Origin of the sequence: Krasilnikovia sp. MM14-A1259 (assembly GCF_047159535.1) — a bacterium.
In the GTDB taxonomy this organism is placed as follows: Bacteria; Actinomycetota; Actinomycetes; order Mycobacteriales; family Micromonosporaceae; genus Actinoplanes.
This window is the reverse complement of the sequence record NZ_BAAGAJ010000002.1, coordinates 1205118-1262158: the sequence shown is the minus strand read 5'-3', so window position 1 is coordinate 1262158 and position 57041 is coordinate 1205118. Positions and strand designations below refer to the sequence as shown.

The 57041-nt window shown below is 72.2% G+C and carries 48 protein-coding genes (2 of these 48 cut by a window edge); 28 read left to right on the top strand and 20 right to left on the bottom strand.

Annotation, left to right across the window (positions count from 1 at the left end; translation table 11 throughout):
• A protein-coding gene (locus ACMCNK_RS05340) for a diguanylate cyclase (protein WP_412735279.1) crosses the window boundary here: on the top strand, positions 1-671 show its end. The gene continues 973 nt to the left of window position 1, outside the view; 671 of the gene's 1644 nt are visible here — the last part of the coding sequence; the start codon falls outside the window, past its left edge; the stop codon is at positions 669-671.
• Between the two features lie 73 nt (positions 672-744).
• On the opposite strand, the gene ACMCNK_RS05335 is transcribed toward ACMCNK_RS05340, so the two are convergent.
• The 4 genes from ACMCNK_RS05335 to ACMCNK_RS05320 all read right to left on the bottom strand — a co-directional run bounded on the left by ACMCNK_RS05335 (position 745) and on the right by ACMCNK_RS05320 (position 6385).
• Positions 745-2082: a hypothetical protein gene (locus ACMCNK_RS05335; protein ID WP_412735278.1), complete on the bottom strand. Its 1338-nt coding sequence runs from the start codon at positions 2080-2082 to the stop codon at positions 745-747.
• 564 nt (positions 2083-2646) lie between these two features.
• Positions 2647-4164, bottom strand: a complete 1518-nt coding sequence (locus tag ACMCNK_RS05330; protein WP_412735277.1) for a PAS domain S-box protein — start codon at positions 4162-4164, stop codon at positions 2647-2649.
• A 133-nt stretch (positions 4165-4297) separates the two neighbouring features.
• Positions 4298-5887: a two-component system sensor histidine kinase NtrB gene (locus ACMCNK_RS05325; RefSeq protein ID WP_412735276.1), complete on the bottom strand. Its 1590-nt coding sequence runs from the start codon at positions 5885-5887 to the stop codon at positions 4298-4300.
• Positions 5888-5956: 69 nt separating this feature from the next.
• A complete protein-coding gene (locus ACMCNK_RS05320; RefSeq protein WP_412735275.1) occupies positions 5957-6385 on the bottom strand; it encodes a MarR family winged helix-turn-helix transcriptional regulator in 429 nt (142 codons plus the stop codon).
• A 112-nt stretch (positions 6386-6497) separates the two neighbouring features.
• On the opposite strand from ACMCNK_RS05320, the gene ACMCNK_RS05315 reads away from it, so the two are divergent.
• From ACMCNK_RS05315 to ACMCNK_RS05305, 3 genes are all read left to right on the top strand, one after another.
• On the top strand, positions 6498-7073 hold the full coding sequence (locus ACMCNK_RS05315; RefSeq protein ID WP_412735274.1) for an isochorismatase family protein: 576 nt from the start codon (positions 6498-6500) through the stop codon (positions 7071-7073).
• A gap of 294 nt (positions 7074-7367) precedes the next feature.
• Complete coding sequence (locus tag ACMCNK_RS05310) at positions 7368-7898, top strand: DUF1269 domain-containing protein (RefSeq protein ID WP_412735273.1); 531 nt, start codon at positions 7368-7370, stop codon at positions 7896-7898.
• A gap of 33 nt (positions 7899-7931) precedes the next feature.
• The gene (locus ACMCNK_RS05305; RefSeq protein ID WP_412735272.1) at positions 7932-8984 is read left to right on the top strand and encodes a hypothetical protein; all 1053 of its coding nucleotides are present in this window, start codon (positions 7932-7934) and stop codon (positions 8982-8984) included.
• A gap of 47 nt (positions 8985-9031) precedes the next feature.
• Here the strand turns inward: ACMCNK_RS05305 and ACMCNK_RS05300 are convergent, their stop codons facing one another.
• Positions 9032-10009 carry a PIG-L family deacetylase gene (locus tag ACMCNK_RS05300; RefSeq protein WP_412735271.1) on the bottom strand — a complete coding sequence of 326 codons (978 nt, stop codon included), beginning with the start codon at positions 10007-10009 and terminating at the stop codon, positions 9032-9034.
• A gap of 264 nt (positions 10010-10273) precedes the next feature.
• Here ACMCNK_RS05300 and ACMCNK_RS05295 point away from each other — a divergent pair, with 264 nt between their 5' ends.
• Complete coding sequence (locus ACMCNK_RS05295) at positions 10274-10801, top strand: hypothetical protein (protein WP_412735270.1); 528 nt, start codon at positions 10274-10276, stop codon at positions 10799-10801.
• A gap of 64 nt (positions 10802-10865) precedes the next feature.
• Entirely contained in the window at positions 10866-11363 is a 498-nt protein-coding gene (locus ACMCNK_RS05290) for a hypothetical protein (protein WP_412735269.1), read from the top strand.
• A gap of 1 nt (position 11364) precedes the next feature.
• On the opposite strand, the gene ACMCNK_RS05285 is transcribed toward ACMCNK_RS05290, so the two are convergent.
• On the bottom strand, positions 11365-12243 hold the full coding sequence (locus ACMCNK_RS05285) for a metallophosphoesterase family protein (RefSeq protein ID WP_412735268.1): 879 nt from the start codon (positions 12241-12243) through the stop codon (positions 11365-11367).
• Between the two features lie 167 nt (positions 12244-12410).
• Here ACMCNK_RS05285 and ACMCNK_RS05280 point away from each other — a divergent pair, with 167 nt between their 5' ends.
• The gene (locus ACMCNK_RS05280) at positions 12411-13052 is read left to right on the top strand and encodes a 4'-phosphopantetheinyl transferase family protein (protein ID WP_412735267.1); all 642 of its coding nucleotides are present in this window, start codon (positions 12411-12413) and stop codon (positions 13050-13052) included.
• A gap of 63 nt (positions 13053-13115) precedes the next feature.
• Positions 13116-13676 carry a DinB family protein gene (locus ACMCNK_RS05275; RefSeq protein ID WP_412735266.1) on the top strand — a complete coding sequence of 187 codons (561 nt, stop codon included), beginning with the start codon at positions 13116-13118 and terminating at the stop codon, positions 13674-13676.
• Positions 13677-13685: 9 nt separating this feature from the next.
• On the opposite strand, the gene ACMCNK_RS05270 is transcribed toward ACMCNK_RS05275, so the two are convergent.
• Positions 13686-16400 carry a cation-translocating P-type ATPase gene (locus ACMCNK_RS05270; protein WP_412735265.1) on the bottom strand — a complete coding sequence of 905 codons (2715 nt, stop codon included), beginning with the start codon at positions 16398-16400 and terminating at the stop codon, positions 13686-13688.
• Between the two features lie 7 nt (positions 16401-16407).
• Complete coding sequence (gene aqpZ / locus ACMCNK_RS05265) at positions 16408-17181, bottom strand: aquaporin Z (protein ID WP_412735264.1); 774 nt, start codon at positions 17179-17181, stop codon at positions 16408-16410.
• A 178-nt stretch (positions 17182-17359) separates the two neighbouring features.
• Between aqpZ and ACMCNK_RS05260 the strand changes: the two genes are divergently transcribed.
• Positions 17360-17608, top strand: coding sequence for a three-helix bundle dimerization domain-containing protein (locus ACMCNK_RS05260; RefSeq protein ID WP_412735263.1), 249 nt, complete (start codon positions 17360-17362; stop codon positions 17606-17608).
• Between the two features lie 61 nt (positions 17609-17669).
• On the opposite strand, the gene ACMCNK_RS05255 is transcribed toward ACMCNK_RS05260, so the two are convergent.
• The 5 genes from ACMCNK_RS05255 to ACMCNK_RS05235 all read right to left on the bottom strand — a co-directional run bounded on the left by ACMCNK_RS05255 (position 17670) and on the right by ACMCNK_RS05235 (position 21803).
• On the bottom strand, positions 17670-18188 hold the full coding sequence (locus tag ACMCNK_RS05255) for a hypothetical protein (protein WP_412735262.1): 519 nt from the start codon (positions 18186-18188) through the stop codon (positions 17670-17672).
• A gap of 126 nt (positions 18189-18314) precedes the next feature.
• Positions 18315-19523, bottom strand: a complete 1209-nt coding sequence (locus ACMCNK_RS05250; protein ID WP_412735261.1) for a globin domain-containing protein — start codon at positions 19521-19523, stop codon at positions 18315-18317.
• A gap of 133 nt (positions 19524-19656) precedes the next feature.
• A complete protein-coding gene (locus ACMCNK_RS05245; RefSeq protein WP_412735260.1) occupies positions 19657-20121 on the bottom strand; it encodes an NUDIX domain-containing protein in 465 nt (154 codons plus the stop codon).
• A complete protein-coding gene (locus ACMCNK_RS05240; protein WP_412735259.1) occupies positions 20114-21250 on the bottom strand; it encodes an MAB_1171c family putative transporter in 1137 nt (378 codons plus the stop codon). Before ACMCNK_RS05240 ends, ACMCNK_RS05245 begins: the two co-directional genes overlap by 8 nt.
• On the bottom strand, positions 21243-21803 hold the full coding sequence (locus ACMCNK_RS05235) for a hypothetical protein (protein ID WP_412735258.1): 561 nt from the start codon (positions 21801-21803) through the stop codon (positions 21243-21245). Before ACMCNK_RS05235 ends, ACMCNK_RS05240 begins: the two co-directional genes overlap by 8 nt.
• 312 nt (positions 21804-22115) lie before the next feature.
• Here ACMCNK_RS05235 and ACMCNK_RS05230 point away from each other — a divergent pair, with 312 nt between their 5' ends.
• From ACMCNK_RS05230 to ACMCNK_RS05220, 3 genes are all read left to right on the top strand, one after another.
• Positions 22116-22568, top strand: coding sequence for an XRE family transcriptional regulator (locus ACMCNK_RS05230; protein WP_412735257.1), 453 nt, complete (start codon positions 22116-22118; stop codon positions 22566-22568).
• Between the two features lie 264 nt (positions 22569-22832).
• Positions 22833-24176, top strand: coding sequence for an extracellular solute-binding protein (locus ACMCNK_RS05225; RefSeq protein WP_412735256.1), 1344 nt, complete (start codon positions 22833-22835; stop codon positions 24174-24176).
• On the top strand, positions 24173-26113 hold the full coding sequence (locus tag ACMCNK_RS05220) for a putative bifunctional diguanylate cyclase/phosphodiesterase (protein WP_412735255.1): 1941 nt from the start codon (positions 24173-24175) through the stop codon (positions 26111-26113). The genes ACMCNK_RS05225 and ACMCNK_RS05220 overlap by 4 nt, the downstream gene beginning before the upstream one ends.
• 11 nt (positions 26114-26124) lie before the next feature.
• Here ACMCNK_RS05220 and ACMCNK_RS05215 read toward each other — a convergent pair whose 3' ends face one another.
• Positions 26125-26472: a hypothetical protein gene (locus tag ACMCNK_RS05215; RefSeq protein ID WP_412735254.1), complete on the bottom strand. Its 348-nt coding sequence runs from the start codon at positions 26470-26472 to the stop codon at positions 26125-26127.
• Positions 26473-26634: 162 nt separating this feature from the next.
• Between ACMCNK_RS05215 and ACMCNK_RS05210 the strand changes: the two genes are divergently transcribed.
• The 5 genes from ACMCNK_RS05210 to ACMCNK_RS05190 all read left to right on the top strand — a co-directional run bounded on the left by ACMCNK_RS05210 (position 26635) and on the right by ACMCNK_RS05190 (position 33842).
• A complete protein-coding gene (locus ACMCNK_RS05210; protein WP_412735253.1) occupies positions 26635-28968 on the top strand; it encodes a sensor histidine kinase in 2334 nt (777 codons plus the stop codon).
• Positions 28965-30203, top strand: coding sequence for a sensor histidine kinase (locus ACMCNK_RS05205; protein ID WP_412735252.1), 1239 nt, complete (start codon positions 28965-28967; stop codon positions 30201-30203). Before ACMCNK_RS05210 ends, ACMCNK_RS05205 begins: the two co-directional genes overlap by 4 nt.
• Positions 30200-30865: a response regulator gene (locus ACMCNK_RS05200; RefSeq protein WP_412735251.1), complete on the top strand. Its 666-nt coding sequence runs from the start codon at positions 30200-30202 to the stop codon at positions 30863-30865. Before ACMCNK_RS05205 ends, ACMCNK_RS05200 begins: the two co-directional genes overlap by 4 nt.
• A 163-nt stretch (positions 30866-31028) precedes the next feature.
• Positions 31029-31613: a hypothetical protein gene (locus ACMCNK_RS05195; protein ID WP_412735250.1), complete on the top strand. Its 585-nt coding sequence runs from the start codon at positions 31029-31031 to the stop codon at positions 31611-31613.
• A 198-nt stretch (positions 31614-31811) separates the two neighbouring features.
• Positions 31812-33842: a SpoIIE family protein phosphatase gene (locus ACMCNK_RS05190; RefSeq protein ID WP_412735249.1), complete on the top strand. Its 2031-nt coding sequence runs from the start codon at positions 31812-31814 to the stop codon at positions 33840-33842.
• A gap of 83 nt (positions 33843-33925) precedes the next feature.
• On the opposite strand, the gene ACMCNK_RS05185 is transcribed toward ACMCNK_RS05190, so the two are convergent.
• Complete coding sequence (locus ACMCNK_RS05185) at positions 33926-37216, bottom strand: hypothetical protein (protein ID WP_412735248.1); 3291 nt, start codon at positions 37214-37216, stop codon at positions 33926-33928.
• 183 nt (positions 37217-37399) lie between these two features.
• On the opposite strand from ACMCNK_RS05185, the gene ACMCNK_RS05180 reads away from it, so the two are divergent.
• The gene (locus tag ACMCNK_RS05180) at positions 37400-39202 is read left to right on the top strand and encodes an alpha/beta hydrolase (RefSeq protein WP_412735247.1); all 1803 of its coding nucleotides are present in this window, start codon (positions 37400-37402) and stop codon (positions 39200-39202) included.
• A 56-nt stretch (positions 39203-39258) separates the two neighbouring features.
• On the opposite strand, the gene ACMCNK_RS05175 is transcribed toward ACMCNK_RS05180, so the two are convergent.
• From ACMCNK_RS05175 to ACMCNK_RS05165, 3 genes are all read right to left on the bottom strand, one after another.
• A complete protein-coding gene (locus tag ACMCNK_RS05175; protein WP_412735246.1) occupies positions 39259-39549 on the bottom strand; it encodes a hypothetical protein in 291 nt (96 codons plus the stop codon).
• 88 nt (positions 39550-39637) lie between these two features.
• Positions 39638-41248 (bottom strand): methyl-accepting chemotaxis protein, encoded by a 1611-nt coding sequence (locus ACMCNK_RS05170; RefSeq protein ID WP_412735245.1) that lies wholly within the window; start codon positions 41246-41248, stop codon positions 39638-39640.
• Between the two features lie 116 nt (positions 41249-41364).
• Complete coding sequence (locus tag ACMCNK_RS05165) at positions 41365-42069, bottom strand: PilZ domain-containing protein (protein ID WP_412735244.1); 705 nt, start codon at positions 42067-42069, stop codon at positions 41365-41367.
• 399 nt (positions 42070-42468) lie between these two features.
• On the opposite strand from ACMCNK_RS05165, the gene ACMCNK_RS05160 reads away from it, so the two are divergent.
• The 5 genes from ACMCNK_RS05160 (at position 42469) to narI (ending at position 50549) form a co-directional block, all read left to right on the top strand.
• Positions 42469-43716 (top strand): nitrate/nitrite transporter, encoded by a 1248-nt coding sequence (locus ACMCNK_RS05160; RefSeq protein WP_412735243.1) that lies wholly within the window; start codon positions 42469-42471, stop codon positions 43714-43716.
• A gap of 113 nt (positions 43717-43829) precedes the next feature.
• A complete protein-coding gene (locus ACMCNK_RS05155; RefSeq protein WP_412740753.1) occupies positions 43830-47492 on the top strand; it encodes a nitrate reductase subunit alpha in 3663 nt (1220 codons plus the stop codon).
• Positions 47492-49168, top strand: a complete 1677-nt coding sequence (narH, locus tag ACMCNK_RS05150) for a nitrate reductase subunit beta (RefSeq protein ID WP_412735242.1) — start codon at positions 47492-47494, stop codon at positions 49166-49168. The genes ACMCNK_RS05155 and narH overlap by 1 nt, the downstream gene beginning before the upstream one ends.
• On the top strand, positions 49165-49797 hold the full coding sequence (narJ, locus tag ACMCNK_RS05145; RefSeq protein ID WP_412735241.1) for a nitrate reductase molybdenum cofactor assembly chaperone: 633 nt from the start codon (positions 49165-49167) through the stop codon (positions 49795-49797). The genes narH and narJ overlap by 4 nt, the downstream gene beginning before the upstream one ends.
• Positions 49794-50549, top strand: a complete 756-nt coding sequence (narI, locus tag ACMCNK_RS05140) for a respiratory nitrate reductase subunit gamma (protein WP_412735240.1) — start codon at positions 49794-49796, stop codon at positions 50547-50549. Before narJ ends, narI begins: the two co-directional genes overlap by 4 nt.
• Here narI and ACMCNK_RS05135 read toward each other — a convergent pair.
• Positions 50546-50755 carry a hypothetical protein gene (locus tag ACMCNK_RS05135; RefSeq protein ID WP_412735239.1) on the bottom strand — a complete coding sequence of 70 codons (210 nt, stop codon included), beginning with the start codon at positions 50753-50755 and terminating at the stop codon, positions 50546-50548. The two genes, narI and ACMCNK_RS05135, sit on opposite strands and share 4 nt — an antisense overlap.
• Positions 50756-50920: 165 nt before the next feature.
• Between ACMCNK_RS05135 and ACMCNK_RS05130 the strand changes: the two genes are divergently transcribed.
• From ACMCNK_RS05130 to ACMCNK_RS05115, 4 genes are all read left to right on the top strand, one after another.
• Complete coding sequence (locus ACMCNK_RS05130) at positions 50921-52024, top strand: methyl-accepting chemotaxis protein (protein ID WP_412735238.1); 1104 nt, start codon at positions 50921-50923, stop codon at positions 52022-52024.
• A 70-nt stretch (positions 52025-52094) separates the two neighbouring features.
• Complete coding sequence (locus tag ACMCNK_RS05125; RefSeq protein ID WP_412735237.1) at positions 52095-52619, top strand: SigE family RNA polymerase sigma factor; 525 nt, start codon at positions 52095-52097, stop codon at positions 52617-52619.
• Positions 52616-53422, top strand: a complete 807-nt coding sequence (locus tag ACMCNK_RS05120) for a hypothetical protein (protein ID WP_412735236.1) — start codon at positions 52616-52618, stop codon at positions 53420-53422. The genes ACMCNK_RS05125 and ACMCNK_RS05120 overlap by 4 nt, the downstream gene beginning before the upstream one ends.
• Positions 53419-54486, top strand: a complete 1068-nt coding sequence (locus ACMCNK_RS05115; protein WP_412735235.1) for an amidoligase family protein — start codon at positions 53419-53421, stop codon at positions 54484-54486. The genes ACMCNK_RS05120 and ACMCNK_RS05115 overlap by 4 nt, the downstream gene beginning before the upstream one ends.
• 89 nt (positions 54487-54575) lie before the next feature.
• Here the strand turns inward: ACMCNK_RS05115 and ACMCNK_RS05110 are convergent, their stop codons facing one another.
• A complete protein-coding gene (locus ACMCNK_RS05110) occupies positions 54576-55460 on the bottom strand; it encodes a class I SAM-dependent methyltransferase (RefSeq protein ID WP_412735234.1) in 885 nt (294 codons plus the stop codon).
• A 205-nt stretch (positions 55461-55665) separates the two neighbouring features.
• Here ACMCNK_RS05110 and ACMCNK_RS05105 point away from each other — a divergent pair, with 205 nt between their 5' ends.
• Positions 55666-57041 carry the 5' portion of a cache domain-containing protein gene (locus ACMCNK_RS05105; RefSeq protein WP_412735233.1) on the top strand. 232 nt of this gene lie beyond the right edge of the window, so only the first 1376 of its 1608 coding nucleotides appear in the window; the start codon lies at positions 55666-55668; its stop codon lies off the right edge, out of view.

Sequence of the window (57041 nt, the reverse complement as noted above, 5' to 3'; positions counted from 1 at the left end):
AGCTGTACGCGGCCACCGGCCGCTTCCGCGAGGCGTACGAGGAATTCGAGCGCTTCTATGCCGCGACGCAGTCGCTGCAGTCGGCCCAGCGTGAGGCCCGCGCCCGCGCCATGCAGGCGATGTTCGAGAACGAGGAAGCGCGCCGCGACAGCGTCCGATTCCGGGAGATGGCGGAGCGCGACCCGCTCACCGGCCTGTACAACCGGCGCTACATCGACGAGCGGCTGGCCATCCTCATCGAGGACGCCGCCCGCGCCGGCACCCGGATATCGGCCGCGCTGGTCGATCTCGACCATTTCAAGCGGGTCAACGACACGCTGTCGCACGCCACCGGCGACGCGGTGCTCATCCAGATCGCCGGCCTGCTCGCCGACGCGGCGAGCGGGTCCGCGGTGGCCGGGCGCCTCGGCGGTGAGGAGTTCGTGCTGGTCTTCCCGGACACCGACACCGACGAGGCGAACCGGCGTTGCGAACAGCTGCGCCGCGCCATCGCCACCCACGACTGGGAGCCGACGACGGGGACGCTGGCGGTGACCGCCAGCATCGGCGTCACCACGGTCGCCAACGGCCAGAGCAGCCCTTCGGCGCTGCTGGCGGCAGCCGACCGGAATCTGTACGTCGCCAAGCGCACCGGCCGCAACCGGGTCATGACCGACCCGGTGACGCCGTAGCCGACTCACGGACACGACGATGCGGTACCGGCCGTGCAGCCGGTACCGCATCGTTTGTCTGCGCAGAATCGGGTCAGTTCACGAACGCGCACATGGCGTACGCGGTGACGCTGCCGGAGCCGGACCGCTTGACGATCCACGCCGTGTTGTCCGCCGACGGGTTGCTCGCGATGATCGTCGAGCTGGCGGAGACGACCCCGCCGCCACCGAGGACCTTCCGGCCGCCGGTGCAGGTTGCGGTGACCGTACTGTTGTTGTCCGTCGCGCTGACCTGAACGAGGCCGCTCAGCCCTGCCGCGCCGGTGTCACCCTTCGGGCCGGTGGCGCCGGTGTCGCCCTTCGGGCCGGCCGGGCCGGTGGCGCCGGTGTCACCCTTCGGGCCCGCCGGGCCGGTCGCCCCGGTGTCACCCTTCGGGCCCGCCGGACCGGCCGGGCCCGCAACGCCCTGAGCGCCGGACTCACCCTGCGGGCCGGCAGCGCCTGCGGCACCCTGCGGGCCTACGGCGCCGGTTTCACCTTGCGGGCCGGGAGCACCCTGCGGGCCCATGGCGCCGGTCTCACCCTGCGGTCCGGCAGCGCCGGTCTCACCCTGCGGTCCGGCAGCGCCGGCCTCACCCTGCGGTCCGGCCGGGCCCTGCGGGCCGACCGCGCCCTGCGCACCCACGAGCGTGGCGAGGAAGTCGGTCACCGAGCCTTCTCCGTTGCCGGGCAGGGAATGCCAGGCGTCGTACGCCGATTCCCCGGCGGCGCCGGTCTGGCCCTGCTCGCCCGCGGCGCCGGTCTCGCCACGCTCGCCCACCAGTGACAGCAGGAAGTCGTCGAGGTCGCCGTCGTGCGTCTGCGCCCACAGGTCGTACGCGGACGCGCCGTCGAATCCCTGCTCGCCCTGCGGCCCGACCAGTGAGGCGAGGAAGTCGTCGACCTCGCCGGTGTGGCCGTTGGCCAGCCAGAGCTGGTACGCGGAGAGCCCGTCGGCACCGCGCTCGCCGACCAGCGAGGCGAGGAACTGCTCGACCGTGCCGCTGTGACCGTTCTGCAGCCACAGCGCGAACGCGGACAGCCCGGCGGGCCCTTCGGAGCCGGCCGCCCCGGCCGCACCGGTCGCCCCCGTGGCACCGGTGAGGCCCTGGATGCCGGGGACGCCCTGGAGGCCCTGCAGGCCCCGCGGCCCGGCCACGCCCTGGGGGCCGATCTTGTTCCAGGAGATCAGGGTCTCCGTCGAGCTGCAGCGCTTCCCGCCGGCGTAGTTGATGAGCCGCATCGCGCCGGTCTTCTTGTTGCTGCAGGCGTAGATCACGTTCGACGCGGTGGCCTGCGCGTTCGCGGCGGCTGCGGCGGCGGTGCCGCCCGCGGCCAGCATGAGAACGGACGCCGAGACGGCGATGGCGACGCGCTTCTTGGGCAGATTCATCAGCGGGGGGCCTTCCTTGCGAGCGGGACGGTGCGCCCAGTGCCCGGGGTGGTGGGTGCCGCGGTGCGGGTGGCGCTGTGGTGGGGTCCGGGTGTGTCGATCACCGGAGGACCGGTGGTCGACTTGGGTGAAATCACGCTACGTGATGATAAGTCCGAGTTGGAAGCCTTGCGTAGTTGAATTGGCCGTTCGGACGGGGCGTCTGTCACCAAGAGGATCGCTCGGACCAGGACGTTGAAGGACAAATGCTCTCGTTGGTGGCTGATTTGCTTCAGCTTGGTTGCTGACAGTGATGTCGACCGCAGATTCACTGAGTGATGACGCCGTGCGGTCTCCGGCCGGTCGTGGCGGCCTGAGCCCCCCAAAGCGGCGATCTGCCGGAGTGCCGCGCCGGCCGGACGAGGACGTCTTCGACCACGACGCATGGAAAGGACCCGGCCCGGGTCCCGTCATCGGATTCATCACCCGGTACACCCCGGATCGGTGCTTGCCGGTCCGGGGTGCCGGGCGTGCGCCCGTGCACGGCGTGGAGCAGTTCGTCCGCGGTGAATGACGGGAGGGTCGTCAGCGGAGCGGGAGATCGGCCGGCGCGGTGACGGTGGTGGGGGCGTCCTCGGTGGTCAGTGGTAGGAGGATGCGGAAGGTGGTGCCGACGCCGGGTTGGGTGGTGAGGGTGATGGTGCCGTGGGCTTCGGTGATGATGCCGTAGACGGTGGCGAGGCCGAGGCCGGTGCCGTGGTGTTTGGTTTTGGTGGTGAAGAAGGGTTCGAAGACGTGGGTGGCGACGTCTTCGGGCATGCCGGTGCCGGTGTCGGTGATGTTGAGCTGGGCGTAGTCGCCTGCGGGTAGCGGTGGTTGGGGGGTGCCGGTTTCGGGCCGGTCTTCGATGATGATCATGCCGCCGTCGGGCATGGCGTCGCGGGCGTTGATGACGAGGTTGAGCAGTACTTGTTCGATGCGGCTGCGGTCGGCGCGGATGGGGAGTGGGTGGGGGTGGAGGTGGGTGATGAGTTCGATGTGGGTGCCGATGGTGCGGTCGAGGAGGGTGCGGGTGTCGGTGATGATGGTGTTGAGGTCGATGGTTTGGGCGGTGGTGGGTTGTTTGCGGGCGAAGACGAGGAGTTGGCGGGTGAGGTCGCGGGCGCGTTCGGCGCTGGCTTTGGCGCGGGTGAGGTCGTTGTGGGTGTCGGGGTCGGTGGTTCGTTCGAGGGCGAATTCGAGGTAGTTGAGGTTGATGGCGAGCAGGTTGTTGAAGTCGTGGGCGATGCCGCCGGCGAGTTGGCCGAGGCTTTCGAGGCGTTCGGCGCGGGCGGAGCGTTCGAGGATTTGTTGGCGTTGTTCCTCGGCCTGTTTCTGAGCACTGATGTCGCGGTCGATCGCACCCACCCCGACCACGGTGCCGTGCTGGTCGCGGATCGGCGAGACGCTGGTCGACACGTCGAGATAGGTGCCGTCCTTGCACCGCCGCCGGGTCTGGAAGTGCGAGATCCGGCCGCCCTGACGGAGTTCTTCCAGGATCTCGGGTAGGACCGCATTGCGTTCGGGCGCCAGTACGTCCCGGACGTCGCTACCGATCATCTCCTCCGCCGTGTAGCCGAACATCCGCTCGGCGCTGGGGTTCCAGGACACGATCGTCAGGTCCATGTCCAGCGCGACGATCGCGTCCTGCGACGAATACACGAGTGCGGCCAGGGCCGACTCGTACTGCGCCCCCCGGTTGGCGCGGCGTTCCAGCGCGTTCTGGCTGTAGGCGACTCCGGCGCTGAGCGCGGTCATCCCGCCGATCACCCACAGGCGCACCTCCTGGTACGCGGTGCCGCCCAGTCCCTGCCAGGTCGAGGTGGCCCACGCCATGGCCATCGCGAACGCGCCGACGGCGAGAACCGCCCATGGTCGTGCCGATGCCACCGCCACGACCGGCCCGACCGCGATGACCAGCCCGAACGCGGTCAGCTCCCGCGGCGTCGCCAGGTCCACCACGCTGGTCAAAATGATGATCAGTACGGAGAACGACAGCACCCCGGCCCGCCACCAGCCATGGGTGAGCGAGCCATGATCGCGCCGCCAGTCCTCGTACCGCATGCGTTTCTCCTGAGATACCCGTGCTCAGGATGGCACGCGGGGGGCTGCGGTCCCTCGCACTCGCCGATTCCCCCGGAGCCGGGCGAGCGCGCGATGCCGGCCGCCCGGCTGTACGTGTCCCGCGTCGCGGTTGTCACGCCTCGGCCCGGTCCGGCCGGACCGCCGGATCGCACGGCGGTGTCTTCTGTGGATCCGCCGTGGGAGCCGATGAGGTGTCCGTGGTGCTGAGGGGCACCAGGATGCGGAAGGTGGTGCCGACGCCGGGTTGGGTGGTGAGGGTGATGGTGCCGTTGGTCTCGGTGATGATGCCGTAGACGGTGGCGAGGCCGAGGCCGGTGCCGTGGTGTTTGGTTTTGGTGGTGAAGAAGGGTTCGAAGACGTGGGTGGCGACGTCTTCGGGCATGCCGGTGCCGGTGTCGGTGATGCTGAGCTGGGCGTAGTCGCCTGCGGGCAGCAACGGTTGCGGGGTGCCGGTGGTGGGAGGTGACGAGGGTTCGGTGGAGACGAGGTCGCGGGGGCAGGTGTCGATGACGATGAGGCCGCCGTCGGGCATGGCGTCGCGGGCGTTGATGACGAGGTTGAGCAGTACTTGTTCGATGCGGCTGCGGTCGGCGCGGATGGGGAGGGGGTGGGGGTGGAGGTGGGTGATGAGTTCGATGTGTGTGCCGATGGTGCGGTCGAGGAGGGTGCGGGTGTCGGTGATGATGGTGTTGAGGTCGATGGTTTGGGCGGTGGTGGGTTGTTTGCGGGCGAAGACGAGGAGTTGGCGGGTGAGGTCGCGGGCGCGTTCGGCGCTGGCTTTGGCGCGGGTGAGGTCGTTGTGGGTGTCGGGGTCGGTGGTTTGTTCGAGGGCGAATTCGAGGTAGTTGAGGTTGATGGCGAGCAGGTTGTTGAAGTCGTGGGCGATGCCGCCGGCGAGTTGGCCGAGGCTTTCGAGGCGTTCGGCGCGGGCGGAGCGTTCGAGGATTTGTTGGCGTTGTTCCTCGGCCTGTTTCTGAGCACTGATGTCGCGGGCGATCGCGGCCAGGCCGACCACGGTGCCGCGCCGGTCGCGGATCGGCGAGACGCTGGTCGACACGTCGAAGAGGTGGCCGTCACGGTGCACGCGCTGGGTCCGGAAATTCGAGAGCCCGCCGCCCTGGCGGATCTCCGCGATGACATGCGGCAGCCGGGCCGCTGATCCCGGAGGCAGGACCGTCACGACGTTCCTGCCGATCATCTCCGCGGCGCTGTAGCCGTATGTCCGTTCGGCGCCCTGATTCCAGGACACGATCAGGCCGTCCAGGTCCGCGGCGATGACCGCGTCACCGCAGGATTCGACCACCGCGGCGAGCATCGACTCGTCCTCGGCTGAGCGGTTGGCGCGGCGTTCCAGCGCCCGCTGGCTGTAGGCGACCCCGGCGCTGAGCGCGGTCATCCCGCCGATCACCCACAGGCGCACCTCCTGGTACGCGGTGCCGCCCAGTCCCTGCCAGGTCGAGGTGGCCCACGCCATGGCCATGCCGAACGCCCCGACCGCAACGACCGCCCACGGCCGGGCCGCGGCCGCCGCCAGCACCGGCCCGACCACGATGACCAGCCCGAACGCGGTCAGCTCCCGCGGCGTCGCCAGGTCCACCACGCTGGTCAAAATGATGATCAGTACGGACAGCGACACGACCCACGCCCGCCACCAGCCACGGGTCAACGAGCCGTGCTCCTGCCGCCAGGTCTCGTAGCGCATGCAGCCCTCTGGAGCAGATCCCGGGCTCTCGTCGAACCCGCTTCTCCTGGCATGTCCGTGCACAGGATGTTACGCGCCCGGGCTCCAGTCGAGCAGGCGCCGGCACAGGTCGACCGCGTCGGTCAGGGTCTGCACGTCGCGGTCGGACAGGGTCTCGTCGATCGCGCGGGCGAGCCAGTCGGCGCGGCGCCCCCGCTCCTCGCCGAGGATCTCGTGCCCCCTCGCCGTCAGGGCGATCGGGGCTTTGCGCCGGTCGACCGGGTGGCTGACGCGCTCGGCGAGGCCCTGTTCGACGAGGCGGCCCACGCTGCGCGCCATGGACTGGGGGCGCACGCGCCGGGCCGCGGCGAGTTCGCTGGTGGTCATCGGGCCCTGGCGCCCGAGCAGACCGAGGACGGCGGTGACGTCCGGCGGTGTCGGGTCGTCCGCGCGGACCCGGCGCACCAGCTGACCGAGGACGAGCCGCAGGTCCGCGGCAAGCTGTGTCGATGCGGGCATGGCGGCAGCCTAACCTGATACACAGCAAGGCTGAACAGCTGGGCTGGTAAAAATAGACAGCAAGACTGTACAGTCATGCTGTTGTTTCCGTCCGGATGAAAGGGCCCGCCACATGTCCGTAGATCACCTTGCCGACCGCACCGTCGTCGTCCTGATCGACCTGCAGAAGGGCATCACCGCGCTGCCGACCGTCCATCCGGCCGCGGATGTCGTCGGCCGCGCCGCCGACCTGGCGCGCGCCGCCCGTACCCGTGGCCTTCCGGTCGTCCGGGTCAGGGTGGCGTTCTCCGCGGACCGTGGCGACGTGGTGCAGGGCCGGGTGGATGCCCCGCCACCGGCCGTCGCCATGGCGGCCGACTTCGCCGCGTACGACGAGCGCGTGCCGCTGCACGACGGCGACATCCGCATCACCAAACGCGGATGGGACGCCTTCCACGGCACCGAACTGGACCTGCAACTGCGCCGTCGCCGGATCACCGGCATCGTGCTGGCCGGCATCTCCACCAGCATCGGTGTGGAGTCGACCGCGCGCACCGGGCGGGAGCTCGGCTACGAGATCGCGGTCGCCGGAGACGCCGTGACCGATCTCGTCGCCGCGGCGCACGACACCAGCCTCCAGATCATCCTGCCGAGACTCGCTCGCATCGACACCACCGCGGCCATCGTGGACGCCCTCGCGCGTCAGTGACCACACCGGCCGGCCGACGACCCGGGGCCGCGATGGAGGGCAGGGCCACGATTGAGGCGAGATTGCATCGCGACCCGGGGCCGCGATTGAGGGCAGGGCCGCGATTGAGGCAGGGCCGCAGCTCGCGGTCGCCCAGACGCGAAGCGCTGCCACGTCAGTCATCTGCCGGGGATGAGTGCCGTGCTCGATCCAGGCGCGACAGTGGTCGCAGGCCCTGGGCCCGCCATCGGCGGGCGCCGTAGCCGTGTACGTGCCGGCCGTAGCGCACGCCGGACCGACGATCGGAGGTAGGAAATGGCTGTCGACACGTTCCTTGCGTATGTCGGGGTGTATTCCAGCGTCGACCTCGCCGAGGCGGACTACGACCTCGTGAAGGACCTGCACCGTAAGGCCGGGCTGATCGACGCCTACGACGCCGCCGTGGTCGAGCGGCGCGCCGACGGCAAAACCAAGATCGTCAAGAAGCACGAGACCCCCACCCGGGTCGGCGGCGTACTCGGCGGCGGTGTCGGGCTGGCCACCGGCCTGGTGGTGGCGCTCTTCCCGTTCGCCGCGATCGGTGGCGGGCTGCTGGCCGCGACCGCCGGCGGCGGTGCCGTACTCGGTGCGGTGGCCGGGCACGCCGCGGCCGGGATGAGCCGCCACGACCTCAAGGAACTCGGCGAGCACCTCGACGCGGGGCAGGCCGGGCTGGTGGTCGTCGCGGTGGCCGACATGGGCGCCAAGGTGGAGGAGGCGATGCGCCGGGCAGCCAAGGTCGAGGCCAAGCAGCTCAAGACGGACACCGCGGAGATCGAGCAGGACGCGAAGGCCGCCGATGCCTGACCGCACCCGGCCCCGGACGAGCAGGAGCCAGGCATGCCAACCCCCCGCACACATCGCCGGACGGCCACGGCCTGCGCGCTGATCGGGCTCACGATCAGCGCGATGGCGGGCCTGAGCGCCTGCGGCGACGGAGGACCGGAGATCCTGCCGTCGGCCCGGCCCTCGCCACGGTCCACCACACCGGCCGAGGGTGAGGCGGAGGCGATACCCACCGCAACCCGGCCGACCCGAAGCGAGGAGCCCTCGCGAACACGGGAGCCCGAGGCGACCACCGCTGCGACCACGACGCCACCTGCCACGCGGACGCCCGGTACGCCGACCACGACCACGAGGACCGCCAGACCTCCGACGAGCGTCCCGGCCACGCCGACCGTCACCACGACGGCCGCAGCGACCACCCCGCCGCCGGAGACCACCGCGGCACCGACGACGACACCCGCGCAGACCCCCACCGCCACGCCGTCGCCCGCGGCAGCCACCGAGTCCGGGGCCGGCCCGCTGTTCTGGCTGGTGCTGATCGCCCTGATCACCGCGGGGATCGTCGGCGGAGTGCTGGTGTACCGGGCACGCCGTACCTCGGCCTGGGACGCGGAGGCCAAGGCGCTGGAGGCCGAGACCGGCGGTCTCGTCGCGATGCGGCTGCCGGCGGTGCTGGCCACGACCGACGTCGGGGCACGGGGTCTGGCGTGGCCGCCCGTCCGCGCGGACCTGGCCGCCCTCATCGCCCGGTGGAACCTGCTGACCGGACAGGCGGTCGGTCAGCCGCGACAAGGCTGGTCGGCCCAGATCGCGGGCCTGCTGAACGAGTTGGTCACCGCGCTGGACGCGGAGAACGAAGCGATGGCGGGCGGCAGCGACTGGACCGTGCTGCGAACGCGCGTGGACCGTGCCGAGCAGGCGTTGCGGGCGGTCCTCCAGCAGCCACCCGACCAGCCCGGCGCCGGTGGGTCAGGCCCGCCGCCGCCTCAGCCTGGCGGCGGTGCGTCAGGGCCACCACCCGGTCCGTCCGGCCCTGGCGGGTCAGGCCCGTCGGCACCCGGTCCTCCGTCCGGCCCCGGTGGGTCAGGCCCGCCGCCACCGGCCTGAGGACCACCACGGTCGCGGACGCCGCCGGACGGCACCCGGCTCGGGAATCATCCGCCCGGCATGATTTCGGTACGCGGATCGTGCCGGGCGTTGTCCCCGCCCGCCTCGCTGCCCACGCTGTAGCGGCGTGCGAACCGCGGACCGTAGATGCTCGACATGCACACCGGCTCGGCCTGGCAGACGCGCGGGTCGTGCGGGGCGTACGCCAGGAAGTAGCGCAGCTTGGTGTCGCGGTCCTCGGGGGACAGGTTCACCGGCCGGTCGGCGATCCGGTACCCCTGATACCCGGAGATCCGGTGCGTCGTCCGGTACGCCAGGTGCGCGGCGTACGTGAGATATGCCGCGCTGTGATGGTCGCCGTGGTCGCCGTCGCCGTACTCGCCGATGTAGTCGAGGGTGCGGATCATCGCGGGCTGGTAGATGTTCATGATCGCGGTGAGGGTGTCGGTCAGTGACCGTGCGGTGTACGTGGCGCTGCCGTCGATGGCGTGGATCTGGCCGATGTTGCCGCGCAGCAGCTTGCGGACCGTCTCGTAATGGTGCTTGGCGTACCCCCGGCCGTCGGGCAGGCGCAGGAACAGCAGCGTGATCCCGGTGCCGCGCAGGGTGGCCCGGCTGAGCGTGTGGTCGCCGACGGCGAGCCGGTCGGTGGCCCACCGGGCGGGCCTGCCGGCCATCGCGGCGTAGGCGGCCTCGGCCCCGGTTTCCCGGCCGCGCCAGTAGGTGCGGTTGCGGCCCGCATCGCCGGCGGTGACGAAGACCGTGGTGAGGCAGCGTCCGGCGGCGATGTCGCGGCTGACGTCCGGGTTGATGAACAGCAGGTCGTCGTCCTGGTGTGCGACCACGACCAGGCTGGTGGGGCAGGCCGCCGTGGCGGTGGTGGGCGTCGGCACGGCCTCGGCCGAGCCGGCCGCCAGCAGCGCCGCCACCACCGAGCCCAAAGCCAGGCGGCGCACCCTGGGATGGCGTAGTGCCCGACGCGCGGCCGCGGCCACGGCCGCGCAACGCGGCGACAGTCGAGCCATGGGGCATCCGTTCGTTTCGTCCGCACGCGGGCGGCTTTGTGCCGCGGCGTAGGCAACGACGCCCGGTCATCCGTCTGAATCGGCAGCGGGATGGTCCCGGCCAAGCAGCCGGGCGGGACACCACCGGGTGCAATGCGGGTGCCACCGCGGTGCGACGGCCCCGCCGCCCTGCGTGACGGCGGCGTGAGACCGTCAGGCCCTGGCTTCCTGAGCGCGGTGACCAGCCCGTATCCTGCGGCTCGCGCAACGATGGGGAGGAAAGAAATGTACGAGCAGCAGCCAGGCGCCGGGCAGCCGGGAGCGTACCCGCCGCAGGGTGGCGGCGCCGGCGGTGCGATCGCCGTGACGCTGAAGTTCAACCCGATCGGGTTCCTGTTCGGACTCTTCAAGCCGCCGGTGGAGCTCAACGGCCAGGAGGTCGCGAAGGGCTGGGGCCGGCACGTCATCCCGGTCCAGCCCGGCCAGCACCACCTGCACATCCACGTGCCGTACCTGCTGCCGCCGCGGATCGGCAACGCCGACCTCGCCGTGCCGGTGGCGCCGGGCCAGACGGTCGAGCTGGAGTACCGGGCGCCCATGATCGCCTTCATGAACGGCGCGCTGGGTGCCCCGCCGCAGAAGTACCCGGGCATGGCGGTGTCGATCGTCCTGCTCGCGATCTCGCTGGTCATCCTGCTCTGCGTCTGCGGCGGATTCCTCGTCGCGGCGATCAGCGGCGGGTCCGGTACCTCGTCGACCGGGTTGCCGGCCCTGCACGCGGTCGCGACGGTGGCGAGCGGGTTGCTGCGCTGACCCGGGGTCGCGGGTGACTCAGGTTCGCCGCGCGAAGGCCGTTGGTGAGGTCAGGTGGGGTCGCGTGCCCCGCCTGCCTGCCGTCACGTCCAGCACCGGCGGCCGCCCCGAGGCGGCGGCCCGCCCGCGACCCACCGAGGAGATGCCGATGTCGGCTCGCCACACCCCGCGAACCCCGCGGCAGGGCGGCACCGGCGCGGCGGTGCATTCCCTGCACGAGGCCGCGCAGCGGCTGCTCGCCGGCCACGACGGCGTCCGCACCGAGATCTTCGACCCCGAGGCGGGCGTGGCGATCATCCTGCCGTCGGGATACCGCTGGCAGGTGCACGTCCCGCACTCCGGTGCCATCGACGTCGGCGTACATCACGCGGTGCTGTGCAGCCCGGACCGCAACCCGCTGCCCGCCGCGCCGCTGATCACCCTGGCCGACGTCGCGGACGTGGTCAGCCTGGTGAGTTCCGCCCAGGCGGGGCCGGTCGCGAAGCTGATCGACGTCGACCTGCTGGCGCGGATGGAGATCGACCTGTTCGACCCGGACTCCCTGCTCGACGAGGGCGTCTGACTCAGGGGGTGGCGCCCTGCGCGGACTCGCGCAGGCGGCGCAGGTCGTCCGCCGGGGAGATGGTCTTGACCGGGTCGGGCGCGGCGCCGCGGCGGCGCCACTCGCGCGGATAGCCCAGCGACACCTCCTCGTACCGCACTCCGTCGTAGAACGTGGTGCGCGGGATGTGCAGATGCCCGTACACCATGGTGACCGCACCGAAGCGGCGGTGCCAGTCGCGGGTCCGCACCGTGCCGCACCACTGGGCGAACTCCGGATACCACAGGACCTCGGTCGGCTCGCGGACCAGCGGGTAGTGGTTGACCAGCACCTTCGGCAGGTCCGCCGGTGCCTCGGCGAGACGGCGCTCGGTGAACGCGATCCGGGCCGCGCACCACGCCTCCCGGCTCGGATACGGGTCCGGGTGCAGCAGGAACTCATCGGTGCACACCACGCCGGCATCGTGCGCCAGCCGCAGGGAATGCTCCTGCGACGTCGCCCCGGGGGCGCGGAACGTGTAGTCGTACAGCGTGAACAGCGGCGCGACGAGCGCGGGGCCGCCGTCGCCGTCCCAGATCGGGTACGGGTCCTCCGGGGTGAGCACGCCCAGCGAACGGCACAGCTCGACGAGCAGGCTGTAACGGGCCTCGCCGCGGGCCTGCACCGGATCCTCCCGAGGCGTCCACAGCTCGTGGTTGCCCGGCGTCCACACCACGGTGGCGAACCGGTCGGCGAGTTGCCGCAGCGCCCACTCGACATCCGCGAACGTCTCCGCGACGTCACCGGCGACGATCAGCCAGTCACCCGGGTGCTCGGGGCGCAGCTGTTGCACGAAGGCGCGGTTCTCCGCGTACGCGATGTGCAGGTCGCTGACCGCACGCAGCCGTGGGGACGCGGTCACGACGGCGGGGCGAGGGGCTGCGGGGATCTCACCGCCCGACACTATTGCGCGGACCGCGGTGCGTACACCCCTATCGTGCCGGTCAGGGGTTCCGGAGGGTTCGTGTGCGGGCTAGCCTGCGCCACGAGGTCCGGTGTGGACCAGCCGATCCCGGGGGTGCCAACGCGATGACCGACCTGCTCGGCGCGGTCGTGCCGGACCACGTGAGCTGGGTGCAGACCCGCCAGGACCGCGGCGGCGACGACCTGTTCCCGCAGGAGGAGGCGGCCGTCGCGAACGCGGTCGCGAAGCGGCGTACCGAGTTCGCCGCCGTCCGGTGGTGCGCCCGCACCGCACTGGCCCGCCTCGGCGTCCCGCCCGCGCCGATCCTGCCCGGGGAGCGGGGCGCGCCGGGCTGGCCCGACGGCATCGTGGGCAGCATGACGCACTGCGCCGGGTATCGTGCCGCCGCGGTCGCGCGCCGCGGGCCCGTCCGTACGATCGGGGTGGACGCCGAACCGGCCGCCGCCCTGCCCGACGGCGTGCTCGACGCGATCGCGCTGCCCGAGGAGGCCGCGATGGTGGCCCGCCTGGCCGCCGCCCGGCCCGACGTGCCGTGGGACCGGCTGCTGTTCTCCGCCAAGGAATCGGTCTACAAGGCCTGGTTCCCGGTCACCGGCACGTTCCTTCAGTTCCACGAGGCGCGCCTGCACATCGACGGGCGGACCGGGGAGTTCACCGCGCAGCTGCTGGTCGACGGTGCGATCGACCGGTTCACCGGGCGCTGGCACTGCGGCGGCGGGCTGGTGCTGACCGCCATCGTCGCGTAGGGACGCGGACACGCGCGTACCGATGGGGTTGGCAAGATCCGCGGCGTCGGCCAGGGTGGGTCCATGACGAGTCAGCATGTGGTCGGGTTCGACGGGATGTTCCTGAGCCCCGGCGAGGATCCCCGGACGTCCGCCAACCCGGTCGGCGAGATGGCGACCATCCGTGAGTACCTGTCCAACTACCGGCTCACGCTGGGCCTCAAGTGTGACGGCCTGTCGCCCGGGCAGCTCGCCACCCGGTCGGTGCCGCCGTCCACGATGAGCCTGCTCGGCCTGATCCGGCACATGGCCAAGGTCGAGCATCAATGGTTCCAGCGGGTGCTGCAGGGCCACGCGGACCAGGCCCGGCTGTACTGGACCGAGGAGAACAAGGACCTCGACTTCGACGGGGCCGTCGCCGACCCGGCGGTGGTGCAGGACGCGTTCACCGAGTGGAAGGCGCAGATCGCGGCCGCGGACCGGTGGCTGGACGGGCCGGTCGACCTCGCGGCGATCGCGAAGACCCCGCACGGCGAGGACGCCGCCGTCCGTGACGTCCTGGTGCACATGATCGAGGAGTACGCGCGGCACTGCGGGCACGCCGACCTGCTGCGCGAGTGCATCGACGGGCGCACCGGGCAGTAGCGGGACTCATCAGCGGCGGGCGCGGCGGCGCAGCACCAGCTTGCGCAGCTCCTCCAGCCACAGCACCAGCGAGCCGGCCGCCACGCACACGACGAACTGCGTGCCGTTCAGGTGGGAGGCTTCGAAGAAGTGCTGCATCCATTCCACCTTGACGATGGCGAGCTGGGCCGCCGCGATCACCGCGATCGACACCCACAGGTAGCCGTTGGTGAAGAACCCCGCACCGAACGCGGACCCGTGCTCGGCGCGCGCGTTGAACACGTTGAACAGCTGGGCGAGCACGAACGTCGTCCAGCCCATCGTCGCCGCGGTCTCGGTGTCGTACGCCTGCCCGGCCCACCCGATCACCGCGAGCGTGCAGGCGCCCATGACCGCGGCGAGCCACAGCAACACCCGTAGCCGCGCGCCCGGCAGGATCTGCGTCCGCTTCGGCCGTGGTGGTTCCGCCATCGCCTGCGGGCGGGGCCGGTCGACACCCAGCGCGAGCGCGGGCGGGCCGTCGCAGATGAGGTTCACCCACAGGATCTGGATCGTCGTGAACGGCGCCGCCATGCCGAGCAGCGCCGTGATGAGCACGGTCAGGATCGCGCTCAGGTTCGTGGAGAGCTGGAAGCGCACGAACTTGACGATGTTCTCGTAGATCGTGCGTCCTTCACGGACCGCGGAGACGATCGTGGCGAAGTTGTCGTCGAGCAGGATCATGTCGGCGGCTTCCTTGGTGACCTCCGTGCCGGTGATCCCCATCGCCACGCCGATGTCCGCCTGCTCCAGTGCGGGCGCGTCGTTGACCCCGTCCCCGGTCATCGAGACGACCAGGTCGTGGGACTGCAACGCCCGGACGATGCGCAGCTTGTGCTCGGGCGCGACCCGCGCGAACACCCCGATCTCGCGGACCCGGGCCGCCAGCTCGCGATCGTCCATGGCCTCCAGGTCGGTGCCCCGTACGACGTGGCCGGTGATGCCGAGCGCCCCCGCGATGGCGTGCGCGGTCGTCGGGTGGTCCCCGGTGATCATCTTGATGCCGATGCCGGACCCGTGCGCCGCGGCGATCGCGTCGCGCGCCTCCGCCCGTGGCGGGTCGACGATGCCGACCAGTCCGAGGAAGACCAGCCCGCTGGCGGCCCGTTCCGCGCCGGCGTCCAGGTCGCCCCCGGCACTCGGGATCCAGTCACCCGCCGCGGCCAGGACGCGCTGGCCCTGCTCCGCGAGCCGGTCCGCGTCGGCGCGAACCGCGTCGCGTCCGGCCGCGTCCAGCGCCGCGATGTCGCCGTCGCGCAGCGCGATGCGGTCCACCCGTTCCAGGACGCTCTCCACCGCGCCCTTGACGCACACCAGGATCCGGCCCGGATGATCCCCGGCACGGTCCTCGTGGAACGTCGCCATGTACTTGGTCGCCGAGTCGAACGGCACCTCCCCGACCCGGGGGAACCGTTGCCGGGCCCGCTCCACGTCCACGCCCGCCTTGCTTCCCAGCACCACCAGCGCCCCTTCGGTCGGGTCGCCGATGCAGGCGCCGTCGCGGATCACCGCGTCGTTGCACAGCACCATGGCCGCGGCGACCTGGCGCAGGTCGGGCAGCGGGTGGTCGAAGTCGTCGGCGGTGATGCGGCCCTCGTGCGCGTACCCCTGGCCTTCGACGGTCAGCTCCTGGCCGCCGTGCACGAGCGTGCGGGCGGTCATCTGGTTGAGCGTGAGCGTGCCGGTCTTGTCGCTGCAGATGACCGACGTGGAGCCCAGCGTCTCGACCGCGTGCAGCCGCTTGACCACGGCACGGCGTTTGGCGAGGCGGCCCATGCCCACCGCCAGCGTCACGGTCACGGTGGCCGGCAGCGCCTCGGGGATCGCGGCGACCGCCAGCGCGATCGAACCCACCACCAGCTCGTGCCACGGCACGCCCTGGGCGAGCCCGATGAGCAGCAGCACCAGCACGGCCACGCCGGCGATCAGGGCGAGCCGGTGCCCGAGCTGCGCGGTCTGACGCTGCAGCGGCGTCGGCTCGGGCTCCACCTCGTTCATCAGCGCGGCCAGCCGGCCGATCTCGGTGTCCATGCCGGTCGCGGTGACGATCTCCTCCGCCCGGCCCGCGGTGACCGCGGTGTGGGTGAACGCCATGTCCGTACGGTCGCCCAGCGCGGTCTCCTGCGCGACCGGCGCGGTGCCCTTGTCCACCGGTACGGCCTCGCCGGTCAGCGCGGCCTCGGCGACGGCGAGGCGGAACGCGCCCGCGAGCCGCCCGTCGGCGGGCACCGTGTCACCCGCCTCCAGCAGCACCACGTCGCCGGGCACGAGCTGGTCGGCGGGGATCTGCTGCACCGCGCCGTCGCGGCGGACCCGGGCCTGCGGCACGACCAGCGCCTGGATCGCCGCCAGCGACTGCTGTGCCTGCCGTTCCTGCCAGAAGCCGAGCAGGCCGTTGAAGACCAGCAGCACGGCGATGAACGCCGCCTCCTCGACCTCGCCGATGGCCAGCGACAGCACCGCGGCGCCCAGCAGGACGAGGATGAGTCCGTCGGTGAACTGGGCCAGCAGCAGCCGCCACCACGGCGGCGGCGGGGCGGAGTGCAGCGCATTGGGACCGTAGCGGGCCTGGCGGTCGCTCACCTGCGCGGCGGGCAGACCCTGGGCCACGTCGACGCCGAGGGCCTGGGCCACGTCGTCGACCGTCATCGCGTGCCAGCCGTTGCCGCCGGCGGCCGGGGCGGGGGATTCGAGTTGGACGGCCATGGTCCTCCTATCGGGGTGGGACCGGATCGCCCGCCGACCGGTGGGCGGCGGCGGTGTCCTGGGCCTCCTCGGCGACGGGTTCGCGTCCGGTGTCCCCGACGACGAACCGGTATCCCAGCCCGGCCAGTGCGGCGCCCATGAGCGGCGCGACCCAGAACAGCCAGAGCTGGCTCAGCGCCCACCCGCCCACGAACAGGGCCGGCCCGGTGGAACGGGCCGGGTTCACGGAGGTGTTCGTCACCGGGATGCTGATCAGGTGGATCAGGGTGAGGCACAGGCCGATCGCCAGCGGCCCCATGCCCTTCGGGGCCCGCCGGTCGGTCGCGCCGAGAATCACCAGCAGGAACGCGGCGGTCATCACCACCTCGGTGAGCAGTGCCGCGCCCAGACCGTAGAGGCCGGGGGAGTGGTTGCCGTAGCCGTTCGCGGCGAACCCGGTGTCGGCGTCGAAGCCGGGGGCACCCGAGGCGATGCCGTACAGCACGCCGGCCCCGGCGATCGCGGCGACGACCTGGACCACCGCGTACGGCAGCACGTCCTGCCCCGGGGTGCGGCGGCCCAGCCACAGGCCGAGCGTGACCGCCGGGTTGAAGTGGCCGCCGGAGATGTGCCCGAACGCGTACGCCATGGTCAGCACCGTGAGGCCGAACGCGAGCGCGACGCTGAGGGTGCCGATGGCCGGCCCCTGGAACGTGGCCGTGATGACGGCGGTGCCGCAGCCGCCGAGTACCAGCCAGAAGGTGCCGATGAATTCCGCCGCCAGCCGTCGGGAAAGGGCCATGATGGTGATCCTTGCTCCGGATTCCGCGTCCCGTGCCGCATTCCACCAAAGGACCTGTGCGGTGGCATCATCCGCGGCGGACGGGCCGCCGGACCGGCGACCCCGAACGTGTGACCCGGTTGTCCGATCGCCGAGCATGTATTGCCCGCCGTGCGCGGCATGGGATTGAATTTCTGGCGTGAGCGACGAGGCAGCGCAGGACGCGGAGCGTCAGGCGGTGCGGCAGATCGTCAATGTTCTGCAGCACCGGTTCCCGAGTCTCACCGACAGGGCGGTGGCGGAGCACGTCAACGGGGTCCACCAGCGGTATGCGTCCGCGCCGATCCGCGATTTCGTTCCGCTGCTGGTCGAGCGGGAAGCCGGCCGCGAGCTCACCGCGCTGGCGGATCAGCAGGCCGCAGCTCCGCGGCCCCGGGAGAGCTCCTGACGAGCGGTGCACCACGCCGCCGGGCCCGGCCCGCGAGCAGCACGATCGGGCGCCGCCTGCGTCAGGCGGGGCGGTGCCCGTAGTCGGACAGCAGGCCGCGCATCGTGCCGGGGCCCGGAAGCAGCTCGCCCACGTCGACGCGGAAGCCCGCGCCGTGCGGAAGTTCGCGCACGGCCGGGACGGAACCGTGCGGCGCGACCGCGGCCACCCGGTCCAGGGTGACCGGGACGACGTCGAGCACCGCGAACAGACCTCGGTGACGTACGACCGCGCTCGCCACGTTCTCCCAGGCGATGAAGATGGGCACGCCGCCCTGGGCGAGTTCGATGCCGGCGTCGCAGATCCGTACCCACACCGGCCGCTGCCGCCAGCGCTGAACCGTGCCGATCAGACCGCAGCAGGCGGGGAACCCGACGACGATCAGCAGCGCCCAGTCGGGGGCCGGCCACGCGCCGACGATCGCGCCGCCCGCGGTGCCGGCCACGGCGACCGCGGTCGCCGTGATCGTGACGGCGGTGAGTGTGGCCATCCAGCGCCGGGTGCGGAACAGCACGATGCGCTCGATGATCACTTCCGCCATGCGCAGAAGTACAGCAGCAGCCCGGCCCGCAGCGTAGATCCGAACGGCTCAGCTTGATCGACTTCCTGGCGCGGCCCGCGGTGCTGCCGCACCGGTACCGCGCAATGCCGCCGTCTTAGCGGCGGATCAGTCGCGGTCGGCCAGCCACAGGTCGGGGCCGAAGATCTCGTACCGGATGTCGCGCGCGGCGATGCCGCGGTCGATGAGCGCACTGCGGACCGCCTGCATGAACGGCAGCGGTCCGCACAGATAGCAGACAGCGCCGTCGGGCAGCGGCACCTGCGACACGTCCATCATTCCGGCGAACACGTCGGTGAGCGGCAGTTCGGTCTCGGCGCCGCGTTCGTACCAGACGTGCACGGACGCCCCCGGCAGCGCCGCGATGTCGCCCACCACCTGGCGGCGCAGCGCGAACGAGCGTTCGTCGACGTCGGCGTGCAGCACCATGACCCGGGCCGCGGAACCCGCGGCGGCCAGGTGGGAGAGCATCCCGGCCACGGGGGTGATGCCGATGCCCGCGCTGAGGCACACGACCGGGCGGGCGCGGTCGGCGAGCACGACGTCACCGTACGGCGGGGAGATGGTCAGCTCGTCACCCACGTCGATCGTGTGGTGCAGCAAGGTGGAGACCTCCCCGTCCGGCATCCCGCCGCCGTGCACCCATTTGACCGTGAACTGTTGATTCCGGCCGTCGTCCGCGCGGGTGAGGCTGTACTGGCGGGGCTGGCGTACGCCGTCGGGCATCGGCAGCAGCACGGTGACGTACTGGCCGGGCAGTGCCGCCGGCGCCGCCAGCCCGTCGGCCGGCGTCACGACGAACGTGTCCACGTCGTCGGTCTCGGCGAACTTGTGCTCGACCCGCCAGGTACGCCAGGTGGTGTCCGGCTGCACGCCGCGGGCGCGGTACAGGTCCCGCTCCGCGTTGATCAGCGCGTTGGCCATCAGCCAGTACACCTCGTCCCACGCGGACGCCACGTCCGGGGTGACCGCTTCGCCGAGCACGTCGCCGATCGCCCACATCAGGTGGTCATGCACCACTTTGTACTGCTCGGGCTGCACCGCGAGGGAGGCATGCTTGTGCGCGATCCGCGCCAGCAGGCGTTCGGGGAGCCGGTCGGGGCGGTTCACCAGCGCCCCGGCGAACGCCGCGACCGAGCCCGCGAGCGCCTGCTGCTGCGCGCCGGCCGCCTGGTTGCCGCGGTTGAACGTGCCGTCGATCAGGTCCGGGTGCTCGGCGAAGAGGTGCCCGTAGAACCGCTGGGTGATGGTGTCGATGTGCGCTCCCACGACGGGCAGCGTGGCCTCGACGACGGGCCGAGCGGTGTTCGACAGCATGCGCAGGACTCCCCCCAGGTGGACGCCGCCATGGTCGCACCGGGGATCGCGTCCCGACGCGGCGACACGAAGGCGTTCATCCGTTCGCGGTCGCCCGATTTGCCCCGACTCGCGCGGCGCCGCCGGGGTGCTTTCACCGTTCGTGCAGGGCCTCGGTGAGCTCGACGTAGCGGGGACGGCCCTCGGCGCGGGCGGCGAGGACCTCGGCCATCAGCGCGCGTTGCGCCACGGACAGCATCGACACGGCCTGGTCGGGGTGCACGAAGGCGTGCCGGGCGAGCTCACCGGGGCTCACCACGATCGCCGCGCGCTGCGCTGCGGTGAGCACGCCCCCGTCGAAGACGAGGTAGAGCTTGCCGTCCGGGCCGGCCGGGGTCCACGCCATCACGAGCGGCGCACCGACCGGCACGCTGAGGCCCAGCTCCTCGCGCACCTCGCGCCGGCACGCCTCGCGCGGCGTCTCGCCGGCGTCGACGCCGCCGCCGGGCAGGTTCCAGAACGGCTTGTACGTCGGGTCGACGAGCAGGACCCGGCCGTGGTCGTCGAAGAACACCGCGCCGGCGGAGACCCGCGGGCGGGCGGGCGGGGACTCAGGCATGATCCAACTCTCGGGTATCGGTGGCCTGGGCGAACGACCGGCTCACCGCGATCAGCCAGGCCAGCTCGTGCCCCCGCGCCTCGTGCCGGTCCTCGGTCGCCGGGGCGGCGCCCACGCGGCCCGCGGCGTGGTTGCGCAGTCCGCGCCGGATCGCCCGGGCCTCGGCCTCGGCCCGCTGGGACAGGTCCGGCTCCGCCTCCGGTTCCTGGTCCACCAGGTACGGCCGGAGCGCGAGCCGGCCGTCCCAGATCTCCACCATCCGGCGGTACAGCCGGTAGTCGAGGTCGCCGACCGCAGCGACGTCGCCGCGGGGGGAGGCGTGCAGCGCGATCTCCGGAAACGCCTCGTGCAGCGCCGACCAGAGCGGTTCCAGCGCCCGGTACGCCCCGCGCTGGTCGAGCCGCGTGTACGGCCCCCAGCTCGGCATGGTGAGGCCGGCGAAGAACACCATCAGGCCCGCGGTGGCGAACGGCTCGGCGACGTCGACCAGCGCGTCGGCGTGGACCCCGGCCCCGAGCAGCACCAGGTAGCCGCCGCGGCAGGCGCAGTAGCCGAAGCTGAGCAGGGCGCCCACGGAGGTGAGCCGCAGTCCGCGCCGCAACCAGGGCAGCTCGTGGGCCAGCGTGGCGAACTGCCACGCCCGCCAGGCGATCGCGATCAGCCCGGCGCTCAGCGCCAGCAGGAAGATCGTGAGGTACGCCAGCATCAGGGTCTGCCCGGCGTGGGTCTTCCAGAAGTCCACGGTGTAGCGGTCGTGGATCGGCGCGAACAGGATCAGCGTCGCCATGGTCGCGAGGATGACCAGGCCGGCCACGAGGTAGGCGCGGGCGCGTCGGCGGGCCCGCCGCGCCGGGTACCGCCAGTAGCTCAGCAGCCGCAGGACGAACACGCTGAACAGCACCATGCACGAGTGGATGGACAGCTTCGTGAGGTTCGGCACCCCCAGCGCCGCGTCGATCGGCCGGTACACCGGCCCGACCGTGAGCGTGAACGCCATCGCGGCGCAGCCGAACGCCGCCGTGATCGCCCGCAGGGCCGGGTTGGTCCAGTCGCGGCGCAGGTGGTTCACCTTGTAGCCGAAGGCGATCCAGGCGGCGATCGCGCCGACGCCGTAGATCAGGTCATGCATCCGGCGGCCGTCCCCTTCGATGTGGTGGCAGCAGCGCCTGCTCCAACCGCAGGGTCAGCTCATTGCCGCCGCTGGGCTCCGGCGACGGCCGGCTCAGGCGGCTGAGCAGCAACGACGCCATGACCTCGGCCTCCTGCTCCTGCGCGTCCGGGTAGTGGGCGCGGTGCAGCAGGGCTCGGACCAGGGCGGGGTCGAGATCCGGGAACAGGGCCCGGGTGTCCAGCCCGGGCCGGTTGTCCACGGTCGAGTGTCCGCAGATCAGGTGGGCGAGCTCGTGCGCGATGATGTGGTCCTGATGCATGCGGTGCGTGCCGGCCTCGTACGCGATGAGGTCGACCTCCGGCAGTGACAGCCAGATGCCGCACGGGCCCGCCTCGGGCATGGGCAGCGACACCAGGCGGATCGGCCGGTCGCGGCGCCGGCCGAGCTGCTCGCACAGGGCGGCCATGCTGGTCGTGGGGGTCAGCGAAAGCTGCGCGAGCCGGCCCGCGCAGCGCCGGCGGAGGATCCGGAAGCGCCAGGCGGCCGTCCATCGTCGAGCGGCCAGGACCATGTGATGAGCCTCATCCCAGTCACGCGAGGGCGATGGAATGCTGATGTGGCCGGCTCCCACGGGGGAAGGAGTCGGCCACATCGATTCGTCACTATACAAGACGGCATGCGGAAGAGGGAACGGGGGATCGGCCCGTCGCGCGGACAGGGGGGCCGGCATCGGGCACCCCCGTGCTGCCGATGCCGGCCGGCGCACGCGGTCGCGCGGACCGCGCCGACGACAACCCTCTTCGTCCGTCCACACTGGCTAACGGTCGGCATCCACCATAGCGAACGGTGCGGCCTTGTCAACGCGGATGGTACGGTGCACTCCATGCCGGACGTTCACGACAGCGAACGAGAGGGTCGGCCGGTTGCGGGATCGCTGGCGCACCGGATCGACCACCTGTTCAAAGCCATCCAGCCGAAGGGGCGCGAGTACAGCTACGACGAGGTCGCCCGAGGCTGTGAGGCACTGACCTCCGGCACGTTCTCCAAGACGTACGTCTGGCAGTTGCGGACCGGTCAGCGCGACAACCCCACCAAGCGCCACCTCGAGGCACTGTCCGCGTTCTTCGGCGTGCCGGTCGCGTACTTCTTCGACGACGCGGTGGTCGAGGACGTCAATGCGCAACTTGCGCTCGTTCTCGCGCTGCGCGACGCCGACGTGCGTGACATCGCGCTGCGCGCGGTGCATCTGGACGGCGCCGGCCGGCGTTCGCTGGCCCGCATCGTCACCGAGATCAGCCGGCTGCAACGGCCGCAGTCGGACGGGGTCGAGCGCTGATCGCGCTCGTGCCGCTGCTGATGTCGTTGCACGCCGAGGCCGGCAGCCGGATGTACCGCTGGTTCCGGGACTGACCCGGCGATACGTCAGACCGTACGGTGCTCCTGGGTGGAGCCGCGCCACAGTGCGACGCCGCCCTGAGCTGAGGCTCGCCTCATCGCCCTCGTTCGTGATCTTCCGCCTGCGCCGCGGCTAAAGCCCGCGGCGCCCCGGCCGATCTGGTGGTAGCCGATCGGCGGGGACAGCGGGACGAGTGAGGGTGACATGACCAAGTTGACTCGACGCCTCCGGGTCCGGTCCGTGGCGCTGCTTGCCGTGCCGTTGATGCTGCTGGGCGCGGCCGCCTGCGGGGCGCCGGCGCCGACCGCGTCGGCGAAGAAGGCGGTGACGCTGACGTTCTGGTTCATGCCCAACGGCTTCGAGGCACAGAAGTCGATGCAGGCCGAGGCGGACGAGTTCCACCGTCTGCACCCCGAGATCACCGTGCAGGTGACCATGCTCGACTGGGCCGCAGCGCTGGCGCGGATCAGCGCCGCGGCGGCCGGGGGAGACGCCCCCGACGTGACGCAGCTCGGCACCACGTGGGTCGGCGGGCTGTCCAAGACCGGTGCGCTGGCCCCGTACACCGAGGCGGAACTGGGCTCGTTCGGCGGGCGGGACGCGTTCGTGCCGGCGAGCTGGACCGCGACGAAGCTGGTCGGCAGCGACGCGGTGACCGCGGTGCCGTGGTTCGTCGACGTCCGGGCACTGTTCTACCGCACCGACGTGCTGCGCCGTCTGGGACTGGACCCGGCCAAGGCGTTCGCCACCTGGGACTCGCTGGAGCACACGCTCGCCACCATCAAGAAGGACGGCCGGATCGCGCCGCTCGGCCAGCCCGGCAAGAACGACTGGAACGTGGTGCACAACGTGGCCCCGTTCATCTGGGGCGCGGGCGGCGACCTGCTCGGCGCGGACGCTGCGACCCCGACGCTGTCCACTCCGGAGTCCTTCGCCGGCATCGACTACTACCAGCACCTGATGGGCCGCTACAACAAGCCGGAGCTGCTGGCGCAGAACTCCGACGCCGCACTCACCGCGTTCGCCGCCGGGCAGACCGCCATCATGACCCACGGCCCGGACGCGGTCACCACGTTCCGCGCCGACCAGGACAAGGCGGGCCTGCGGGCCGGCTGGTCGACCGCCCCGATGCCGGCCGGGCCCAAGGGCCGGTACACGTTCCTCGGCGGCAGCGATCTGGCGATCTTCAAGAGCTCCGCGCACCGTGACGCGGCCGTGCAGTGGGTGCGGTTCCTCACCGGCGCCGAGAGCCAGCAGCGGTACGTCCTGCACGAAGAGGGCAGCTGGCCCGCCCGTACCGAGGTGATCAGCAGCAACAAGCTGGACACCGACCCCGTCTACGGGGCGTTCGCCCAGGCACAGCGCGACGGGCGCCAGTACCCCGCGGTGGCTGCGTGGGTGGACATCGAGGCGGCCCTGACCAAGGACTTCAGCACGTTGTGGGAGTCCATCACGCAAACCGGGGCGCCGCTGCCCGACGAACAGCTGCGCCGGCTGCTGCGTACCGCGGACAACGACGTCCGCAACGCCATCGCGCAGGCGTCATGATCGGCGGGTTGCTGCGCCGATGGCGGCGTCACCACTGGGCGAACGTGCTCGCTCTGGTGGTGGTCGTGCTGACCGTGGTCACGTACGTCAACATCGCGCTGCATCGGCGCGGCGTCGCGGAGAACCAGACCGCGGCCCGCCTGCAGAGCCTCGTCCTGGTGCTCAACGAGGAGAGCTCGCTGCAGTGGAAGACGCTGGCCGACCCCAGCATCCGGGCCCGGGTCGCCCGGGAGACCGGGGGGATCCGGGGGAAGGCCAGCCTGATCCTGAGTCAGCTCGGGACCACCATGCCCGCCTCGACCAGCCGGGAACTCACCCAGCTGGTCGAGGGCTATCACGTCATGCTCGACAAGCAGCAGGACTTGCTGATCGTCGACAACACCGAACAGGCCGTGGAGATCGAACGCAGCCAGACCGGCCCGCAACTCAAGCGGCTCAGTGATCGGATCGCCGGACTGTCCGCGAGCGCCGCCGCCGAGGCCCGCCAGGCCTCGGCCACAGCCAACTACGTGCTGGTCGTGGCGATGATCCTCACCGCCGTGATGATCGGGGCGCTGCTTCGTCGCTTCGACCGGGCCCACCGCGCCGCCGCCACGGCCGCCGCGGAGCTGCTTCGACAGGAACGCGCCGCGTTGCAGCTCGCGAACGAGAACGCCGAAACCATCCGGCACCAGGCCGAACACGACGCGCTCACCGGCCTGCCCAACCGGGTCCTGTTCATCGACCGCGTGCAGCAGGCGCTGGTCGCCGGGGAACCGGCCGTCATGTTCGTCGACCTCGACGACTTCAAACGGATCAACGACAGCCTCGGCCACGCCGCGGGCGACGCACTGCTGGTCGAGGTGGCCCAGCGGCTGTGCGGTTCGGTCCGCGACAACGACACCGCGGCGCGCCTCGGCGGGGACGAGTTCGCGATCCTGATCGAGAACGGCGGTGCCGAAGCGGCGATCTCGGTCGCCCAGCGGATCATCGACGCGCTCGCCGAACCGGTCGACACCGGGGGTACTCAGGTGCTCACCCGCGGCAGCGTCGGCATCGCGGTCGCCGGACCGGACCGCGACCCCACGGACCTGCTGCGCCAGGCCGACGTCGCGATGTACGCGGCCAAGAACCGCGGCAAGGGCCAGTTCGCCGTGTTCGACGACTCCATGCAGGACCGGGTACGCAGCCGCGTCGGCCTGGAGGTCGACCTGCGCCGTGCCCTGGAGACCGACGAGATCCACCTCGCCTACCAGCCAATCGTGCGCCTGGACACCGGTGCGATCGTCGGGGCGGAGGCGCTGGTGCGGTGGGTGCACCCCGTACAAGGCATGCTGTCACCCGCGGCGTTCCTGCCGGTCGCCGAGGCCAGCGGGCTCATCCTGCCGCTGGGCCGGCGGGTCCTTGAACTGGCCTGCGCGCAGGCTGCCCGGTGGATCGCCGCCCGGCCCGCCGCCGAGTTCACGATCAGCGTCAACCTGTCGGCGCACCAACTCCACCACCGGGGCATCGTCGAGGAGGTCGCGGCGGCGCTCGACGGCTCCGGGCTGGCGCCGTCCGCGCTCATGCTGGAGATCACCGAGTCGGCGATCGTGCACGACGGCGACCTGGTGGCGGCGCAGGTCGCCCGGCTGCGCGACCTCGGCGTCCGGGTCGCCCTCGACGACTTCGGTACGGGCTACTCCTCCATCACCCACCTGCAGCGGTTCCGGGTCGACCAGCTCAAGGTCGACCGGTCGTTCGTGACCGCCGACGACGGTGTCTGCGAGGCCGTGCTGCGCCTGGGTGAGCTGCTCGGCCTGGAGACCGTCGCGGAAGGCGTCGAGACGGCCGAGCAGGCCCGGCGCGTGCGCGACTTCGGCTGCCGGTACGGCCAGGGGTACTGGTTCGCCAAGCCGGCCCCGCCGGACGCGTTCGCCGCACTGCTCGACCGTCCCGCCCAGGTGCTGGCTGCCTGAGCGGGCCGCGCTCAGGCGGCCAGGCGGTGCGGAGCCTCCCGGACCGGGAACGGCACGATCTGGGCGTACGCCTCGGTGTCCGGCCCGGCGGCGGCCGAGTCGACCACGACGGCGCCGTTGGCCCGGGCCCACGCGGACACGAAGTCGTCGGCCGGCGCGGACGCCGTACCGTCCAGCAGCGCGGTGAGCGCGTCGCGCAGCGACCGCACACCGGCCGCCGTCATGGGCAGCCGCACGGACTCGTGGTCGCCGACCTGCAGGGCGTACGGATAGATCGTGTCGGTGGTGGCTTCGGCGCGGATGACAGGGCTGCCGGCCTGCTGCCCCGGGCCGGCGCTCGTGCGGCGCTGCACACTCATCTGCCACATTTCCTCTCGACGGTGGTCGAAGACTTTTCGTGGTCGTCTTTCACCGTGGTGGTTGCGCGTCGCAGGACTGACGCATACACGTTGCCGATCGGTTGCGGCGGGTCGTGGCGCATCCGGGCTGCCGTACCGGGCTGGGCAGGTCAGACTGGCGGTATGACCCGGTATGCGAGGTCTACCCGGTCCGGGACGCGGCTGTTCCTCGCCGCGTTCGCGGTCTACCTCGCCGGCGCCCTCGCCTGGCTGGCGCTCGGCCTGATCCCGGTGCTCAGCGCCGGGGTGCCGCTGGTGCGGCACGGCCTGCAGGCAGCGGCGCAGCAGGACACCGGCGCGCTCGCCGAGGCGGCCCGGCGGTCCCTGCACGCGGCGATGCCGCACGGCGCCTCCGCCGCCCTCGACTACGTGTTCAGCCTGCTCAACGTGGCCCTCGGGGTGTTCCTGGCGGTCCGGCGCCCGAACGAGGTGACCGCCCGGCTGCTGGCGGTGGCGTTCATTGGCACCGCGGCCACGTTCAACGCCCCGAGCCACGAGGTGTTCCACGTCATCGGGCCCGACCCGGCGGTGACGGACTTCCACTTCGCGTTCCACGTCGTCTCCGGCGTCGCGTACGTGTGGGCGGTGCTGTTGTTCCCCGACGGGCGGCTGCCCTTGGGCGCCGGACGGCGGGCGACCGCGTACGCCGCCGCGGCCAGCACGGCCGTGATCACGTTCGTGTGCTGGCGCAGCAGCTTCGTTGCGCACCCGCCGTTCTTCGTCGCGTTCTTCGGCATCCTCGTACCGCTGGCCGGAATGACCGCCCAGGGCGTCCGGCTGCGCTACGGCTCCCCGTCACCGCAGGCCCGCCAGCAGTCCCGCCTGCTGTGCGTCGCGCTCGCCCCGGCCCTGGCGGTCGCGCTCGTGTGGTCGTGCGCCCGCCTCGCCGGTGCCGCCTCGCTCGCGGACACCGCCGAGCGGGCCTTCCCGGCCGTGTTCGCGGTCGTGCCCGTGATGCTGTTCGTGGGCATCCTGCGATACCGGTTGTGGGACATCGACCACGTGATCACCCGGGCACTGATCTACACCATGCTGGCCGTGTTCATCGGGCTGGTGTACGTCGCCGCCCTGGCCGTGACCGCGTGGCTGGCCGCCCCGCGCGGCTGGTCCGCGATCGTCGCCCTGGCCGTGGTCGCGGCGGCCGCCGAACCGGTCCGCGAGCGGCTGCGCGCCCTGGCCAACCGGCTCGTCTTCGGCCAGCGGCTCACCCCCCGCGAGGCCATGCGGACCCTCGCGGACCGGCTGGAGCACGCCGCCTACGCCGACGAACTCGCGGAGCTGACCGACGTGGTCGTCGCCGGTACCCGCTGCGCGGGCGCCCAGCTGTGGCTGATCACCGACGCCCGGCTGCTGCTGGTGGCCTCCGCCCCGGCCACGGCATCCGGGCCGGGCCGTCCGGGCGCTGACACGAGGGCCGACCCGGACCCGGGCGCCAGCACGGTGGGTGATCCGCGCCCAGCCGCCGGCACGGTGGGCGATCCGTGCCGGGACAGCGGCACCCTGGGCGACTCCCGCCGGGACGGCGCCACCCTGAGCGAACCGGGGCCCGGCCTCGCGGCGGACCCCGGCGAGGCGATGGCCGAGTACCGCGCGCTGACCGGGGCCGACCTGTGCTTCCCGGTCACCCACGAGGGTGACCTGCTGGCCGTGTTGGCCCTGCGCCTGCCCGCCGGGGTCACCCTGCCCCGGGCCGAGCTGCGCCTGATCGGCGACCTGGCCGGCCACGCCGGTCTGCTGGTCGCCAACGCGCGGCTCACCGCGGACCTGGCGCGCCAGGTGGACCTGGTCACCCGGCAGGCGGAGGACCTGCGCCGATCCCGGCTGCAGGTGGTCGCCGCGCACGACGACGAACGCCGCCACCTCGAACGCGACCTGCACGACGGCGCCCAGCAGGAACTCGTCGCGCTGCTGATCCAACTCCAGACGCTGCAGCGCGCCACCGCGGACGGTGCACTGCCCGCCGGGCGGGTCGCGCCGCTGCGCCGCACGCTCGCCGCCACCCGCGCCACGCTCGCCCAGATCTGCACCGGCAACCCGCCCGACGTGCTCACCGCGGCGGGCCTGGCCGCGGCGCTCGACGCGGCCACCGCCCCGGCCGCCACCTCGGGCCTGCACCTGTCCGTGGACGTCCGGCTGCCCGCCCGGCCGGCCCCCGACGTGGAGACCGCGCTGTACTTCTGCGCCCTGGAGGCGATCCAGAACGCCACCAAGCATGCGCACGCGCGCCGGATCACCGTACGGGTGGACCGCGACGGCGCCGACGTCGTGCTGGCGGTGACCGACGACGGTACGGGGTTCGACCCGGCGCGCGCCGCCCCCGGCTCCGGTCTGTCCAACCTGGTCGACCGGCTGGCCGTACTCGGTGGGACCGCCCAGATCGCCTCGGCCCCCGGCGCCGGCACCACGCTGACCTGCCGGGTACCCGCGGCCGAGGAGCGTACGGGGGTGCCGGCATGACGCGTCTGCGGAGCCCGGACCGGCTGCGCCAAGTGTGTGTGGTGGCCGCGATGGCGCTGTTCGTGGTCGCCGTGTACGGCGGGGTCCGGGCAGTCTCTGCGCTCGCGGGAGACACCGATCCGGGCCCGTGGGTGTGGCTCGCGGTCACCGCGCTCGTCGCGGCCCTGGCGCCCGCCGCGCGCCGCCACGCCGAGCGCGCTGCCGACCGGATCGCGTACGGGCCGGACGGCGACCCGCACGCCGCCATGACCCGGTTCGTGCAACGCATCTCCGACACCCTCGCGGTCGACGAGGTCCTGCCCGACCTCGCCCGTACGGCGTCGCGGGTGGCGCACAGTCCCGGCACCGAGGTCCGGCTCTGGCTGGCCGACGGCGCGGAGTGGCGCCAGACGTGGCCGCCCGGCCGCGACGACGTGCACGCCCGGTTCCGGCTCGACCTGCAGCGCGGCAGCAACCCGGTCGGGCAGCTCGGCGTGGAGGTGGCCGAGGACCAGCTCAGCCCCGCGGACCGGGAACTGCTGGACGGGCTGGCAGGTCCGGCCGGGCTGGCGCTGGCCAACGTGCGGCTGACGTACGAGCTGCGCGGGCGGTTGCGCCAGGCCACCGAGCTGGCCGAGCAGGTACGCCGTTCCCGCGAGCGGCTGATCGGGGCGCGTGGGGCGCAGCGCCGCCGGTTCGCCGCCGAGGTCCGCGATCGCGTCGACGCGCACCTGGCGGTGTCGGCCGGGACGCTGGCCGACGGGGCGCAGACCGCGGACATGCTGGAACGGGCGCGGGTGCAGGCACTGGCGGCACTGGAAGCGCTGCGCGAGCTCGCCACCGGGCTCTACCCGCCCGCGCTCGCGGACGGCGGCCTCATGGACGCGCTGGAACACCATGTCGACCGGATGGCCCGGCCGGTCACGCTGGAGGCGGCCGGTGTCGAGGAGGCCCGGCTCGCCCCGGCGGTCCGGGCGGCCGCGTACTTCTGCGCGGCGGGTCTGGCCGACGACCTCGCCCGCCACGGGCCGGTCGCGGTACGCCTCGACCTCGACGGCGACCGGCTGCGGTTGCGGGTGGGCGCACCCGGGCGCCCGGGCGCCGACACGGCGCAGATCATCCGCGACCGGGTGGACGCGTTCGGGGGTGACCTCGCGGTGAGCGGGCCGCCGGACCGTACCGAAGTCACGGCGACGCTGCCGCTGCGCGCGCCCGCCGACGCCGGTGCCGGGCCGGCTGTGGGGGAGCGCCCGTGACGATCCGGGTCGTGCTGGCCGAGGACAGCGCCCTGCTGCGGCAGGGCGTCGCCGGCCTCATCCGCAACGAGGCGGACCTGGAGGTCGTCGCGTCCTGCGCGGACCTGCCGGAGCTGCTGATCGCGATCGGCGAACACCGCCCCGACGTGGTGCTCACCGACATCCGGATGCCTCCGACCAGGACGGACGAGGGGATCCGTGCCGCGGAACACTGCCGGGCCGAACATCCGGCCATGGGTGTGCTGCTGCTCAGCCAGTACGTCGAGGCCCGTTACGTGCGCGCTCTGCTGGCCCAGGGCACCGACGGGCGGGGATATCTGCTCAAGGAGCGCGTCGCCGACGTGGGCGAGCTGGTCGCGGCGATCCGCACGGTCGCGGCGGGTGGTTCGGTCTTCGACCCGAAGGTGGTCGAGGCGCTCGTCCGCGGCCGCGACCGGCGCGGCGTCGGCCTGGCCCCACTGTCCGCACGCGAGCGTGAGGTCCTCGCGGAGATGGCGCACGGCCTGACCAACGCGGCCATCGCCGCAGCGCTGGTCATCACGCAGCGGGCGGTGGAGAAACACATCAACTCGATCTTCGCGAAGCTCCAGCTCGGACACGACGACGGGGTGCATCCCCGGGTGCAGGCGGTGCTGACGTACCTGGCGGGCGACGCGCCCTGACGGGCCGGTCCGCGGCCGTTGTGTCGCCTGGCTGACAGGCGGGTGGTGCTGGCACCACCCGCCCGGGAGGCAGGTGCGCACCCTCGTTCGGCAGGTGCCCTCTCGGCCATCGTTGTTGGTGTCAGGCCGCACCAGGGCGGCCCGAAACCGAGGGAGCAGAACCATGCAGAAGTCCACCACCACCCGCATGATCCGTGGCACCGTCGCCGCCGTCGCGTTCGCCGCCGCCGCCATCGGTACGGCGTTCGCCGCCACCGCCCCTGCCGCGGCCGCCGTGCGCGGCTGGAGCACGGTGGAGAGCTGCACCTCGGCGGCCGGTTCGGTGAGCTACCAGCCCGGGCTCACGAGCACCGCCCGTACCGAAACCGGCATCCTGTCGGCGACGCTGGCGGGCTGCAGCAGCGTCTACACCGGCGGTGTGGCCGGCACGGGTTCGCTTACCGCCTTCCTGTCCGGTTCGTCCCGTACCGGGGCGGTCGCGCAGCGCGGCAGCTTCACGATCAACTGGCCGCCCGCCAGCGGGCTCAACCCGTCCAACGGCTCGTTCGCGCTCACCGGGCCGGACGCCTACGGCCAGTACAGCGCGAGCGGTTCGGTCACCAGCGGCGCCTACACCGGTTCCTGGGTCGGCACCACGTTCGTGGTCACCGGCGTCAACGCCGGCGCGGACGGTTCGGCCGCCCACCCGGTGACCCTGCAGCAGCTCACCAACACCGCCCCGCTGCAGCTGCGGCGCAACAACTGGTGAGCCGACGGCCCGGCCGCGCCCCACGGATCCCGGGGCGCGGCCGGGCCTTGCCGTGCGGGGTCAGGCCGTCGGGGTACACCGGCGTACGCGACGGTTCGCGCGCCCGCTCCGTCGTGATAGGAACGCGGATACGCGGCCGGTACCGGCTCGCCGCGTTCCTCGGGTGACGGTGACCGGTGAATCCGGGTGGAGGGACTCATGACGAGTGCATCGACGCGTGACCGGGACTGGGCGGGCGAGGTCGGCGACGCGCAGACCGTCCGGGCGGTCTTCGACGAGACACCCGTGCTGCTGCTGGGCATGGAAGGGCCGGAGCACCGCATCGTGGCCGCCAACGCCGCGTTCCGGGCGACCACGGGCCGCACCGGGCAGGTGGGCCGCACGCTCGTCGAGGTCTTCCCGGAGATGGAAGGCCAGCAGGTGTACGAGATGTACGACCGGGTGTACCGGACCGGCCGCCAGCAGGTGGCCCGGGAATGGCACGTGCAGATGGACGTCGAAGGTGTCCGTACGGACGGGTACTACGACTTCACGGTCACGCCGTGGCGGGGCCCGGACGGCGAGATCGTCGGTACGACCCTGGTCAGCGTGGACGTCACGCATCGGGTGCTGGAACGGCAGGCCGCACAGCAGCGCGTCGAGGACGCCGAACGCCGCTACGCCGTGGCCCGCGACACCGTCGTCAGTCTGCAGCGGGAACTGCTGCCGCCCGGCCTGCCGGTGCTGCCGCGCGCCCGGCTGGCCGCCACCTGCCTGCTGGCGGAGGCGGACTCGGCGGCCGGTGGCGACTGGTTCGACGCCATGGTGCTGCCGTGCGGGCGGGTGGCGATGACCGTCGGGGACGTGGTCGGGCACGGGGTCGCGGGGTCGGCGGTGATGGGTCAGCTCCGCGCGGTCCTGCAGGACCGGCTGCTGGAGGACGGCGACATCGCCCGAGCGCTGACCGCGCTGGACGCGATGGCGCGGCGCATTCCGGGGGCGCGGGCCGCGACGGTGTGTGTCGCCGTGCTCGACCCGGCCGACGGCACGGTGTCGTACTGCACCGCGGGGCATCCGCCGCCGCTGGTGGTCGGCGCGCAGCGGCCGGGCCGGTATCTGCCGTCGACCGGAGCGTCCCCGCTCGGCGGGGACGCCGCCCCCGGCGATGCGCGGTTCCCGCTCGGTACGGCCCGGCTCGCCGACGGTGAGCTGCTGGTGCTGTTCACCGACGGCCTGGTCGAACGTACCGGCCGCGATCACGCCGGCAGCCTGGTCGAGGTGGCCCAGGTCGCCGCGGACGCCGCCGCCGACCGCGCGCTGCGCGGCTCCGGCCTGACCGCGGTGCAACGGGTCTGCACGCAGACCGTGGAACTGCTGGTGCGCCAGGCGCCGCACACCGACGACGTCACGATCCTCGCGGCGCAATGGGTCGCGCCGCCGCCGCCGCTGCGCCTGGACCTGCCCGCGCAGCGCGGCGTGATCGCCGGGGCGTACCGGGCGGCCGGCCGGTGGCTGGAGCAACTCGGCGCGGGCGAGCAGGACGTCAGCGCGCTCCGCCACGCCGTGGCCGAGCTGGTCACCAACTGCGTCGAGCATGCGTACGGCGCCGATGGGCCACCCCACGAGCCCGGTACGGCGACGGTCACGGTCACCGGTGACCTCGGCCCGGACGGGGTGGCCCGGATCGCGGTGGCCGACCGTGGGCGGTGGCGCGAGCGTCCACCCGCGGCGAGCAGCCGCAGCGGCGGGCTCGGCCTGATGCTCGCCGGGGAGCTGGTCGACTCGCTCCAGCTCCGGCGGTCCCCGGCGGGTACGACCGCCGAGCTGCGGCACGCGGTGCGCACACCGGGCCGGGTGCTCACCCTCGGCGAGATCGGCGCCGGCGGGCCGGGCGTGCCGGTGCGGGACGATCCCGACCTGCTGCTCGTGCTCGACGAGCCGCACGCGGCCACCCCCCGCGTACGGGTGGACGGCCCGGTGACCTCCGTGACCGCCGCGCAGCTCGCCGCGGATCTGCAGCGGCTGACCCGTCACGGCACCCGGCACCTGACGGTCGACCTGACCGGGGTCACGCTGCTGTCCAGCGCGGGCGTGGCCGTCCTGCAGCAGGCCCTGGGGCGCAGCCGGGACCAGGCCGGCCGGCTGTCGCTGTACGCCGCCGCGGGCACCCCCGCACAGCACGTCCTCGCGCTGACCGCGCTGGCGTACACCTCGGCCGACCCCGACCGGGAGCCGGACGTTCCGCGGTAGCCCCGGGCAGGACCCGGAAACGGCGAGGGTCCGCCGCCCCGGCCGCATCGGCCGGGATCGGCGGACCCCATCCCCCCGGTTCGTCAGCCGAGGCTGGCGAAACCGTCCACCACCACCTTCGGGCGGCCCTCGGTGCCGGCCACCACGATCTTGAGCGTGTGCGTGCCCGCCGTGGTGGATCCGGCCCACAGGACCTGGCGGTCCAGGGCGCCCGACGGCGTGCGGGTGTCCACCGTGCCGACCTTCACGTCGTCGACGTAGACCGTGGCCAGGCCGTAGCCGACGGCGTTGCGCGAACCGAACCACGCCACCTGGGAGCCGGTGAAGCCCCAGGTCACCGCGGCGTTGGCCGCGGTGGAGGAGCGGGCCGCCCCGTCGAGGTAGCCGGTGGCCGTCGCGGTCGCCCACGTCCCGGTGTACTGGCCCGCCGACTCGGCGGCCGCGGTCAGGGCGACCTCGCGGGACGCGGTGGCCACGTTGCCGGCGCAGTCGGTCGCGGACACGGTGACCGTGGTCGACGCCGCCCGGGGCAGCGCGGTCTCGACCCGTACGATGCCGGTCTTGCCGGTGGCCACGACCTTGTCGCCGACCGTGACGCTCGTGGCGCAGATCCCGCCCGCGTCGGTGGCCGTCGTCGTCACCAGCACCGGCACGGCGTCACCCGCGGCGGCCGTCCGCAGGGCGACCGTCGGGGTGGTGACGGCCGGGGCGGTCCGGTCCACGGTCACCGCGACCGGCAGCGACGTGCTCGTCAGTCCGGAACGGTCCACCGCGACGACCTTCAGGCTGTGCGCGCCGACCGTGAGGGCCACGCTTGCGCTGGTCGTGGTCGACGTCGCCGCCGTCACGCCGTCCACCTGTACCTCGTAGTGGTCCAGGCCGCCGTGGTCGACGGCTGCCGCCCAGGTGACGGTCGCGTTCTCGGCGCTGATCTTTCCGTTGGCCAGCGGGGAGGTGATCTTGGCGGCGGTCGGGGCGGTCGGCGTGGCGGTCACGGCGATGCCCAGCTCGTCCGCGCCGGGCGAACTCAGCCCGTTGCCGTTGATCGCCACGACGGTGATGCGGTGCGCGCCGTCGCCCACCGGCACGGTCGCCGTCTTCACGGTGCCCTCGGTACGCGCCACCTCGGTGCCGTCGACCAGGACGGCGTACTTGGCGATGCCCGACTGCGCGTCGACTGCCGCGGCCCACGAGATCCGGGCCAGGTTCCCGGTGACCGTGCCGTCGTTGGCGAGCGCCGCCACCTTGGGCTGGGCGGGGGCGGTCGTGTCGAGCGTGCCCTTCGCGGTGGCGGCGATCGACGCGTTGCCGATCGAGTCGCGGCCCCGCACACCCAGGGTGTGCGCCCCGTCCGCGGCGGCGCCCGTCGTCAACTTCCAGGACGTCGCGTTGCCCGGCAGGGTCTCCTTGACGGCGCCGTCGACGATCACGTCGTACCCGGCCACGGCCTGGGCCGGCGGCGTCCACGACAGGGTGGTACCGGCGGTGTCGTTCGTGGTCGTCGCCTTCGTCGGGGCGGCCACGGTGGCGCGGTTCAGCACCACGGACACCCCGGTCGCCTCGGCGCGGTTGCCGACCTTGTCGACCGCCACCACGGTGATCTTGTGGGCGCCGTCGACGCCGCTCAGCGTCGGCGAGGCGGACGTGGCCGCCCGGTCGGCGGTGCCGGCCTTCGTCGTGTCGAAGTACACGTCGTAGTGGTCCACGCCGGCGCCGCCGTCCGTGGCCGCGGTCCAGGTGATGCGGGGTGCGCTGCCCACGGTGGCCCCGCCGGCCGGCGCGGTGATCACCGGGAGGCTCGGCGCGGTGTTGTCACCGATGACCGTGACGGTCGATGTCGCGTCGCCCACCATGCCGACCTTGTTGACGGCGCGCACGTTGATGGCCGCCGAGCCGGTGAGCGCGGGCAGGCTCAGTGCCGTGGTCTTGGTGACCGTCGTCTGGCCGTTGACCGAGACCCGGTACTCGGCCACGCCCGACTCCTTGTCCAGCACCGCGGGCCAGGTGACCTTCACCGGTCCGGCCACGTAGTCGCCGGAGCGGGCAGTGCCGGTCACGGTCAGCGCGGTCGGGGCCGCGGGGGCGGTGGTGTCGTTGTAGATGTTGCCGACCCGCACCCGGGCGTCGGTCGCGGTGACCGCCTCGACGGTCAGCGTCAGCACCGTGCCGGGGATCGCCCACGTCTTGCCGACCGGCAGCGCCCGCGAGTCGGCGACTGCCGGGTTCATGTTGAGGCTCTTGGAGTCGATCTTGTCCGTGAAGCGCTGGTGGACCTGAACCCCGGCCCAGCCGGCCGGCAGGTTGGCGTCACGGCCAGTCTTGGGGCGGTAGTCCACGTACAGCGTGGAGCCGGTCAGCGGGATCTTCAGGGCGCGGGTCGCGGAGATCGCGGTGATCGGGCTCAGCGTCGCGACCGTGCCGTTCTCGCCGACCACGGTGCCGGTGAGGGTGCCCAGCACGTCCGCCAGGGACGAGTTGAGGTGGTAGCCCTCGGAGCCGCGGCTGAAGCCCATCACGTCGTAGTCGTCGTAGTCCCGGTACGTGCAACTGGTGCTCAGCGGCACCGTGCCCGACGCGCACACCGCGGCGTTGGCGTGCGACAGGCCCAGGTTGTGCCCGAACTCGTGCTCCCAGGCGTCCGGCGTCGTGGTGCCGTCGATCCAGATGTTGCCGCCGCCCACCGAACCCAGGCCCAGCCAGCCGCAGCCCATCTTCGGCCAGTACAGCAGCACGTGGTTGCGCAGGGTCGGGGCGGACACGCCGGTCGCGGCGAGCGCCGCGTTGGTGGCCGCGGTGTAGTCGTTGCACGACGTCGGCTTCGGGATGGCCGTCCAGTCGCGAACGTCGATCGAGTTGATCGTGATCCCGCTGCCGGTCTCCGCGTCCCAGTACGCGGCGACCTTGTCGGCCACGGCGCGCAGCGTGGTGGTGGTCTGGGCGTCCTTCGTGCCCCAGTACACCGGGATCACGGTCAGCGTGTGCGTCCCGGCGACCCCTGCCGAGATGGCCGCGACGTCGCCGGTGGCGCTCGCCTTCACGATGGTGGCCTGGCCCGTGGCCACCGCGGCCGCCACCTCTTCGGTGGTGTCGGCGGCGGCCGGCGCCGTGACGGTCACCGCGACCTGTGCGCCGTTGGTCAGGCCCACCGCGGCGGACGCGGGCAGCCGCACCAGCTTGTCGCCGATGGTCACCAGCGGCGTGGGGGTGGCCGCCACACCGGCGGGACCGATGGTTTCCGGCAGCACCTGGGTGTAGGTGCCGAGGACGGTCGTCGTGTGGGTGGCCGGGGCGGCCAGCGCGGCGGTCGGCATGAGCATCATGCCGCCGAGAGCGAGTGGCGTGGCCGCGGCGTGCGCGAGCAGGCGAACGATCATGCGTGGTTGATCGGCTCGGCCGGGCCGCCCATGACGCAATGCCACCTCAAGGTCGGCTCAAGATGACCTCAAGATGCATGCTGTTTCCGCCGGTCACCGTGCGGGCGACTCCATCGGTGGATTCGCCTGCGGCGAACCGGAAACCGGGTACGTTGCGATCGGAGCGAGCAGAAAGGCGTGCGAATGTCCCTGCGTCCCCGGGTTCGGCCTGCCGGAATCGTCGCGGCGGTGCTCGCCGCCGCGCTGTGTGTCCCGACGGCTCCCGCGGCGGGGGCCGTGCAAACCCCCGGCCCGGATCACACCAGCGCGGTCGAGGCCGGGCGCGTCGACCGGGTGCCCACGCCCCGCCTCGGCTGGTACCGCTGCTTCGACTACGCCGAATGCACGACCGTGAAGCTGCCCCTCGACTACGACCAGCCCACCGGCGCCCAGGTCGAGCTGGCCGTGCTGCGCGTCAAGGCCCGCGACCAGCAGCACAAGATCGGCACGTTGTTCGTCAACCCGGGCGGCCCCGGCGGGCAGGGCACCGCGATCGCCTACTTCTCCCCGTACTTCCTCGGCAACGACGTGCTCGACCGCTTCGACATCGTCGGCTTCGACCCGCGCGGCATCGGCTTCAGCGACAACGTGAAGTGTTTCCGCTCGCCCCGCGAGCAGAGCCAGGCCCTGGCGGGCATGAACGTCCCGTTCCCGCTCGCCCGGCCCGAGGAGCGCGCGTACGTCGCCGCGGCCAAGGAGTTCGGCCGGGCCTGCTCCAGCACGGGACGGCCGCTGACCGCCGCGATGTCGACCGCGCAGAGCGCTCGCGACATGGACGTGCTGCGCCGCGCGGTCGGCGACCAGAAGCTGAGCTACCTGGGCTTCAGCTACGGCACCGCGCTCGGGCAGTACTACGCCAACCTGTTTCCCGACCGGGTCCGCGCGTTGGCGCTCGACGGGGTCATCAACCCGGTCTCGTGGACCGGCACCGCCGCGACCCGCGACATGATCCTCGACGACCGTCTGCGCTCGGCGGACGGGGCGTACAAGGCCTTGCACGAGATCCTCGTGCGCTGCGACCGGGCGGGCGGCACCCGGTGCGTGTTCGCCATGGGCGACCCGGTCGCCAACTTCGCGCTGATCGCGCGGCGGCTGCGGGCCAAGCCGCTGGTCTACGACGACCCGGTCTTCGGGACCACCACGGTGACGTACGCCGACTTCGTCGGCAGCACCCTGATCATGCTGTACGACCCGTCCGGCTACGACAGCATCGTCACGATGGCGTTGAACCTGCTGATCCTCACCGAGCCGCCGTCCGGTGGTGCCGCCGCTGCGGCCCGCCGTTCCGCCGGGCACGCCCTGGCGAGTCAGCTGCGACAGCTCAAGGATCGGTTGCCGGGGCGTGATTTCCCGTACGACAACAGTCTCGACGCGTTCCTCGGGGTCACCTGCACGGACACCGGGAACCCCCGGGACGCGGCAGCGTGGCCCGCGCTGACCGCCCGCGCGGACCGGCGGGCCCCGTACTTCGGCCGGGCCTGGGCGTGGAGCACCGTGGCGTGCGCACGCGACACGTGGACCGTGCACGACGAGGACGCGTACACGGGGCCGTTCGACCGGCGTACCGGTGCGCCGGTGCTGTTCGTCGGCAACTACTACGACCCGGCGACCAACTACCGGGAGGCGGTCAGCTCCGCCCGGCTGCTGCCCGGCAGCCGCCTGCTGTCCAGTGACAGCTGGGGCCACACCGCGTACGGCACGTCGGCGTGCGTCACCGACGCGGTGGACGCGTACCTGGTCCGCCAGGTGCTGCCCGCGCCCGGCACGGTCTGCACCGGTGACATCCAGCCGTTCGAAGGGGTCCCGGCCGCGGCGCAGGCTGCCGCCAGCCATCCGACGCCGAGTGCCGACGGGTTCCGCACCCGGCCGCGTCCGGCCCGTGACGCGGCCAAGTGGCTCCCGCCGGTCGCCCCGCGCCTGCCGGGCGCCGCGCTGTTCGGCCGCTGACCCCCGCCGTATTTCGTCGTGACGCGGGTGCGCAGCCGGCAGGTGGCTGAAGGCGGTCAGCCGTACGGTTTCAGGGTCACGGCGCTCAGCGCACGCACCGGGCCACCCTGCAACGACAGCAGCCCGCGCTGCAGCAGCGGCGGCAGCCGGGGCAGCAGCCGGACCGCCTGCGGCGTCAGCCGCGCCTGCCGCGCGGTCCGGGGGATCAGCGTCTTCACCATGGCCGGCCCCTTCGCGTGCCCGCGGCGCACCAGCTCACCCATCGCCCGCTCGTACGCCGCGAACGCCGTCTCGTGGTCGCCGCCCGCGGCCCGCAGCTCGCCCGCGAGGACGTACGCACCGACCACCGCGGTGCTGGTGCCGCCGCCGACCGCCGGCCCGGACGAGACGTCTCGATCTCAACGACCGCGGGAGCCGCCGGTCATGCCGGCGGGGTCACACCGTGAATTCGGCGATGGCCGCGTGCAGCGCGGTGCTGGCGGCCGCCAGTTCCGTGGCGGCGCCGGCGGCCTCCTCCACGTCGCGGGCGGTCGCCTCGGTCGTCTCGGCCAGCTCGGCGATGGTGGTCGCGATCTGGTCGCTGCTGTCCGCGGCCGCGGTCAGGCTGTCGTTGATCTGCCGGGTGGCGTGGGCCTGCTCGTCGATGGCCGACGCGACCGTCTCCTGGAAGCCGTCGATGCGGCGGATCACGTCGCTGATGGCGTCGATGGCGTGGATCGCCGAGCCGGTGTCGGTCTGGATGGTGCGGACCTTGTCGGTGATGTCGCCGGTGGCGCGGGCCGTCTCCTGGGCCAGGTCCTTGACCTCCCCGGCGACCACGGCGAAGCCCTTGCCCTGGTCGCCGGCGCGGGCGGCCTCGATGGTGGCGTTGAGGGCCAGCAGGTTCGTCTGGGCGGCGATGCCGTCGATCAGCGCGACGATGTTGGTGATCTCGGTGGACGACGTGCCGAGCCGGGTGATCGTGGCCGCGGTGCCGGTGGCGGTGGTGACCGCCTCGCTGGCGATCTGCGCGGCGGCCTCGGCGCTGGTGCCGATCCGGGCGATCGCGTTGCCGACGTCGTTGCTGCCGGCCACGACGGTGCGCAGGCTGGTACGGACGTTGTCGGCGGCGCCGGAGACGTCGGTGGCGCGGCGCTGGGCCTGGTACGCGGAGGCGGCCATGCGTTCGGCCGTTCCGGACAGGCGCCCGGAGAGCTCGGCCACGGCTCCGGCGCCGGTCAGCACCTGGTTCATCGCGTTCTGCAGGGCCTGGCTGCTGGTGTCCACGGCCGCCCCGAGCGTGCCCAGCTCGTCGTGCCGGCGTACCCCGGAGCGGGCGGTCAGGTCGCCCTCGGCGAGCCGGCCGAGCGTGCCGGTGACCGTACGCAGTGGACGCACGATGGAACGGGTGACCAGCACCGCCGCGATCACCGCGAGCAGCACGGCGGCCGCGAGCGTGCTGCCCAGGATGACGTTGCCCATCGTGCGGGCGCTGGCCGCCTCGGCGTGCAGCGCGGTGTCGCGGGCCTGGGTGGACTCCTGCAGCCGGTCGGTGATGGCGAGGGTCTGGGTGTACGCGTCGTTGGAGACGCCCTCGTTGATGCTCTTGAGCGCCTCGGCGCGCGACGCCGGCGTGTTCTGCCGCAGGACGGTCATGATCCGGTCGTCGTCGGTGAAGTAGCCGTCCCAGATGCCGCGCAGCTTGGCCACCTCGGCGCGTTCGGCGGCGGTGAACGGTGCCGCCTCGGCCGCCTTGAGCGTGTCGTACAGCGCGGTCTTGGCGTCCAGCTCACTGGCGCGGTTGTAGGACTTCGGGTCCGTGGCGGCGACGCCGCCGATCGTCCCGGCGTCCGCGACGACCAGGCCCTGCCAGCCGGTGACGTCCGCGACCTCGTACAGGAACCGCTGCATCGCCTCGCGGGCAGTGGTCAGCTCGGCGATCCGGTTCTGCACCTGATTCTGGGTGCTCATACCCTGCCAGCCGGCCGCCGCCGTGGCGGACAGCAGGGCGATCAGCAGGGCGAAACAGACGGCCAGCCGATGGCCCACCCGAAGGCGACTGAACATGTTGTGAGCTCCCAGGTCGTACGCGATGTGCGCGACCTATCGGGCCTCGGCGCGGTGACCTTTGCGTTGTGGCAGCGCCGGTCACGTGGTCTTTCTTACTTCTTGCAACCGTTCCGCTACGCAGCGCCCTGCTGGCGGCGGCGCGCCAGCTCCTCGCGCTGCACGTGGAAGACGTGGGCGGCGAGCCGCTCGTGGCACGCCTCCTCGACCTCGGAGAAGTCCATGCGCGCCATGCTGCCCGGATGGTCCTCGATGATCTCGGAGACCGTCCCGGTCAGGGCCAGGACACCGTCCGGGAGCTGAAGTTTGATCTCCACCTTCTGCGGGGCGACAAGCTGGCCGTTCGTCGACTCCAGGACCGCGGCCATGCCGCCGGCGGACAGGTTGATCGTCTGCCCGGTGAGCCAGTCCTCCTGCTCGGGGACGCGCACGAAGACGGGCACGGCGGTGCGCACCCGGATCCACCGGCGGCGCTGCTCGTGCTTCACGTCACCGGCCACGACGACGTTCCAGGCGGTGGCGGTGGTCGACGCGATCGTGATCGCGACGTGGCGCAGGCCGGTCTCGACCGGCCACTGCAGGGTCAGGGTCGCGTCGTCCGCGGGCTTCTCCGCGCCGCCGACGTTGGTGATCACGATGCGGTCTTCGTCGACGATGGCTACCGTGCCCTGGATCGTCGCCGCGTGCGGTTCCTCGGCGGTGGCGACCAGGATGGTGGCATCGGTGCCGCGGCGGCACAGCAGAGAATCGACACTCTCCGGCTCGAGCTCGGACATGTCCTCGTCCAGCCCGCCCTTGCGCTTCAACCAGTCCCAGGCCACGTCCCTGTCTCCTCGCCGTGGTGGGGCGATCCACATCTGTACGGCGGACGCGATGAAGGATCGCAGGCCGCCGCGGTCCGCCGCTTGCCGTTCGGAGCGACCGGACAGTCGCCCCTACGTGCAACGAGATCGGTCCTCGGCTGCGCGGGTTGAGATTTTCACCAGCGCGACTGGGGTGAGACGTCCGCCGCACCGGGGGCCCGCGACATCCATGACGATACGCGCTGACCCGGCGGTACCCGAGGGTCCCGCCCGCAGGGCTGGAGGTCCCGGGATCTTCGGGAACAAAGCCCGTGTCCGGCCGGGTCTGTGCCAGGACACGCTCTGATCGTCCGGAACGTCGTCGCGGCCGCCCCGGACATGTGAGCACGCCGCGAGCGAACGGACGGGACGAGGATCATGAGTACACGGGAGGACCGGGCGGTAGCGCCCGCGGTGGAGCACGACAACGGCGGGCCACGGGCGCTGATGCTCACCCTGGCCACGATCGGCTTCGCGGTGAACTTCTGGGCGTGGGCGCTGATCAGCCCGCTGGCGCCGAAGTTTCAGGCCGCACTGCATCTGAGCTCGTTCCAGCAGGCGCTGCTGGTGGCGGTGCCGGTGGTGGTCGGCTCAGTCGGACGGATCCCGGTCGGCGCGCTCACCGACCGCTTCGGCGGCCGGGTCATGTTCCCGCTGGTATCTCTCGCCACCATCGTGCCGGTGCTGTACCTGGGCCTGTCCGGGCACACCTCGCTGACCGGCCTGCTGGTCGGCGGCTTCTTCCTCGGCATCGGCGGCACCGCGTTCGCGGTCGGCGTGCCGTTCGTCAACGCCTGGTTCCCGCCCGAGCGCCGGGGCCTCGCGGTCGGCATCTTCGGCGCGGGCATGGGCGGCACCGCGATCAGCGCGCTGACCACGGTGAAGCTGGTCAAGGCGTACAGCATCACCACCCCGTTCGTGATCACGGCGATCGTGCTGGCGATCTACGCGGTGGTCGCGGGGCTGCTGCTGCGCGACGCCCCCGGCCGGGTCGTGCCGTCGGCACCGCTGATGCGGCGGCTCGGTTCCGCGGTGAAGCTGCGCATCACCTGGCAGGCCTCGATCCTGTACGCGGTCGCGTTCGGCGGCTACGTGGCGTTCTCGGTGTACCTGCCCGCGTACCTGAAGACCGGGTACGGCCTGGCGCAGGCCGACGCGGCGAACCGGATGGCCGGGTTCGTCCTGCTGGCCGTGGTGATGCGGCCGGTCGGCGGCTGGCTGTCGGACCGAATCAGCGCGACCCGGGTGCTGGCGGTCGCGCTGGGCGTGGTCGCGGCCGGTGCCTGCGTGCAGGCGTTCACCCCGAGCCTGTCCCCACTGGGCACGATCGCGTTCCTGTCCATGGCGGCGGCTCTCGGTGCGGGCAGCGGGGCCACGTTCGCGCTGGTCGCCCAGCGTGCCCCGGCCAACCAGGTCGGCTCGGTCACCGGTGTGGTCGGCGCCGCGGGCGGTCTGGGCGGCTTCGTCCCGCCGCTGATCATGGGCGCCATCTACGGCGAGTACGGCGACTACGCCCTGGGCCTGGTCCTGCTCGCGGTCGTGGCGCTGGGCGCGCTGCTGCTGACGGTCACCGCGGTGGCGCACCCGACCCGGTCCGGCCGGGCGACCACCCGGGTTGCGCACTGACAGGTGTTTTCGGGGTCCACCTTCCTGTTCGGGGCTAATGTGAGGTTCGCAGCGGCCCCTCAAGGAAGGTGGACCCTTTGGCGACCCCACCGGACGCGCCCGCCAAGGCGGCGCTGGACGACCCGCTGACCGATGCGCTCGTGGCGACCCGCCGCTTCTTCACCCGCGGTCAGGTGTCACCGGACCGGCGCGCCCTGTACCAGGTCGGCGGGCGGCAGGCGGACACGTTCTACCGGGACCGCTGGTCACACGACAAGGTGGTGCGCTCCACCCACGGCGTCAACTGCACCGGCTCCTGCTCGTGGAAGGTGTACGTCAAGGACGGCATCATCACCTGGGAGGCCCAGCAGACCGACTACCCGAGCGTCGGGCCGGACCGCCCCGAGTACGAGCCGCGCGGATGCCCCCGCGGCGCCGCGTTCTCCTGGTACACGTACTCGCCGACCCGGGTCCGCTACCCGTACGTGCGAGGGACGCTGCTGGAGATGTTCCGCGCCGCGAAGGCCGCGAACGGCGGTGACCCGGTCGCCGCGTGGCGGGAGATCGTCTCCGACCCGGAGCGGGCCCGCGCGTACAAGTCCGTCCGCGGCAAGGGCGGCCTGGTCCGTGCCACGTGGGCCGAGGCCACGGAGCTGATCGCGGCGGCGCATGTGCACACGATCGCCGCGTACGGTCCGGACCGGCTGGCCGGGTTCTCCCCGATCCCGGCCATGTCGATGGTGTCGCACGCGGCCGGGGCCCGGTTCTACAACCTCGTCGGCGGGGCGATGCTGTCGTTCTACGACTGGTACGCCGACCTGCCCGTGGCGTCGCCGCAGGTGTTCGGCGACCAGACCGACGTGCCGGAGTCCGGCGACTGGTGGGACGCCGGCTACCTGATCATGTGGGGTTCGAACCTGCCGGTGACCCGCACCCCGGACGCGCACTGGATGGCCGAGGCCCGCTACCGCGGCCAGAAGGTGATCGCGGTCGCCCCGGACTACGCGGACAACGTCAAGTTCGCCGACGAGTGGCTGGCGGCCCAGCCGGGCACGGACGGTGCCCTCGCGATGGCCATGGGCCACGTCGTGCTCAAGGAGTTCTTCGTCGACCGGCAGGTCGACTACTTCACCGAGTACGTCACCCACTTCACCGACCTGCCGTTCCTGGTGACGCTCGACGAGTCCGGCGACGGCCACCGGCCGGGCAAGATGCTCACGGCCGCCGACCTCGACGAGCACGCCGGTGCGGAGCATGCCGCGTTCAAGACGGTCCTTTTGGACGCGGACGGCAACCCGGCCGTGGTCAACGGCTCGCTCGGCTTCCGGTACGGCGACGCCGGCAAGGGCCGCTGGAACCTCGACCTGCAGGGCGTACGCCCGCTGCTGAGCGCGCTGGGCGGCGGCGAACCCGCGGTCGAGGTGCTGCTGCCGCGCTTCGACACCGGCGCGAGCGGGTCGGTGCGCCGCGGCGTACCGGTCCGCCGGGTGGCGGGACGGCTGGTCACGACGGTCTTCGACCTGCTGCTCGCCCAGTACGGGGTGCGCCGGGGCGACCTGCCGGGGCAGTGGCCGTCCGGGTACGACGACGCGGATCAGCCGTACACGCCGGCCTGGCAGGAGGCGATCACGGGGGTGCCGGGGCCGGTGGCGGCGCGCATCGCGCGGGAGTTCGCGGCCAACGCCGAGGAGTCCCGCGGCCGCTCCATGATCATCATGGGGGCGGGGACGAACCACTGGTTCCATTCCGACACCATCTACCGCGCGTTCCTGGCCCTGACCACGCTGACCGGCTGCCAGGGCGTCAACGGCGGCGGCTGGGCGCACTACGTGGGCCAGGAGAAGGTCCGCCCGATCACCGGCTACAGCGTGCTCGGCACCGCCGCGGACTGGTCCCGCCCGGGCCGCCAGATGATCCAGACCGCCTACTGGTACCTGCACACCGACCAGTTCCGGTACGACCCGTTCTCCGCTGCCACGCTCGCCACCGGGCAGGCGGGCGGCGCGTTCGAGGGAATGGCCACGGCCGACCTGATCGCCGCGTCCGCGCGGATGGGCTGGATGCCGTCGTACCCGACGTTCGACCGCAACCCCCTCGATCTGGCCGACGAGGCTAAGGCCGCGGGGGTGCCGGTCGGCGAGCACATCGTCGGGCAGCTCAAGGCCGGGACGCTGCGGTTCGCGTGCGAGGACCCGGACGCACCGGAGAACTTCCCCCGCGTGCTGACGGTGTGGCGGGCCAACCTGCTCGGCTCGTCCGCGAAGGGCAACGAGTACTTCCTGCGCCACCTGCTCGGCACCGACCACGCCGTACGGGCGCAGGAGGCACCCCCCGAGGCCCGGCCCCGCGATGTGCGCTGGCGCGACGAGGCACCCACGGGCAAACTCGACCTGCTGGTGTCGCTGGACTTCCGGATGACCTCCACCACGGTCTACTCCGACGTGGTGCTGCCCGCCGCCACCTGGTACGAGAAGCACGACCTGAACACCACGGACATGCATCCGTACGTGCACTCGTTCAACCCGGCCATCGCCCCGCCGTGGCAGACCCGCACGGACTGGGACGCGTTCATGGCGATCGCGGAGGCGTTCTCCGGGCTCGCCGCCACCCATCTGGGCACCCGTACCGATGTGGTGGCGGCGCCGCTGCTGCACGACACCCCGGACGAGCTGGCCAACCCGCACGGCCGGGTCCGGGACTGGAAGGCCGGCCAGACCGAGCCGGTGCCCGGGGTGAGCATGCCGAAACTCGTTCCGGTGGAACGCGACTACGGCGCGGTCGCGCAGAAGATGGCCGCCCTGGGCCCGCTGCTGGACACGCTGGGCGCCACCACCAAGGGCGTGACGTTCGAGGTCGCCCGCGAGGTCGACTACCTGCGGCACAAGAACGGCACCGTGCGCGGCGGCGTCGCCGACGGCCGCCCGTCCATCGCCCGCGACGTGCAGGCGTGCGAGGCGATCCTCGCGCTGTCCGGCACCACCAACGGGCACCTGGCCACGCAGGGCTTCCGTACGCTGGAAGGCCGCACCGGTGTGGAGCTGGCCGACCTGGCCGCCGAGCACGAGGGCAAGCAGATCACGTTCGCCGACACCCAGTCGCGGCCCACCCCGGTGATCACCTCCCCGGAGTGGTCCGGGTCGGAGTCCGGCGGGCGGCGGTACTCGCCGTTCGTCATCAACGTCGAACGGCTCAAACCGTGGCACACGCTGACCGGGCGGCAGACCTTCTATCTCGACCACGACTGGATGGCCGAGCTGGGGGAGTGGCTGCCGGTCTACCGGCCCCCGCTGAACATGAACGCGCTGTTCGGTGAGCCGTCGATCGGCGACACCGGCGAGCTGGGCGTCACGGTGCGTTACCTGACGCCGCACAACAAGTGGTCCATCCACTCCGAATACCAGGACAACCTGTTCATGCTGTCGCTCTCGCGCGGCGGCCAGAGCATCTGGATGTCCAAAGAGGACGCCAGGAAGGTCGGGGTGGCGGACAACGACTGGGTGGAGGCGGTCAACCGCAACGGCGTCGTCGTGGCCCGCGCGATCGTCTCGCACCGCATGCCCGAGGGCACGGTGTACATGCACCACGCCCAGGACCGGCTCATCGACGTGCCCCGCACCGAGACCAACGGCCGCCGCGGCGGCATCCACAACTCCCTGACCCGGCTGCTGATCAAACCCACCCACCTGGTCGGCGGGTACGCCCAGCTCTCGTTCGCGTTCAACTACCTCGGACCGACCGGCAACCAGCGCGACGAGGTCACCGTGATCCGTCGCCGCGCGCAGGAGGTGCAGTACTGATGCGGGTGATGGCCCAGATGGCGATGGTGATGAACCTCGACAAGTGCATCGGCTGTCACACCTGCTCGGTCACCTGCAAACAGGCGTGGACCAACCGCACCGGCGTCGAGTACGTCTGGTTCAACAATGTGGAGACCCGCCCCGGGCAGGGCTACCCGCGCCGCTACGAGGACCAGCAAACGTGGCGCGGCGGCTGGAAACTGAACCGCCGCGGCCGGCTGGCCCTGAAGGACGGCGGCAGGTTCCGCAAGCTGTTCACCATCTTCGCCAACCCGAAACTGCCCGCGATCGGCGACTACTACGAGCCCTGGACGTACGACTACGAGACGCTGACCAACGCCCCGCTGCAGGAGCACACCCCGGTGGCCCGCCCCAAGTCGCTGATCTCCGGCAAGGACATGAAGATCTCCTGGTCGGCGAACTGGGACGACGACCTCGGCGGCGCACCGGACCACGGTGACAAGGACGTACTGCTGGCCGGGATCGCCGACAAGGTCAGGTTCGAGTTCCGGCAGACGTTCATGTTCTACCTGCCGCGCATCTGCGAGCACTGCCTCAACCCGTCCTGCGCCGCGTCGTGCCCGTCCGGGGCGATCTACAAGCGGGCCGAGGACGGCATCGTCCTGGTGGATCAGGACCGGTGCCGCGGCTGGCGGATGTGCGTCACCGGCTGCCCGTACAAGAAGGTGTACTTCAACCACCGCACCGGCAAGGCCGAGAAGTGCACGTTCTGCTTCCCGCGCGTCGAGGTCGGCATCCCCACGGTCTGCTCCGAGACCTGCGTCGGACGCCTGCGCTACATCGGGCTGATGCTGTACGACGCGGACCGGGTGCTCGCCGCCGCGTCCACCCCCGACGAACACGGCCTGTACGAGGCACAGCGCGAGGTCTTCCTGGACCCGCACGACCCGGCCGTGATCGCCGAGGCGGACCGCGCCGGCATCCCTCGCGACTGGATCGACGCCGCGCAACGTTCCCCGGTGTACGCCCTGATCAACACGTACCGGGTGGCCCTGCCGCTGCATCCGGAGTACCGCACGATGCCGATGGTCTGGTACATCCCGCCGCTGTCCCCGGTCGTGGACGCGGTGCGCGACACCGGCTACGACGCCGAGGACCGCGGCAACCTGTTCGCCGCGATCGAGGCGCTGCGCATCCCGGTGGACTACCTGGCCCAGTTGTTCACCGCGGGCGATCCGGCCCCGGTCGACGCGGTGCTGCGGCGCCTGGCCGCGATGCGCTCGTACCTGCGCGACATCAACCTCGGCCGTGACGCGGACGAGTCCATCCCGGCCGCCGTCGGCATGACCGGTCAGCGCATGTACGACATGTACCGCCTGCTCGCGCTCGCCAAGTACGACGAGCGGTACGTCATCCCGCCCGCGCACGCCGAGCAGGCACACCAGCTGGAGGAACTGGCCACCGGATGCAGCCTCGACTACGAGGGCGGGCCCGGCATGGGCGGCTCCGGCCCGTTCGGGGAGTCGTCCGGTGGCGCCGCGCCGATCGCCGTGGAGAACTTCCACATGCTGCGGGAACGCCAGACCGGCGAAACGATCGTCGACCCGGGCGACAAGGCGCGCCGGGTCAACCTGCTCAACTGGGACGGCAAGGGCCGCCCCGAAGGGCTGTTCCCGCCCCGCCGCGACGAATCCGGACCGGAGCAGGGGTCATGAACGCGGACGTGCTCGCGCGGGCCTGGCAGGCCCAGTCGCTGCTGCTCGGCTACCCCGACGACCAGCTGTACGCCCGCCTAGGGCTGCTCGGCCGGGTTGCCGACTCCCTGCCGGGTCCGGTGGGGCAGCCGCTGCGCGGCTTCCTCGCCCATCTCGGGTGCACCGATGCCGGCCGGGCCGCCGCCGACTACGTCGCCACGTTCGACCACCGTAAGCGGTGCTGCCTGTTCCTGACGTACTACGCCCACGGTGACACCCGCAAGCGGGGGATGGCGCTGCTGCGCCTCAAACAGACGTACGCGGCCGCCGGGTTGCACCTGGTCGACGACGAACTGCCCGACCACCTGGCGGTGGTGCTGGAGTACGCCGCCACCGCCCCCGAACCCGGACACCAGCTGCTGACCGAGCACCGCGCCGGCCTGGAGTTGCTGCGCCTGGCCCTGCACGACGCTCGCTCACCGTGGGCGGACGTGCTCGACTCGGTGTCCGCGACGCTGCCGGCGCTGGGCGGCGACATCCACGCCGCGGTCGCCCGCCTGGCCGCCGAAGGCCCACCGGAGGAACAGGTCGGCCTGGCGCCGTTCCCCACACCGGAGTTCCTGCCCGAGCCGCAGGGGGCACATCGATGACGCTCGCCGCCGGATCCGATCCGAACAGCACCCTGAACGTGCTGCTGTGGGTGGTCGTCCCGTACGTGGCCATCACGATCTTCATCGCCGGGCACGTGTGGCGCTACCGGTACGACAAGTTCGGCTGGACCACCCGCTCGTCACAGCTCTACGAGCGGCGGCTGCTGCGGATCGGCAGCCCGCTGTTCCACTTCGGCATCCTGCTGGTCGCGCTCGGCCACATCGGCGGACTGCTCATCCCCGAGTCGTGGACCGACGCGGCCGGGGTGAGCGAGACCGCCTACCACGCGGTCGCGGTGGGACTCGGCACGGTGGCGGGGTTCTGCACGCTCGCCGGCGCCGCCATCCTCGTCTACCGCCGCCGTACGGTCGGGCCGGTCTTCTCCGCCACCACCCGCAACGACAAGGTCATGTACTTCCTGCTGGTGGGCGCGATCGTGCTGGGACTGGGCACCACCGTGATCGGCAACCTCACCGGCCACCCGCACGACTACCGCCTGACGGTCGCGCCGTGGTTCCGGTCGATCTTCGCGTTGCACCCCGACACCAGCCTGATCCTGCAGGCGCCGATCGGCTTCCGGGTGCACGCCCTGTTCGCGTGGGCGCTGTTCGCGTTCTGGCCGTTCAGCCGGCTCGTGCACGTGTTCTCCGCGCCGCTGGGCTACCTCACCCGCCCGTACATCGTCTACCGCAGCCGCGACGCCCAGCTGGGCAACCGCCCCAGCCGCCGCGGCTGGGAAAGAGTTCCCTAGCCGGTCTGGCGCAGGTAGGCGCGCAGCTCCGCGTGTTTGAAGTAGTAGGCGGATTTGAAATAGTAGGCGGAGCCGACCTGGTGCAGCAGTCCCAACCGGCTCGCGTCGGCGAGGAAGCGGACGAGCCGGAACGGCAGCAGACGCCTGGCGGTGGAGGTCAGCCACGCGCTGACGAACAGCGGCAGCAACCACAAGGATCTCTTCACCGGGGCACAGTGGGGTGCCCGGTACGTGCCTTCAAGACCCCAGAGGGCTGATTGCGCCCGGCTGTCGGGTTCCGGGCGTCCCGGAACGGGCCGACGGCGAGAACGTGGTGAGAAATACTGGTCCCGGCCCCGGATCGGTCGATGGTTTCCCCGTCTGATCAGGAGATGGGGGAAGCGGTAATGGCGCGGTTCGGGTCCAAGAGCAAGGGCGATTCGGTGCATCCGCTGGTGGGGTCCGCCGACGCGTTGCGCGCCGTGCTTGCGGCCACCCCGGTCGTCACGATCGTCGTGGACGACAACGCTGAGATCGTCTGGCGTAACGATGCCGGCATCGCCATCGTGGATCGGGTGATCGCGGAGCGGGGACCGGCCGCGCTGCAGCGTCTCCGCGACATGCTGAAGGACATCATCGCCAACCAGCCCGAGTTCCCGTACACCCTGGCCGACCGCGTCGAGGGCGGTGAGACCGACGTGTACGCCGAGACGATCGTCAACAAGATCCCCACCGGTGGGTACGTCGTGACCTGGGCGGACGTGACCGCACGGGAAACCACCGCGGTGGTCACCGCCGGGCTGGCCGCCGACCTCGACGGTGCCGTGCACTCGCTCAACAGCCTCGGTGACGAACTGGCCAACGCCTCCAGCGGCACGGCCGATCAGGCCCAGCTGATCTCGCAGGGTTCCGCCGAGATGACCGAGAGCATCCGGGAGATCTCCACCCGGGTCAGCGCCGCGGCCGCCGACACCGGCGCGGCCGTGGAGTCGGCCCGCACCGCGGCCGAGACGATGGTCCGGCTCCAGGAGTCCAGCCGCCAGATCAGTGACGTCACCAACCTGATCACCTCGATCGCCGACCAGACCAAGCTGCTGGCGCTCAACGCGACCATCGAGGCGGCCCGGGCCGGGGAGCGCGGCAAGGGCTTCGCCGTCGTCGCTGGCGAGGTCAAGGACCTCGCCGCGCGTACCGCCGAGGCGACCCAGCAGATCATCGCGATGGCCGACGCCATCCAGGGCGAGAGTTCGCAGGTCGACGGCGCGATCGCCGGCATCGTCGAGTTGATCGACCGGGTGGCCGAGCAGCAGACGATGATCGCGGGAGCCGTGGAGGAGCAGACCGCGACCACCGCGCAGATGTCCGGCGGCGTGCGCTCGGTCGCGGAGTCGGTCCAGGCGTCCGCGCAGGCGGCGGAGACCGTCCGGGCGGCGGCGGCCGCGATCAGCGGTCAGGTGGAACGACTCAACCAGCTCGTCACGGACCGGGCGAACTGACCTCTCCCAGCGGCCGCCGGGAAAATTTTCGGCTCCCGGGTGCACACCCGGCGGCCCCGCGTACGTCTTCATGGGTGTGACCTTCGAGCAGTTCGCCGTAGCCCGGATACCGAGCCTGTTGCGCTATGCGATCGTCCTGACCGGCGACCGCGACCTCGCCCAGGACATCGTGCAGGAGGTGCTGGCCCGGGCGCACGTCAAGTGGCGGCGGATCACCGGCGCCGACTCGCCCGAGGCGTACGTACGCCGGATGGTGCTCAACGAGTACCTGTCCTGGCGGCGGAGCTGGGCGGCGCGCAACGTGCACGCCGTCGGTGAACGGCTGGCGGAGCTGGACGACGCCCGCGGCGCGGCACCCGACCACGCCCAGGGCGTCGTGGACGCCGACGCGTTGTGGCACCGGCTGGCCACGCTCGGGCGTAAACAGCGTGCGGTGCTCGTGCTGCGCTACTACGAGCACCTGGACGACGACGCTATCGCCGAACTGCTCGGCTGCTCACCGGCCACGGTGCGCAGCCACGCCTCGAGGGCACTGAAGAACCTCCGGCTGTCGTCGGAGCGACCCCACATGATGCACGCCCAGGAGGCGTCGTGACCCACCATGAAGAGCAGCTGCGCGAGGCGTTCGAAGCCCACGAACACCAGACTCCCGACCCCGGCGCGGTCTACGCCCGGGTGCAGCAACTGTCCCGTACGTACCGTCGGCGGCGGCGCGGGGCGCAGGCCGCGGGCAGCGCGGTGCTGGGCGCCGGCCTGATCGCCGGTGCGATCAACCTGCCCGCGTTCCTGCCGGGCCGCCAGGCCGACGGCGTGAGCATCGTGATGCCGGCCGCCGCGCCGTCCGCGTCGGCGTCCACCCCGCCGTCCCAGGCGGAGCTGCAGAAGGACTGGGACGCCTATTTCGCGGCCGGCTACGACTACGACGACGCGGTCAAGCTGGCCAAGCTGTGGAAGTCGGGCGCCGACATCGGCGCGGTCAAGGCCGAGGCGGGGCGGCGCATCCTGGCCGGGGAGACCCTGCCGTTCAAGCCGACGCCCGGCAACACCCCGATCCCCAGCACGGAGCAGAAGCAGCTCGACGCTTTCTTCGGCGCCGGCTACGGGTACGACGACGCCGTCAAGCTGGCCAAGTTGTGGCATCTGCCCGATCCGTACCACGCCAAGGTGGCCGCGGGTAAGCGGGTCCTGGCCGGGCAGACCCTGCCGATCAAGCCGGACCCGAAGCAGGCGGAAGAGGCCCAGGTGGCCAAGCAGTACGACGCGTACTTCGCGGCCGGCTACGACTACAACGACGCGGTGCGGCTCGCCAAGCTGTGGCACCTGCCCAGCCCGGCGGACGCGAAGGCCGCGGCCGGCAAGAAGCTGCTGGCGGGCGAGAAGCTGCCGATCGCCCCGTGACCGTACGGCTGCACCGGCGAACCGGATTCGAGATCGAGCTGCTGGCCCCGCCCGGCCGCAGCCGGCGCACCCTCGCGCGGGAGCTGGCCGGCCGGTGCGGCGGCTCGGTACGCCCGGTGTGGCACCACGACAGTGAACCGTCCCTGGTCCCCGGCCTGGGACGGTTCCTGCACCTGACCCAGGGCTTCGAGGTGCGCACCGGCGACGGCACGCCGCTGTGCACCCTGGTGGACGACGTCACCCTGCTCGCCGACCTGGATCCGCGGGCCGCTGCCCGGCCGGGCTGGTTCCGGATCCTCAGCGACGACCCGCGGCTGACCCGGCTGATCGCGGCGCACAGCGACCCGGGCGGCACGCTGGAGAGCATCCTGGAGCCGGCGGCGCGGCTGTGGGGCACCTCGGTGCAGTGCCACGGCGACGTGTACCGGCTCGACGACCCGGGCGGCGTGACGATCGCACTGGCCGCCCCGCTGGGCGGCGAGCGGGAACGCCCGTGCGAGATCGTGACGCCGCCACTGACCGCTGATCACCGCGCGGCGCTGGAACGGCTGCTGGGCCCGGCCCGGGAACTCGGCTTCACCGTCCCCCGCGAGGCGGCGGTCCACCTGCACGTGGACGGTGCACCGTTCCGGTCCGCGCCCGCCGTGGCGAACCTGGTCCGGCTGTTCGCCCACTGGCGGGAGCCGCTGCGTACGCTGCTGGGCACCAACCCGGCCTGCCGCCGCCTCGCCCCGCTGCCGCCGGCCCTGGTGGCCGCGGCCGACGCCGCCGCACCGTACGAGGGCCTGAGCCGGGCGGCCGCCGACGGTGGCCTGACCAAATTCTTCGACGTCAACCTGACCCAGCTGTTCACGGACACCCCGATCCGGGACACGATCGAGGTACGCATCCTGCCCGGCGCGATAGACGCCGACGCGGTGCTCGACCGGGCCGGGATCGTCGAGCTGCTGCTCGAACGCTGCCTCGACCCGGAACCGTTCCCGGCCGCCCCCGCCGATCCCGCCGCCGCGGAATCCGAGCTGCTGGAGCACGCCGCACGGGTCCTCGCCGCACGCCCCGGCTGAGACGCCGGACCTCGCCGCACGGCCGGGCTGAGACGCGGGTCCTCGCCGCACGGCCCGGCTGAGATGCCGGGCCTCGCCCCGGCAACAGCTCAGCCGGCGCCGGGCCGGTCGGCCACCGCGACCCGCCCGGAACGCAGGCTGCGCCGGTGCCGCACCGCGATGGGCAGACGCCGGGCCAGGGTCAGCAGGTCGTCGTCGGTGGCCACCGTCAGGCCCGCGGCCGCCAGCTGGGCTCGGATCGACGCCGGTGTCCACGCCGAGCGACGCGGCTCGCTGCCCAGCGGGTCCGGGCGGCGGGCGGGCCTCGTCAGCACGCGCGCCACCAGGCGGCCGCACCAGGCCACCACGGACGGTGATTGGTAGTTGAGCACCAGCCGGCTGCCCGGTGCGCAACGTCCGGCGATCGCCGCCACCGCGGCCCCGACCTCGGCGCGCGTCAGGTACGGCACGACTCCCTCCCAGATCCACGTCGTGGGCTGCGCCCGGTCGTGCCCGGCCGCCTCCAGTGCGGCGTCGAGGGGTTCGCGGCTGAGGTCGACCGGCACGAACCGGACCGCACGCGCGAGCGGGCGCAGCGCCTGCGACCGGTCCCGCTTGTCCTGCTGCGACGCTGGATGATCCACCTCGTAGACCACCGTGTCCGCCAGCTCGGGCATCCGCCACGCCCGCCCGTCCAGCCCCGCCCCGACGATCACGACCTGCGGGTGCGGCCGGTCACGCACGGCGTCGTCGATGGCGATCGTGCGGGGGACCATCACCTCCGCGATCGCGGTCATCGACTCGTACTCGACCCGGGGTGCCCAGCCCTTCGGGGCCTGCCCGGTGCGGGCCTGCTCCACGGGGACCCGTTCGGCGGGGCGCAGCAGCGCCATCGCGGTCGGGTCCGCGTACCGGCCGGGCGCCATGCGGCCGTGCGCCACCGCGCGTCCCTGGCACACCAGCACCGCCGTACGGCTGGCCTCCCTCGTCGCCATCTCAGCCCCTCCGGTGTACGTCGTGGTAGGCGTCACGGAAACACCCGAACGGAATTGGTCCGCTCGTTTGGCCGGCTACCGATGGGCCACCTCGTCGGCACGCTCCGTGACCCCGAAGGGCGAGGGTGCGCCACCGACTGACCGGTCCGACCCCCCCCCGATCCTGGACCACCCGGCGCGGCCGGGCCCGAAGGAGTCTTTCCCGATGAACGCTGTGACGATGCGCGTGCGCCAGCTGATGAAGCCGGGCGTGACCGCACGCCTGGCCCTCATGATGCTGCTGGCCCTGGTGATCATCGTGGCTGTGGTGATCTCCGCACTCGTCACTACCCGGGCGAACCTGATGTCCGAACGCAAGCTGCAGACCCAGCACGTCGTCGAGCTCGCCGCGGGCGTCGTCGACGGGTACATCGCCAAGGAGACCAGCGGCGAGCTGACCCGGGAGCAGGCCCAGAAGCAGGCGATGGCGGCGCTGCGCACCCTGCGTTACGACACGAGCAACTACGTCTGGATCAACGACATGACCCCGCGGATGGTCATGCACCCGGTCAAGCCCGAGCTCAACGGCCAGGACCTGACCGGCAACGCCGACCCGACCGGCAAGCACCTGTTCGTGGAGATGGTCGACGTGGTCAAGGCGCACGGTTCGGGCGTGGTCGACTACTCCTGGCCCAAGCCGGGCAAGAAGGACCCCCAGCCGAAGGTGTCCTACGTCAAGGGCGTCCCCGCCTGGGGATGGATCATCGGGTCCGGTGTGTACGTGGACGACGTCAACACGGCAGCAGCCGCCCAGGCCCGCACCACCGGCATCGTCGGCGGAATCGGCCTGGTGTTCCTGGTGTTCGCGGCGTGGCGCATCGTGCGCCGCATCTCCTCGGCGATCGGCCGCATCCGGCACACCCTGGAGAAGGTCGCCGCCGGTGACCTCACCGCCCGGATCGACCTCGACGGCACCGACGACCTGGCCCGGATGGCGGCGGCCGTCGACGCCGCGGTCGCCAACAACCGCGCGGCCATCGAGCAACTGCACCAGGCCGCCGAGGCGGTAGCCGCCAACAGCGCCCAGCTCGAGGCCGCCAGCGCCGAGATCAGTACGGTCACGCTGGACACCGCCGAGCAGGCCGCGCGCATGAACGCCACCGCCGAGGGTGTCGCCGCCCAGGTCGGCACGATGGCCAGCGGCGCCGAGGAGATGCACGCCTCGATCGCCGAGATCGCCACCAACGCCTCCGACGCCGCCCGGGTCACCGCGGACGCGGTCGGCGCCGCGAACTCGGCCAGCGCCAGCGTGACCCGCCTCGGCGCCTCCAGCGCCGAGATCAGCGACGTGATCGCACTCATCGACTCGATCGCCCGCCAGACCAACCTGCTCGCGCTCAACGCGACCATCGAGGCGGCCCGCGCCGGTGAGCAGGGCAAGGGCTTCGCCGTCGTCGCCACCGAGGTCAAAACACTCGCGAACGCCACAGCTGAGGCCACCGCCGAGGTCGCCGCGAAGATCAGCGCGATCCAGGAGGACACCGGCTCGGCCGTCGCGGCGATCAGCGGCATCACCTCGGTCATCGGCCAGATCAGCGACTA

Excerpts from the sequence above, each read along its gene's own strand:
- ACMCNK_RS05335 (WP_412735278.1), bottom strand. The coding sequence starts at position 2,082 with ATGAATCTGCCCAAGAAGCGCGTCGCCATCGCCGTCTCGGCGTCCGTT.
- ACMCNK_RS05330 (WP_412735277.1), bottom strand. The coding sequence starts at position 4,164 with ATGCGGTACGAGGACTGGCGGCGCGATCATGGCTCGCTCACCCATGGC.
- ACMCNK_RS05325 (WP_412735276.1), bottom strand. The coding sequence starts at position 5,887 with ATGCGCTACGAGACCTGGCGGCAGGAGCACGGCTCGTTGACCCGTGGC.
- ACMCNK_RS05320 (WP_412735275.1), bottom strand. The coding sequence starts at position 6,385 with ATGCCCGCATCGACACAGCTTGCCGCGGACCTGCGGCTCGTCCTCGGT.
- ACMCNK_RS05315 (WP_412735274.1), top strand. The coding sequence starts at position 6,498 with ATGTCCGTAGATCACCTTGCCGACCGCACCGTCGTCGTCCTGATCGAC.
- ACMCNK_RS05310 (WP_412735273.1), top strand. The coding sequence starts at position 7,368 with ATGGCTGTCGACACGTTCCTTGCGTATGTCGGGGTGTATTCCAGCGTC.
- ACMCNK_RS05305 (WP_412735272.1), top strand. The coding sequence starts at position 7,932 with ATGCCAACCCCCCGCACACATCGCCGGACGGCCACGGCCTGCGCGCTG.
- ACMCNK_RS05300 (WP_412735271.1), bottom strand. The coding sequence starts at position 10,009 with ATGGCTCGACTGTCGCCGCGTTGCGCGGCCGTGGCCGCGGCCGCGCGT.
- ACMCNK_RS05295 (WP_412735270.1), top strand. The coding sequence starts at position 10,274 with ATGTACGAGCAGCAGCCAGGCGCCGGGCAGCCGGGAGCGTACCCGCCG.
- ACMCNK_RS05280 (WP_412735267.1), top strand. The coding sequence starts at position 12,411 with ATGACCGACCTGCTCGGCGCGGTCGTGCCGGACCACGTGAGCTGGGTG.
- ACMCNK_RS05275 (WP_412735266.1), top strand. The coding sequence starts at position 13,116 with ATGACGAGTCAGCATGTGGTCGGGTTCGACGGGATGTTCCTGAGCCCC.
- ACMCNK_RS05270 (WP_412735265.1), bottom strand. The coding sequence starts at position 16,400 with ATGGCCGTCCAACTCGAATCCCCCGCCCCGGCCGCCGGCGGCAACGGC.
- aqpZ (WP_412735264.1), bottom strand. The coding sequence starts at position 17,181 with ATGGCCCTTTCCCGACGGCTGGCGGCGGAATTCATCGGCACCTTCTGG.
- ACMCNK_RS05255 (WP_412735262.1), bottom strand. The coding sequence starts at position 18,188 with ATGGCGGAAGTGATCATCGAGCGCATCGTGCTGTTCCGCACCCGGCGC.
- ACMCNK_RS05250 (WP_412735261.1), bottom strand. The coding sequence starts at position 19,523 with ATGCTGTCGAACACCGCTCGGCCCGTCGTCGAGGCCACGCTGCCCGTC.
- ACMCNK_RS05245 (WP_412735260.1), bottom strand. The coding sequence starts at position 20,121 with ATGCCTGAGTCCCCGCCCGCCCGCCCGCGGGTCTCCGCCGGCGCGGTG.
- ACMCNK_RS05240 (WP_412735259.1), bottom strand. The coding sequence starts at position 21,250 with ATGCATGACCTGATCTACGGCGTCGGCGCGATCGCCGCCTGGATCGCC.
- ACMCNK_RS05235 (WP_412735258.1), bottom strand. The coding sequence starts at position 21,803 with ATGGTCCTGGCCGCTCGACGATGGACGGCCGCCTGGCGCTTCCGGATC.
- ACMCNK_RS05230 (WP_412735257.1), top strand. The coding sequence starts at position 22,116 with ATGCCGGACGTTCACGACAGCGAACGAGAGGGTCGGCCGGTTGCGGGA.
- ACMCNK_RS05225 (WP_412735256.1), top strand. The coding sequence starts at position 22,833 with ATGACCAAGTTGACTCGACGCCTCCGGGTCCGGTCCGTGGCGCTGCTT.
- ACMCNK_RS05220 (WP_412735255.1), top strand. The coding sequence starts at position 24,173 with ATGATCGGCGGGTTGCTGCGCCGATGGCGGCGTCACCACTGGGCGAAC.
- ACMCNK_RS05215 (WP_412735254.1), bottom strand. The coding sequence starts at position 26,472 with ATGAGTGTGCAGCGCCGCACGAGCGCCGGCCCGGGGCAGCAGGCCGGC.
- ACMCNK_RS05210 (WP_412735253.1), top strand. The coding sequence starts at position 26,635 with ATGACCCGGTATGCGAGGTCTACCCGGTCCGGGACGCGGCTGTTCCTC.
- ACMCNK_RS05205 (WP_412735252.1), top strand. The coding sequence starts at position 28,965 with ATGACGCGTCTGCGGAGCCCGGACCGGCTGCGCCAAGTGTGTGTGGTG.
- ACMCNK_RS05195 (WP_412735250.1), top strand. The coding sequence starts at position 31,029 with ATGCAGAAGTCCACCACCACCCGCATGATCCGTGGCACCGTCGCCGCC.
- ACMCNK_RS05190 (WP_412735249.1), top strand. The coding sequence starts at position 31,812 with ATGACGAGTGCATCGACGCGTGACCGGGACTGGGCGGGCGAGGTCGGC.
- ACMCNK_RS05185 (WP_412735248.1), bottom strand. The coding sequence starts at position 37,216 with ATGATCGTTCGCCTGCTCGCGCACGCCGCGGCCACGCCACTCGCTCTC.
- ACMCNK_RS05180 (WP_412735247.1), top strand. The coding sequence starts at position 37,400 with ATGTCCCTGCGTCCCCGGGTTCGGCCTGCCGGAATCGTCGCGGCGGTG.
- ACMCNK_RS05170 (WP_412735245.1), bottom strand. The coding sequence starts at position 41,248 with ATGTTCAGTCGCCTTCGGGTGGGCCATCGGCTGGCCGTCTGTTTCGCC.
- ACMCNK_RS05160 (WP_412735243.1), top strand. The coding sequence starts at position 42,469 with ATGAGTACACGGGAGGACCGGGCGGTAGCGCCCGCGGTGGAGCACGAC.
- narH (WP_412735242.1), top strand. The coding sequence starts at position 47,492 with ATGCGGGTGATGGCCCAGATGGCGATGGTGATGAACCTCGACAAGTGC.
- narJ (WP_412735241.1), top strand. The coding sequence starts at position 49,165 with ATGAACGCGGACGTGCTCGCGCGGGCCTGGCAGGCCCAGTCGCTGCTG.
- narI (WP_412735240.1), top strand. The coding sequence starts at position 49,794 with ATGACGCTCGCCGCCGGATCCGATCCGAACAGCACCCTGAACGTGCTG.
- ACMCNK_RS05130 (WP_412735238.1), top strand. The coding sequence starts at position 50,921 with ATGGGGGAAGCGGTAATGGCGCGGTTCGGGTCCAAGAGCAAGGGCGAT.
- ACMCNK_RS05125 (WP_412735237.1), top strand. The coding sequence starts at position 52,095 with ATGGGTGTGACCTTCGAGCAGTTCGCCGTAGCCCGGATACCGAGCCTG.
- ACMCNK_RS05110 (WP_412735234.1), bottom strand. The coding sequence starts at position 55,460 with ATGGCGACGAGGGAGGCCAGCCGTACGGCGGTGCTGGTGTGCCAGGGA.